Annotated in this window: 45 protein-coding genes; 26 read left to right on the top strand and 19 right to left on the bottom strand. The window is 73.0% G+C overall.

Annotation, left to right across the window (positions count from 1 at the left end):
* The first annotated feature begins 190 nt into the window (after positions 1-190).
* Together ACFWBN_RS07710 and ACFWBN_RS07705 are read left to right on the top strand one after the other, a co-directional pair.
* Positions 191-1,210 (top strand): glycosyltransferase family 2 protein, encoded by a 1,020-nt coding sequence (locus ACFWBN_RS07710; RefSeq protein ID WP_385172140.1) that lies wholly within the window; start codon positions 191-193, stop codon positions 1,208-1,210.
* Positions 1,211-1,276: 66 nt separating this feature from the next.
* A complete protein-coding gene (locus ACFWBN_RS07705) occupies positions 1,277-3,685 on the top strand; it encodes a hypothetical protein (protein ID WP_385172138.1) in 2,409 nt (802 codons plus the stop codon).
* A 66-nt stretch (positions 3,686-3,751) separates the two neighbouring features.
* Here ACFWBN_RS07705 and ACFWBN_RS07700 read toward each other — a convergent pair whose 3' ends face one another.
* The gene (locus ACFWBN_RS07700) at positions 3,752-5,491 is read right to left on the bottom strand and encodes a BCCT family transporter (RefSeq protein ID WP_385172135.1); all 1,740 of its coding nucleotides are present in this window, start codon (positions 5,489-5,491) and stop codon (positions 3,752-3,754) included.
* Positions 5,492-5,634: 143 nt separating this feature from the next.
* On the opposite strand from ACFWBN_RS07700, the gene ACFWBN_RS07695 reads away from it, so the two are divergent.
* Together ACFWBN_RS07695 and ACFWBN_RS07690 are read left to right on the top strand one after the other, a co-directional pair.
* Positions 5,635-6,783, top strand: coding sequence for a glycerate kinase (locus ACFWBN_RS07695; RefSeq protein ID WP_385172132.1), 1,149 nt, complete (start codon positions 5,635-5,637; stop codon positions 6,781-6,783).
* A gap of 142 nt (positions 6,784-6,925) precedes the next feature.
* Positions 6,926-9,721: a SpoIIE family protein phosphatase gene (locus ACFWBN_RS07690; protein WP_385172130.1), complete on the top strand. Its 2,796-nt coding sequence runs from the start codon at positions 6,926-6,928 to the stop codon at positions 9,719-9,721.
* Positions 9,722-9,971: 250 nt separating this feature from the next.
* On the opposite strand, the gene ACFWBN_RS07685 is transcribed toward ACFWBN_RS07690, so the two are convergent.
* Positions 9,972-11,180, bottom strand: a complete 1,209-nt coding sequence (locus ACFWBN_RS07685) for a PucR family transcriptional regulator (protein WP_385172128.1) — start codon at positions 11,178-11,180, stop codon at positions 9,972-9,974.
* A 180-nt stretch (positions 11,181-11,360) separates the two neighbouring features.
* On the opposite strand from ACFWBN_RS07685, the gene ACFWBN_RS07680 reads away from it, so the two are divergent.
* The 5 genes from ACFWBN_RS07680 to ACFWBN_RS07660 all read left to right on the top strand — a co-directional run bounded on the left by ACFWBN_RS07680 (position 11,361) and on the right by ACFWBN_RS07660 (position 16,326).
* On the top strand, positions 11,361-12,149 hold the full coding sequence (locus tag ACFWBN_RS07680) for an ABC transporter ATP-binding protein (RefSeq protein ID WP_385172413.1): 789 nt from the start codon (positions 11,361-11,363) through the stop codon (positions 12,147-12,149).
* 119 nt (positions 12,150-12,268) lie between these two features.
* Positions 12,269-13,042, top strand: a complete 774-nt coding sequence (locus ACFWBN_RS07675) for an ABC transporter ATP-binding protein (protein WP_385172410.1) — start codon at positions 12,269-12,271, stop codon at positions 13,040-13,042.
* Complete coding sequence (locus ACFWBN_RS07670) at positions 13,039-13,929, top strand: branched-chain amino acid ABC transporter permease (protein ID WP_385172125.1); 891 nt, start codon at positions 13,039-13,041, stop codon at positions 13,927-13,929. Before ACFWBN_RS07675 ends, ACFWBN_RS07670 begins: the two co-directional genes overlap by 4 nt.
* Positions 13,922-15,052 carry a branched-chain amino acid ABC transporter permease gene (locus ACFWBN_RS07665; protein ID WP_385172122.1) on the top strand — a complete coding sequence of 377 codons (1,131 nt, stop codon included), beginning with the start codon at positions 13,922-13,924 and terminating at the stop codon, positions 15,050-15,052. The genes ACFWBN_RS07670 and ACFWBN_RS07665 overlap by 8 nt, the downstream gene beginning before the upstream one ends.
* On the top strand, positions 15,049-16,326 hold the full coding sequence (locus ACFWBN_RS07660) for an ABC transporter substrate-binding protein (RefSeq protein WP_385172120.1): 1,278 nt from the start codon (positions 15,049-15,051) through the stop codon (positions 16,324-16,326). Before ACFWBN_RS07665 ends, ACFWBN_RS07660 begins: the two co-directional genes overlap by 4 nt.
* A 203-nt stretch (positions 16,327-16,529) precedes the next feature.
* Here the strand turns inward: ACFWBN_RS07660 and pssA are convergent, their stop codons facing one another.
* The 9 genes from pssA to ACFWBN_RS07615 all read right to left on the bottom strand — a co-directional run bounded on the left by pssA (position 16,530) and on the right by ACFWBN_RS07615 (position 27,553).
* Complete coding sequence (pssA, locus tag ACFWBN_RS07655) at positions 16,530-17,312, bottom strand: CDP-diacylglycerol--serine O-phosphatidyltransferase (protein WP_374224490.1); 783 nt, start codon at positions 17,310-17,312, stop codon at positions 16,530-16,532.
* 64 nt (positions 17,313-17,376) lie between these two features.
* Complete coding sequence (locus tag ACFWBN_RS07650) at positions 17,377-18,033, bottom strand: phosphatidylserine decarboxylase (protein ID WP_030010161.1); 657 nt, start codon at positions 18,031-18,033, stop codon at positions 17,377-17,379.
* Positions 18,034-18,219: 186 nt separating this feature from the next.
* Positions 18,220-19,425, bottom strand: coding sequence for an acyl-CoA dehydrogenase family protein (locus tag ACFWBN_RS07645; RefSeq protein ID WP_385172117.1), 1,206 nt, complete (start codon positions 19,423-19,425; stop codon positions 18,220-18,222).
* Between the two features lie 2 nt (positions 19,426-19,427).
* Positions 19,428-19,940 (bottom strand): MaoC family dehydratase, encoded by a 513-nt coding sequence (locus tag ACFWBN_RS07640; RefSeq protein ID WP_030010163.1) that lies wholly within the window; start codon positions 19,938-19,940, stop codon positions 19,428-19,430.
* A 5-nt stretch (positions 19,941-19,945) separates the two neighbouring features.
* Positions 19,946-20,920 (bottom strand): CoA ester lyase, encoded by a 975-nt coding sequence (locus ACFWBN_RS07635; RefSeq protein ID WP_215146713.1) that lies wholly within the window; start codon positions 20,918-20,920, stop codon positions 19,946-19,948.
* Positions 20,917-22,995, bottom strand: coding sequence for a protein meaA (locus tag ACFWBN_RS07630; RefSeq protein WP_385172113.1), 2,079 nt, complete (start codon positions 22,993-22,995; stop codon positions 20,917-20,919). The genes ACFWBN_RS07635 and ACFWBN_RS07630 overlap by 4 nt, the downstream gene beginning before the upstream one ends.
* 31 nt (positions 22,996-23,026) lie before the next feature.
* Positions 23,027-24,364 carry a crotonyl-CoA carboxylase/reductase gene (gene ccrA, locus ACFWBN_RS07625; RefSeq protein ID WP_385172110.1) on the bottom strand — a complete coding sequence of 446 codons (1,338 nt, stop codon included), beginning with the start codon at positions 24,362-24,364 and terminating at the stop codon, positions 23,027-23,029.
* A gap of 395 nt (positions 24,365-24,759) precedes the next feature.
* Positions 24,760-25,578: a TetR family transcriptional regulator gene (locus ACFWBN_RS07620; protein WP_385172107.1), complete on the bottom strand. Its 819-nt coding sequence runs from the start codon at positions 25,576-25,578 to the stop codon at positions 24,760-24,762.
* A gap of 175 nt (positions 25,579-25,753) precedes the next feature.
* The gene (locus ACFWBN_RS07615; RefSeq protein ID WP_385172104.1) at positions 25,754-27,553 is read right to left on the bottom strand and encodes a 3-hydroxyacyl-CoA dehydrogenase family protein; all 1,800 of its coding nucleotides are present in this window, start codon (positions 27,551-27,553) and stop codon (positions 25,754-25,756) included.
* Between the two features lie 374 nt (positions 27,554-27,927).
* Here ACFWBN_RS07615 and ACFWBN_RS07610 point away from each other — a divergent pair, with 374 nt between their 5' ends.
* A complete protein-coding gene (locus tag ACFWBN_RS07610; protein ID WP_385172101.1) occupies positions 27,928-28,488 on the top strand; it encodes an adenylosuccinate lyase in 561 nt (186 codons plus the stop codon).
* Between the two features lie 26 nt (positions 28,489-28,514).
* Positions 28,515-28,925: a RidA family protein gene (locus ACFWBN_RS07605; RefSeq protein WP_385172098.1), complete on the top strand. Its 411-nt coding sequence runs from the start codon at positions 28,515-28,517 to the stop codon at positions 28,923-28,925.
* A gap of 27 nt (positions 28,926-28,952) precedes the next feature.
* Here the strand turns inward: ACFWBN_RS07605 and ACFWBN_RS07600 are convergent, their stop codons facing one another.
* On the bottom strand, positions 28,953-30,533 hold the full coding sequence (locus tag ACFWBN_RS07600) for an alpha/beta hydrolase (protein WP_385172095.1): 1,581 nt from the start codon (positions 30,531-30,533) through the stop codon (positions 28,953-28,955).
* A 112-nt stretch (positions 30,534-30,645) separates the two neighbouring features.
* A complete protein-coding gene (locus ACFWBN_RS07595) occupies positions 30,646-31,677 on the bottom strand; it encodes an Rv2578c family radical SAM protein (RefSeq protein WP_385172092.1) in 1,032 nt (343 codons plus the stop codon).
* A gap of 188 nt (positions 31,678-31,865) precedes the next feature.
* On the opposite strand from ACFWBN_RS07595, the gene ACFWBN_RS07590 reads away from it, so the two are divergent.
* The 5 genes from ACFWBN_RS07590 to ACFWBN_RS07570 all read left to right on the top strand — a co-directional run bounded on the left by ACFWBN_RS07590 (position 31,866) and on the right by ACFWBN_RS07570 (position 37,738).
* Complete coding sequence (locus tag ACFWBN_RS07590) at positions 31,866-32,309, top strand: SRPBCC family protein (protein ID WP_385172089.1); 444 nt, start codon at positions 31,866-31,868, stop codon at positions 32,307-32,309.
* Positions 32,310-32,475: 166 nt separating this feature from the next.
* A complete protein-coding gene (locus tag ACFWBN_RS07585) occupies positions 32,476-33,309 on the top strand; it encodes a M55 family metallopeptidase (RefSeq protein ID WP_385172086.1) in 834 nt (277 codons plus the stop codon).
* 1 nt (position 33,310) lies between these two features.
* Positions 33,311-34,660, top strand: a complete 1,350-nt coding sequence (locus ACFWBN_RS07580; protein ID WP_385172083.1) for a M20/M25/M40 family metallo-hydrolase — start codon at positions 33,311-33,313, stop codon at positions 34,658-34,660.
* Positions 34,661-34,673: 13 nt separating this feature from the next.
* A complete protein-coding gene (locus tag ACFWBN_RS07575; protein ID WP_385172079.1) occupies positions 34,674-36,668 on the top strand; it encodes a prolyl oligopeptidase family serine peptidase in 1,995 nt (664 codons plus the stop codon).
* A 95-nt stretch (positions 36,669-36,763) separates the two neighbouring features.
* Positions 36,764-37,738, top strand: coding sequence for a hypothetical protein (locus ACFWBN_RS07570; protein ID WP_385172077.1), 975 nt, complete (start codon positions 36,764-36,766; stop codon positions 37,736-37,738).
* A gap of 3 nt (positions 37,739-37,741) precedes the next feature.
* Here ACFWBN_RS07570 and ACFWBN_RS07565 read toward each other — a convergent pair whose 3' ends face one another.
* On the bottom strand, positions 37,742-38,452 hold the full coding sequence (locus ACFWBN_RS07565; RefSeq protein WP_385172405.1) for a hypothetical protein: 711 nt from the start codon (positions 38,450-38,452) through the stop codon (positions 37,742-37,744).
* 38 nt (positions 38,453-38,490) lie between these two features.
* Between ACFWBN_RS07565 and ACFWBN_RS07560 the strand changes: the two genes are divergently transcribed.
* The 3 genes from ACFWBN_RS07560 (at position 38,491) to ACFWBN_RS07550 (ending at position 42,107) form a co-directional block, all read left to right on the top strand.
* Positions 38,491-39,048: a GNAT family N-acetyltransferase gene (locus ACFWBN_RS07560; RefSeq protein ID WP_385172074.1), complete on the top strand. Its 558-nt coding sequence runs from the start codon at positions 38,491-38,493 to the stop codon at positions 39,046-39,048.
* Positions 39,049-39,084: 36 nt separating this feature from the next.
* Positions 39,085-39,984 (top strand): arginase family protein, encoded by a 900-nt coding sequence (locus tag ACFWBN_RS07555; protein ID WP_385172072.1) that lies wholly within the window; start codon positions 39,085-39,087, stop codon positions 39,982-39,984.
* A 155-nt stretch (positions 39,985-40,139) separates the two neighbouring features.
* On the top strand, positions 40,140-42,107 hold the full coding sequence (locus ACFWBN_RS07550) for a DUF5107 domain-containing protein (protein ID WP_385172069.1): 1,968 nt from the start codon (positions 40,140-40,142) through the stop codon (positions 42,105-42,107).
* 21 nt (positions 42,108-42,128) lie between these two features.
* Here ACFWBN_RS07550 and ACFWBN_RS07545 read toward each other — a convergent pair whose 3' ends face one another.
* Both ACFWBN_RS07545 and ACFWBN_RS07540 read right to left on the bottom strand, forming a co-directional pair.
* A complete protein-coding gene (locus ACFWBN_RS07545; protein WP_385172066.1) occupies positions 42,129-42,677 on the bottom strand; it encodes a hypothetical protein in 549 nt (182 codons plus the stop codon).
* Between the two features lie 96 nt (positions 42,678-42,773).
* Positions 42,774-43,592: a methyltransferase domain-containing protein gene (locus ACFWBN_RS07540; RefSeq protein WP_385172063.1), complete on the bottom strand. Its 819-nt coding sequence runs from the start codon at positions 43,590-43,592 to the stop codon at positions 42,774-42,776.
* 190 nt (positions 43,593-43,782) lie between these two features.
* On the opposite strand from ACFWBN_RS07540, the gene ACFWBN_RS07535 reads away from it, so the two are divergent.
* The 3 genes from ACFWBN_RS07535 to ACFWBN_RS07525 all read left to right on the top strand — a co-directional run bounded on the left by ACFWBN_RS07535 (position 43,783) and on the right by ACFWBN_RS07525 (position 47,057).
* Complete coding sequence (locus ACFWBN_RS07535) at positions 43,783-44,355, top strand: TIGR03086 family metal-binding protein (RefSeq protein ID WP_385172060.1); 573 nt, start codon at positions 43,783-43,785, stop codon at positions 44,353-44,355.
* A gap of 105 nt (positions 44,356-44,460) precedes the next feature.
* The gene (locus ACFWBN_RS07530) at positions 44,461-45,678 is read left to right on the top strand and encodes an aminotransferase class I/II-fold pyridoxal phosphate-dependent enzyme (protein WP_385172057.1); all 1,218 of its coding nucleotides are present in this window, start codon (positions 44,461-44,463) and stop codon (positions 45,676-45,678) included.
* 317 nt (positions 45,679-45,995) lie between these two features.
* A complete protein-coding gene (locus ACFWBN_RS07525) occupies positions 45,996-47,057 on the top strand; it encodes an MBL fold metallo-hydrolase (RefSeq protein ID WP_385172403.1) in 1,062 nt (353 codons plus the stop codon).
* 61 nt (positions 47,058-47,118) lie between these two features.
* On the opposite strand, the gene ACFWBN_RS07520 is transcribed toward ACFWBN_RS07525, so the two are convergent.
* The 3 genes from ACFWBN_RS07520 to ACFWBN_RS07510 all read right to left on the bottom strand — a co-directional run bounded on the left by ACFWBN_RS07520 (position 47,119) and on the right by ACFWBN_RS07510 (position 51,830).
* Entirely contained in the window at positions 47,119-50,235 is a 3,117-nt protein-coding gene (locus tag ACFWBN_RS07520; protein ID WP_385172054.1) for a hypothetical protein, read from the bottom strand.
* A gap of 171 nt (positions 50,236-50,406) precedes the next feature.
* Positions 50,407-51,030 carry a DedA family protein gene (locus ACFWBN_RS07515; RefSeq protein ID WP_385172400.1) on the bottom strand — a complete coding sequence of 208 codons (624 nt, stop codon included), beginning with the start codon at positions 51,028-51,030 and terminating at the stop codon, positions 50,407-50,409.
* 11 nt (positions 51,031-51,041) lie between these two features.
* Complete coding sequence (locus ACFWBN_RS07510) at positions 51,042-51,830, bottom strand: MBL fold metallo-hydrolase (protein WP_385172051.1); 789 nt, start codon at positions 51,828-51,830, stop codon at positions 51,042-51,044.
* 119 nt (positions 51,831-51,949) lie between these two features.
* Between ACFWBN_RS07510 and ACFWBN_RS07505 the strand changes: the two genes are divergently transcribed.
* The 4 genes from ACFWBN_RS07505 to ACFWBN_RS07490 all read left to right on the top strand — a co-directional run bounded on the left by ACFWBN_RS07505 (position 51,950) and on the right by ACFWBN_RS07490 (position 56,661).
* Complete coding sequence (locus ACFWBN_RS07505) at positions 51,950-52,354, top strand: hypothetical protein (RefSeq protein ID WP_385172048.1); 405 nt, start codon at positions 51,950-51,952, stop codon at positions 52,352-52,354.
* A 149-nt stretch (positions 52,355-52,503) separates the two neighbouring features.
* A complete protein-coding gene (locus ACFWBN_RS07500) occupies positions 52,504-54,636 on the top strand; it encodes a phage holin family protein (RefSeq protein WP_385172045.1) in 2,133 nt (710 codons plus the stop codon).
* Between the two features lie 75 nt (positions 54,637-54,711).
* Entirely contained in the window at positions 54,712-56,172 is a 1,461-nt protein-coding gene (locus ACFWBN_RS07495; RefSeq protein ID WP_385172042.1) for an amino acid permease, read from the top strand.
* Positions 56,173-56,214: 42 nt separating this feature from the next.
* Positions 56,215-56,661 (top strand): SRPBCC family protein, encoded by a 447-nt coding sequence (locus ACFWBN_RS07490; protein WP_385172040.1) that lies wholly within the window; start codon positions 56,215-56,217, stop codon positions 56,659-56,661.
* Positions 56,662-56,819 lie beyond the last annotated feature (158 nt).

Genomic DNA, 56,819 nt, shown 5'->3' with positions numbered 1-56,819 from the left:
GTTTTTCGGATGATATTGTTACCGCTCGCCCGGGTCACGCACTTCCGCCCTGTGGCGCCGAGGGCTCCGGTAGCCGGTGCGCCGCGGACATTTCGGCCCGGCGTTCCGCTCACGGCCCGCGCTCGGCAGGTCAGATCGTCGGGCACCGCCGGCGGTCTTCCGCTCTCGGAGATTGAAGACAAGCCCCGCTATGCACAACGCAGCAGCCCCGGCACGCGAAGAGGCCGACAGGCCGGTCCCCGTGCTGTCGGTCGTCATTCCGATCTACAACGAGCAGGAGGCCCTGCCGCTGACCGTGGCACGCCTGCGCCCGATCCTGGACGGCATGGGGGTCAGCTACGAGGTCGTCGGCATCGACGACGGCTCCACGGACGCCACCCCGGTGATCATGCAGAAGATCCGCCAGGACTGGCCCGAGCTGCGCATCGTGCGCTTCGCCCGCAACTCCGGACACCAGGCCGCACTGACCGCGGGCATCCACCGCGCCCTCGGCCAGTACGTCGTCAGCATCGACGCCGACCTCCAGGACCCCCCGGAGAAGATCGTCGAGATGTACGAGCTGGCCCGCGACAAGGACCTCGACATCGTCTACGGCGTACGCGGCGACCGCGGCACCGACACCTTCTTCAAGCGGCGCACAGCCGGCGCCTACTACTGGCTGATGCGCAAGCTCGTCGGCAAGAACATGCCCAACCAGGCCGGCGACTTCCGCCTCCTCAGCCGGGCCGCCGTCGACGCGCTCAAGTCCCTGCCCGAGCACCAGCCGGTCTACCGGCTGCTCGTGCCGTGGCTCGGCTTCAGCAGCGGCGAGGTCGTCTACGTCCGCGAGGAGCGGGTCGCCGGCAGCACCCACTACCCGCTGTCCAAGATGATCCGCCTCGCCCTCGACAGCATCACCAACTTCTCCGCCAGCCCGCTGCGGCTCGCCACCTGGCTCGGCCTCACGAGCTTCGTGATCTGCTTCGGCCTGGCGATCTACACCACCATCCAGTACGCCCTCGGCGCGACCGTCCCCGGCTGGGCCTCGCTGTTCATCGGCATGGTCTTCCTCGGCGGCGTCCAGCTCGTCTGCGTCGGCCTCCTCGGCGAGTACATAGGACGGATCTACTCCGCCGTCCAGGCCCGCCCCGCCTACTTCGTCGGCTACGACTCCGCCGAGGACGGTGCGGCCGAGGACCGCGAGAAGCAGGTCTCCGAGTACGCGGCCTGATCCGGGCCGCCCCGGACGGGGCGGCCCTACGCACCACAGCGGAGAGACGAAACAAGACGTATGGGTATGACTGACAGCGCCGCGCCCGAGCGGACCGACTCCGGGGCGCGGCCGCTGGCCGGCTCGTCCCCGTCGCGCGCGTCCGACCGGCCGGGACCGCACGCGTTCTGGCGGTTCCTGCCGGCGGTCGCCGCCTACCTCCTCCTGGTCTCGGTGCTGCTGGCCTCGGACACCCCGGTCGGCGACGTCGCGCGGTACACCTTCTACGCGCTCTGGGGCGTCGCGCTCCCCGGCACCCTGGTGTTCCGGGCCCTTCGCCGGCGGCCGCACTCCCTGGTGGAGGACCTGGCGTTCGGAGCGGTCACCGGCCTCGTCCTGGAACTGGTCGCCTGGGCGGTCCTCGTCAAGGCCGGCGCCCAGTCGTTCGCCCCGGCGTGGCCGCTCGCCGTGGTGGTCCCCTTCGCGGCCGTGCCGCGCCTGCGGCGCCACTGGCGTCCGCGCGTCTCCTCCCGCCCCTCCCTCGCCTGGTCCTGGTCGCTCTCCGGGACGGTGATGCTCAGCGCCGTCTACCTCCACCAGGTCTGCCTGTCCCTGTATCCGGTGCTGCCGGACCAGGAGGGCAGCCGGGTCTCCAACGACCTGCCGTACCTGCTGTCGCTCGCCGCGAACGCGAAGCACAACGTCCCGCTGACCGTCCCGCAGGCCGCCGGCGAGCCCCTGTACTACCACTGGTTCACCTTCGCCCACATGGCGATGACCGACATGGTCGGGCACATCGACCTCGCGGTGGTCGAGTCCAGGCTCATGGTCCCGGCGCTGACCGCGCTCGGCCTGGTGATCACCGCCGTGGTGGCCCGGCGCATCACCGGGCGGGTCTGGGCCGGCCCGCTCGCCGCGCTGCTCGTCTTCGCGGTGGCCGAGTTCACCGCCGTCTACCCAAACCCCGTCAGCACCTGGACCTTCGGTGCGCACGCCGTCCGCCTGATGTCCTGGGCGAGCCTCTCCCTGACGTACAGCTATCCGCTGCTCATCGCGTTGATGGGGGTCATCGGTGACGCGCTGCGCAGGAGCCGCCGGGACGGCGGGGAAGCGCGGAGCGACGACGCCGCTCCCGGGTTCGGCCGCGGGGTGTACGTCCTCGTCGCGCTCTTCGCGCTGGCCTCCGGCGCGGCCAAGGCGAGCACGCTGCCCGTCACGCTCGCCGGACTCGCCCTGGCCGGCCTCGTCCTGCTGGTCTCCACCCGCCGCGTGCCGTGGAACGTGGTCGCGCTGGGCGCGGTCATCGGGGGCGCCCAGCTCTTCGCGACGGCCGTCATATTCCACTTCGAGAGCTACGGCCTCGAAATCATCCCGTTCGGCAACGTCAAGCAGTACTGGGCCGACCCGGGGCACCTGCGCTCGCCGGCGTTCCAGGCCCTGGTGGTCGTGGCCACCCTGGTCGCCTTCGTGCTGAACCACCAGCTGAAGCTCCTCGGCATGATCCCGCTGATCGCACGCCGGCGGTTCCGGCTGGAACCGGTCCAGTGGTTCCTGCTCGGTGCCGCCGTGGCCGGCCCCTGCGCCTACCTGGTCGTCAACGGCTTCAACTCCAGCTACTTCACCCTCGCCGCGATGCCCTTCGGGGCCGTGCTCTCGGCCTGGGGCTTCTGCGAGACGTTCGAACGCGCCGCGCTCCCCGCGCGGGGCAAGGCCGCGCTCGCCGTCGGCGCGCTCGCCTTCTCGGCCCTGCTCACCTTCGCGATCCACCGCTACTCCGACCGCTGGTCGGCGTACGTCACCCGGCTCGCCGGGGACCAGTCCACCGGCACCTCCTACTCCGTGCTGCTGCCCGCCCTCGCCGCGGCCGCCGCGCTGGCCCTGGCCGCGCTCACCGGCGCGGTCCTGTGGCGGCTCGGCGGACGGGTGTGGCCGGCGCTGCGCGGCCGCGGCGGGATCGTGCTGCTGACCGCCGCCCTCACGGCGGGCACCCCGGGCCTCTTCCACGACGTCCTGCAGTCCCGGGAATCCCTGTGGTCGTACTCCTGGGTGCTGCCCGGCTCGCAGGTGCAGGCGGCGCGCTGGATCCGCGAGCACAGCGAGCCGTCCGACGTGCTGGCCACCAACAGCCACTGCTGGCAGGAGCGTGAGGACCCCGACGCCACCGGCGCGCGGTGCGACAACAACCGCTCGTGGTGGCTCAGCGCCTACTCGGAGCGGTCGGTGCTGATCGAGGGCTGGGCGTACGCGCCGAAGGCCATCGCCCTGTCCGGCGGCGGCACGGCCTATTACGGCCCCTTCTGGGACCAGGACCTGTTCCGGCTCAACGAGGACGCCGTCTACCGTCCGACGGCCGCGATCCTGAGCCGGCTCCACGACGAGTACCACGTCCGCTACGTGGTGGCGCACCGCCCGTCGGGCGCCGAGTCGCCGCTCCTGGGCGGGCTCGCGAAGAAGGTCTACGACAGCGGCACGACGGCGGTGTACGAGCTGTCCTGACCCGGCGGGGCCGCGCGCCCCTCCCGACCTGCAGGACCCCGGGCCCGGGGTCCCCGAGGGGTGTGCTCACGCCTCCGGGGACCCCGGGCCCGCGCCGTCCTCGCGGTCGCGGGCCCTGGACTCGGCGACGCGCCTGAGCCTGGGGTGCCGGGCCGGCGCCTGCTCGGTGATGGCGTCGCCGACCATGGCCCGGACCGCGTCGCGCATCCCGTGCAGCGCGTGGTGGCGGGCGGGCCCGGCGCCGGGGTCCTCCCGGAGCTCCTTCACCAGGGCCCAGCAGAGCACCAGCATGACGATGACGAACGGCAGCGCGACCAGGATGGTGGCGGTCTGCAGGGACTTCAGGCCGCCCGCGACGAGCAGGACGGCGGCGACGGCGGCCATCAGCACGCCCCAGGTGACGACCAGCCAGGTCGGCGGGTGGAGCGAGCCGCGGCTGGTGAGCGAGCCCATCACCAGGGAGGCCGAGTCGGCGCTGGTGACGAAGTAGGTCATGACCAGGGCCATGGCGACCCACGAGGTGAGGGTGCCCAGCGGCAGCGCGTCCAGCATCGCGAAGAGCGAGGCCTCGGTGCCGTCCTTGATCTTGGCGGCGAAGTCCACGGCGCCGGTGGAGTCGAGGCGGATGGCCGTGCCGCCCATGACGCAGAACCAGACGACGGTGGCCCCGCTGGGGACGAGCAGGACGCCGACGAGGAACTCGCGGATGGTGCGGCCGCGCGAGATGCGGGCGATGAAGGTGCCGACGAAGGGGGCCCAGGAGAGCCACCACGCCCAGTAGAAGATCGTCCACGCGCCGAGCCAGGCGGAGTCGGTGAAGGCCCCGGTGCGGCTGGCCATGGGCAGCAGCTCGTGCAGGTAGCCGCCGACACTGGAGGGGATCACGTCCAGGACGTAGACGGTGGGGCCGAGCAGGAAGACGAACAGCATCAGGGTGGCGGCGAGCACGATGTTGATGGTGCTCAGCCACTTCACGCCCTTGTGCAGGCCGGAGAAGGCGGAGAGCACGAACGCCGCCGAGAGCGAGCCGATGATGATCAGCTCGACGGTGGTGGAGTCCTCCACGCCGGTGGTGAGGTTGAGCCCCTTGGACACCTGGAGCGCGCCGAGCCCGAGGCTGGTCGCGGTGCCGAAGACGGTGGCGAAGACGGCGAGCAGGTCGATGGCCTTGCCCGCCCACCCGTTGGCCCGCTCCTCGCCCATCAGGGGGACGAAGGCGGAGCTGAGGCGGTTGCCGCGGCCCTTGCGGAAGGTCGCGTAGGCGAGGGCGAGGCCGGCGATGCCGTAGATGGCCCAGGGGGTGAGGGTCCAGTGGAAGAAGGAGTACTCCATGGCCGCGAGGGCCGCGCCGCCCGTGGCGGGGGCGGCCCCGGAGGCGGGGGGCGGGTTCAGGTAGTGGGTGAGCGGCTCTCCCACCCCGTAGAACATCAGGCCGATGCCCATGCCGGCGCTGAACATCATCGCGATCCACGCGAGATTGGTGAACTCGGGCTCGGAGTCGTCGGCGCCGAGGCGGATCCGGCCGAACCGGCTGATGGCGAGGACGACGCACATCACGAGGAAGAGGTCGGCGGCGATCACGAACAGCCACGCGAAGTTGTCCAGCACCCAGGCGAGCGCGGTGCTCGACGCGGTGTCGAAGGAGCCCTTGGCCAGGGCGGCCCAGGCGACGACGGCCAGCACGGCGATCACGCCCACGGTGACGACGGTGCGGTCGGGCGTGCCGTCGTGCGCGCCGCCCGCGGGATCGTCGGTGGCCCCGCCTGGGGAATCCGGACGTGGCTGTTCCAGTGAATCCGTGATCATGTGGCCACACTATGAGGGCGTATATCCGTATTTAGGGGCATGGCGCGCCGGGTGTGTCCCAGGCCACGCATGGGCATAGGAGGATCCTCCGGATAGGCTCAGGGTGGCGCGACTGCACTGTTCGATAGCAAGGGATTAGCAAGGTGACGGACGGAGCAGTAACTGAGACCGCGCGCGTGCTCATCGCCGCGGACAAATTCAAGGGCTCGCTCACGGCCGTTCAGGTCGCGGAGCGGGTGACGGCCGGCCTTCGCAAGGCCGTACCGGGCGTGGAGATCGAGACCCTCCCCGTCGCGGACGGCGGCGACGGCACGGTCGCGGCCGCTGTGGCGGCCGGTTTCGAACGCCGGGAGGTACGGGTCACCGGACCCCTCGGCGACCAGGTCACGGCCGCTTTCGCCCTGCGCGACGGCACCGCCGTGGTCGAGATGGCGGAGGCCTCCGGGCTCCAGCTGCTGCCGGCGGGCACCTTCGCCGCGCTGACGGCCACCACGTACGGCTCGGGCGAGCTGCTGAAGGCCGCGCTGGACGCGGGCGCGCGCTCGATCGTCTTCGGCGTGGGCGGCAGCGCCACCACGGACGGCGGCGCGGGCATGCTGGCGGCGCTGGGCGCGGTGTTCCTGGATGCGAACGGCGAACCGGTCGGTCCGGGCGGCGGCGCGCTGGCGTCCCTGGCCTCGGCGGACCTGTCCGGGATCGACCCGCGCTTCGCGGACGTGGAGTTCGTCCTGGCGAGCGACGTGGACAACCCGCTGACGGGCCCGAAGGGCGCTCCGGCGGTCTACGGCCCGCAGAAGGGGGCGTCGCCGCAGGACGTGGCGACGCTGGACGCCGCACTGGCGCACTTCGCGGTGGTGCTGGAGAAGTCGATCGGCCCGAAGGCCGCCGAGTGCGCGGTGCTGCCGGGTGCGGGCGGCGCGGGCGGCATCGGCTACGGGGCGCTGCTCCTCGGCGCGACGTTCCGTCCCGGCATCGAGCTGATGCTGGAGGTGCTGGGCTTCGCGCCGGCGCTGGAGCGGGCCACGCTGGTCATCACCGGTGAGGGCTCGCTGGACGAGCAGACGCTGCACGGCAAGGCCCCGGCGGGTGTCGCGGCTGCCGCGCGCGCCGCGGGCAAGCCGGTGGTGGCGGTCTGCGGCCGCCTGCTGCTGACCCAGGAGGCCCTGGAGGCGGCCGGCATCCGCAAGGCGTACCCGCTCACGGACCTGGAGCCCGACCCGGCCAAGTCCATCCCGAACGCGGGTCCCCTGCTGGAGCGGGTCGCGGCCACCATCGCCGCCGACGTCCTCTGACCTGACCCAGGCACCCTGAGGCCCGGTACCCCCCGCTCGGGGGCACCGGGCCTCTCCCGTTCCCGCTCCCCGCACGCGGCGTGTGGCTGCCACCGCCCCGGCAGCCACTCCCAAACCACCTGGACAGTGTTAGAAATGGCTCATGACCGGACGATTTGGTCGTCAGCCGACCGGATGGGGCCCGCGCTTGCGCGCGCGCCTTTCCCGGGGGCTGCACAGTGTCGCCGGTCAGGTCTTCGCCCTCCAGGCGGTGATCGTGCTGCTGCTGATCACGGCCGCCGCGGTGGCCCTGGTGGTCCAGGCCCGCTACGACGGTGAGCGCGACGCGCGCCACCGCTCGCTGGCGGCCGCCGAGGCCTTCGCGCACGCCCCCGGCCTCCCGGCGGCGCTGAAGTCGCCGGACCCGACCGCCGAGCTCCAGCCGCTGGCCGATGCCGCCCGGGAGGCCTCGGGCGTCGACTTCATCGCCGTGATGAGCCGCGACGGGATCCGGTACACCGACTCGCGGCCCGAGCTGATCGGTCAGCGGGCCACCGGCGACCTGGCCCGCGCCCTCGCCGGGGAGTCGTTCACCGAGAGCTTCCGGGGCGAGCCGAGCGACGCGGTGCGGGCCGTCGTGCCCGTACGGGACGCCGGCGGCGCCATCGTCGGCCTGGTCGGCACCGGCATCGAAGTGGTCAACGTCGCCGACGCGGTCGGGGACCAGCTCCCGCTGCTCCTCGGCGCCGCCGGCGGCGCCCTGCTGCTCGGCACGGGCGGCGCGGCCCTGGTCAGCAAGCGGCTGCGGCGCCAGACCCACGGCTGGGGCGTCGCCGAGATGACCCGGATGAACGAACACCACGAGGCCGTCCTGCACGCCGTGCGCGAGGGCGTGCTCATCATCGGCGCCGACCGGCGGCTCGTGCTCGCCAACGACGAGGCCCGCCGGCTGCTCGACCTGCCGGCCGACGCCGAACAGCGGCACGTCGCCGATCTCGGCCTCGACCCGCGCACCGCCGAGCTGCTCGCCTCGGGCCGGGTCGCGACGGACGAGGTGCACCTGGCGGGCGACCGGCTGCTCGCGGTCAACGTCCGCCCCACCAAGCCGTACGCGGGCCAGCCCTCGGGCACCGTCATGACCCTGCGCGACACCACCGAGCTCGCCGCGCTCTCCGGCCGGGCCGATGTGGCCCGCGAACGGCTCCAGATGCTCTACGAGGCGGGCGTGCGGATCGGGACGACCCTGGACGTGGTCCGCACCGCCGAGGAGCTGTCGGAGGTCGCCGTACCGCGCTTCGCGGACTTCGTCACCGTGGAGCTGCTGGAGCCGGTGCTGCGCGGCGACGAGCCCTCGGCGGGGCTCGGCGTGTACAGCGAGATGCGGCGGGCGGCCATGACGGGGGTCCGCACCGACCAGCCGCTCCAGCCGGTCGGCGACACCATCCGGTTCGAGGTGCCCACGGCGCCGATGGCGGCGGCCCTGGACGCGGGGCACGGGGTGCTCGCGTCCGATCTGAACGCCGCGATGGGCTGGCGGGCCCAGGACGCCGACGGGACCCGGGTCGCCCTCGACTACGGGCTGCACTCGCTGATCTCCGTACCGCTCCAGGCCCGGGGCGTGGTCCTGGGCATGGCCAACTTCTGGCGGGCCGCCGACACCCCCGAGTCCTTCGACGAGGAGGACCTGTCCTTCGCGGAGGAGCTGGGGGCGCGCGCGGCGGTCTCCATCGACAACGCCCGCCGCTTCACCCGCGAGCACGCGACGGCCGTGACCCTCCAGCGCAGCCTGCTGCCGCGGGTGCTGCCCGACCAGACCGCCGTGGAGGTCGCCTTCCGCTACCTGCCGGCGAAGGCGGGGGTGGGCGGGGACTGGTTCGACGTGATCGCGCTGCCGGGCGCGCGGGTGGCGCTGGTCGTCGGCGACGTCGTCGGGCACGGGGTGCACGCCGCGGCCACGATGGGGCGGCTGCGGACCGCCGTGCACAACTTCTCGACCCTGGACCTGCCGCCGGACGAGCTGCTCGGGCACCTGGACGAGCTGATCAACCGGATCGACCAGGACGAGACCGGCAGCGGCGGCGGTGACACCGAGGAGGGCGCCGCGGACGGGGTGGGCGAATCCGCCGGGATCACCGGCGCCACCTGCCTGTACGCGGTCTACGACCCGGTCTCCGGGCGGTGCGTGATCGCCAGCGCCGGGCACCCCGGCCCCGCGCTGGTCAGCTCCGACGGGGTGGTGGAGTTCCCCGAGATGCCGGCCGGGCTGCCGCTGGGCGTGGGCGGCATGCCCTTCGAGGCCACCGAGCTCCAGCTGCCCGAGGGGAGCCGGCTCGTGCTGTTCACCGACGGCCTCGTGGAGGACCGCCACCGGGACTTCGACTCCGGCCTGACCCTGCTCGCCGAGACCCTGTCGCGGCCCGGCCGCAGCCCGGACCAGGCCTGCTCGGACGTGCTCTCCGCGATGCTGTACCCGGTGCAGAGCGACGACATCGCCCTGCTGATCGCCGACACCCGGCTGCTGGACCACGACCGGATCGCGGAGTGGGAGGTGCCCGGCGACCCGTCGGCCGTCTCGCGGGTCCGCAACGCCGGGGCCGCGCAGCTCACGGCCTGGGGTCTGGAGGACATCTCCTTCACCACCGAGCTCATCCTCAGCGAGCTGATCACCAACGCCATCCGGTACGGTAGCGCGCCCGTCCGCGTACGGCTGCTGCGCGACCGCAGCCTGATCTGCGAGGTCTCCGACGGCAGCAGCACCGCCCCGCACCTGCGGTACGCGGCCACCACCGACGAGGGCGGGCGCGGGCTGTTCCTCGTCGCGCAGTACGCCGAGCGCTGGGGCACCCGCTACACGGAGCGCGGCAAGGTCATCTGGGCCGAGCTGCCGCTGACCGGCGGCGCGGAACCGCCGGCGCCGGCGCCGCTGGACCTGGACGAGCTGGAGGACCTGGCCTGGTGACCTTCGCCTCCCGGCTGGGGGTGGCGGATCCGGGTGGGCTGGGCTGTCCTTCGCCTGCGGGCCGGCGTCCTGGGGCTCCGCCCCAGCCCCTCCCCCCGGACGGAGTCTGGGGGAGGGTCCGGGGCGGAGCCCCGAATCTTTGAGCCGCGCGTGGCGGCCGGGCGGGGCACATCCAGCCTCGCCGGCGTTTGAGGCGCGGGGGATGGGTCGGAGCCCCAGGGAGGCCGGCGTGGCCCGGCCCGGGGATCGGCTAGGCGCCGGACAGGCGATGGGCGTCGCGGGCCAGCGTAAGGGCGACCAGGTCGCGGGGGCGGGACAGCGAGCGCGAGGTCAGGTGCTCCAGGCGGCGCAAGCGGTTGAAGACGGTGTTGCGGTGGCAGTACAGCCGGGTCGCCGCCCGCCCGGCGGACCCCTCCGCCGCCAGCCACGCGTCCAGCGTCTCCAGCAGGACCGCCCGGTCCGCCGGCTCCAGGTCCAGGAGCGGGCCCAGGACCGCCTGGACCAGCTCCCCCGCGAGCTCGGGCTGGCGTACGACCAGGGCGGTCGGGAGCCGGGAGGAGAGCCGGACCAGCGCGCGCTCGTCCGGCGCGCACGTCGCCAGCGCCGTTTCCGCCAGCCGCCGCGCCCGGCCCAGTTCCGCCAGCCCGTCCACCACCGGGCTGATCCCGCCGGGCCCGGGACAGCGGTCGGCCAGCTCGGCCACCAGCTCGTCCACCGAGGACGACCCGAGCTCCACCACCGCCAGCTCCTGCTCCGCCCGCATCCGCCAGAACAGCCGCATCCCGCCCGCCGACACCACCCGGTGCACCGAGTCCCGCCGGTCCACGGGGAGCACGACCACCGCGTACCGGCCCTGCTCCGGCAGGTCCAGGCCGGCCGCCGCCCGCGCCGCCAGGCCCGGCGCCGCGTTCCCCTCCAGCAGCGCGTCGAGCAGCGCCTGCACCCGCTCGTCGCTGCGCCGCCGCATCTCCCGCTCGCCCGCCCGGTACGCCTCCGCCGTCGCCGCGGCCTGCTGCTCGATCCCGGCCCACATCGCGCCCGCCGTCCGCGCCAGCACCGGCAGGGCGTCCGGGTCCTCCTCCGTGATGATGTCGAGCAGCGCGTCCCACGTCAGGCGCCCTGCCCGCCGGTACGCGTACAGCAACAGGTCCAGCGGCAGCCCCTGTTCGGCCCGCCGCCGCCCCAGCTCCTCCGCGTACGCCAGATCCTTCCGCGGGTCCGAGCGGCGCGCGGCGAACGCCTCGATCCCGTACCGCATCGCCTCGCTGATCTGCTGCCAGTGCTCGTCGCGCGGCACCACCAGGTCGAACAGCGGCGAGTGCTTCGCCAGATCGCCGATCAGCCGCTCCGTCAGCGCCGGTATCCGCTCCACCAGCACCTCGGCCGCCGTCAGCAGCACCGACCACTCCGCTTCCGTGCGCGCCCTGCGTCCGCCGCCCATGGCCGCAGAGGATGTCATCCGCCGGCCACGGCCGTAAGGGGCCCCGCCGGCAGGTCTGTGCCGCTGCACAACCGCACCCCACCCCCGGCTGGTCATCGGCAGCGATTCCGCTTCCGGCCGTGGACGGCCGCCCCGCCCGGTGCTGGTCTGTGCGCCAGCACAAGCCGAACAGCGGGAGGGCAAACAGTGGCAGGGGATGTGGCCTCGCTCCAGGTGCGCGCGCTGTCCGTCGGCTACGGGCCGGTACGGGCACTGCGCGCCGTCTCGCTCGACGTACCCGCCGGCGCCGTGGTCGCCGTACTCGGCGGGAACGGCGCGGGGAAATCGACCCTGCTGCGGGCGGTGTCCCGCACGCTCGCCTTCCACCGCGGCGCCGCCACCGGCGGGTCCGTCCGCCTCGACGGCCTGCCGCTCGACGGGCTGCCCCCGGCCCGGGCCGTCGCGGCCGGGGTGGTGCAAGTCCCCGAGGGGCGGCAGGTGTTCGCCCGGATGACCGTCGCGGACAACCTGCGGGCCGGCGCCCTCGGCGCCCGGGCCGGCTCCCGCGCCGACACCGCCCGGTCCCTGGCCCGCGTCCACGCCCTCTTCCCGGTCCTCGCCCAACGGGCCCGGCAACGGGCCGGCCTGCTCTCCGGGGGCGAGCAGCAGATGCTGGCCCTCGGCCGCGCCCTCATGGCCCGCCCCCGGCTGCTGCTCCTGGACGAACCCTCGCTGGGCCTGGCACCGAAGATGGCCGCGACCATCGCCGAGACGATCACCGAGATCAACGCGTCGGGCACCTCCGTCCTGCTGGTGGAGCAGAACGCGGCCCTCGCCCTCCGGCTGGCCTCCCACGCCTACGTCCTGGAAGTCGGCGAGGTCACCCTGTCGGGCCCCGCCGCCGAACTGGCCGCATCGGACGAGGTACGCCGCCGCTACCTCGGCATCACCGACGAGGACACCCCGCCCCCGGCGGAGCCCCGCCCCCTGCGCAGGTGGTCGGCGTGACGGCGGACCGCGCCCCCGACGCCCACGGCGCGCCCGACCGGCACCCGGCCGATGCCACCCCCCACGCCGCGCCGGGCACCGGGAACACCGCCGATACCGCCCGGCAGGCAGCACCGCAGGTGGCGCCGCTCACCGTCACCGGCGTCACCGTCCGCTTCGCCGGCCTCACCGCCCTCGACGCGGTCTCCCTCACCGTCGAGCCGGGCAGCGTGCACGCGGTCATCGGCCCCAACGGCGCCGGCAAGTCCACCTGTTTCAACGTGCTCTCCGGGGTCTACCGGGCCACCTCCGGAAGCGTCCGCTTCGGCGCGGCCGAGCTCACCGGCCTCGCCCCGCACGCCATCGCCGCCCTCGGCATCGCCCGCACCTTCCAGAACCTGGCCCTGCCCCCGCACACCACGGTCGCCGACAGCCTGCTGCTCGGCCGCCACCGCCTGATGCGGTCCGGCTTCCTGGCCGCGGGCCTGCGCCTGCCCTCCGCCGTCCGCGAGGACCGCGCGCACCGCGAGCGGGTGCGCGAGATCGCCGCCTTCGTCGGCCTGGAGGCCGACCTGGCCGCCCCCACGGGCTCCCTCCCGTACGGGAAACAGAAACTCGTCGAGCTGGCCCGGGCCCTGTGCATGGAGCCCCGGCTGCTGCTCCTGGACGAACCCGTCGCCGGGATGACCGCGGACGAACGGCAGCGCACCGCCGCCGTCATCGCGGGAGTCCGGGACGGCCTCGGCATCTCGATCGTGCTGGTCGAACACGACATGGGGGTGGTGATGCGGCTCGCGGACGCGGTGACCGTACTCGACTTCGGAAAACGGATCGGCGGCGGAACCCCCGCCCAGGTGCAGAACGACCCGGCGGTCGTCCGCGCCTACCTCGGCGAGGAGGACCCGGCCGCGTGACCACCTTCCTGGAACTCCTCCTCGGCGGCCTCTCCATGGGCTCCGTGTACGCGCTCATCGCCCTCGGCTTCGTGGTCGTCTTCAAGGCCACCGAGGTCGTCAACTTCGCCCACGCCTCCCTCCTCCTCGCGGGCGGCTACGTCACCGCCGTCCTGCACGACGACATCGGCTTCTGGCCCGCCCTCGCCGCCGGAATCGGCGCGGCCGCCCTGGTCGGCGCGGCGGTGGAGTTCCTGGTGATGCGCCGCTACCGGGGCCAGGACCAGAGCGTCCTCGCCATCGTCACCATCGGCGTGGACATCCTGATCACCACCGACCTCACCCGCCGCATCGGTACGGACGTACTCGCCCTCGGCGACCCGTGGGGCGCCGCCGTGCTCCACCTCGGCCCGGTCACCGTCCCGCAGACCCGTATCGCGGCCCTCGCCGCCGCCACCCTGCTGATCACCGCCTTCCTCCTCGCCTTCCGGTACACGGCCTGGGGCGTGGCCATGCGCGCCGCCGCCGAGAAACCGGAAACCGCCGCCCTGATGGGCGTACGGCTCGGCCGGGTCTCCCTCGCCGCGTGGGCCGTGGCCGGAGCCCTCGCCGCCGTGGCGGCGCTCTTCCTCACCGTGTTCCCCACCCCCGGCCTGGAACGGGCCACCTCGCTCGCCGCCCTCAAGGCCTTCCCGGCGGCCATCCTCGGCGGCCTCGACTCCACCACCGGAGCCCTCGTCGGCGGGCTGCTCATCGGGGTCACCGAGGCCATGGCCACCGGCTACCAGAGCCAGCTCGCCTTCCTCGGCCGCGGCATCGGCGACCTCGCCCCGTACCTGGTCATGGTCGCGGTCCTGCTGCTGCGCCCGGCAGGCCTCTTCGGAACCAAGGAGCCGGCCCGTGTCTGACCTGACCACCGCCCCGGCCCCGGCCCGTCGTCCGGACGGCGCCCCCGCCGCCGGCGCGCTCCGCCTCCGGCGGCGGCACGCGCTGTGGGCCGCCGGGGCGCTCGTCCTGCTCGCGCTGCCCTTCTACCTCGACCGGTTCTGGCTCCAGGCCGGGCTGTTCGCCATCGCCGCCGGCATCGGGGCCATCGGGCTCAACCTGCTCACCGGCGCCACCGGGCAGCTGTCCATGGGCCACGCCTTCTTCCTCGCCGTCGGGGCCTACGGGTACTGCGCGCTGGCCGGGGACGACGCGCGGGGCCTCGTCGGGCTCGGCCTGCCCAGCTGGCTCGCGGCCGTCCTCGCCGTCGTCCTCGCGGGAGCCGCCGGCGGGCTCTTCAGCCCCATCGCAGGCCGCCTGCGCGGCGCCTACCTCGGCATCGCCACCCTCGCGCTGATCTTCATCGGCCAGCACGTCCTGTTCAACGCCACCCCCCTGACCGGCGGCTACAACGGCCGCGCCGTCGAACCCCTCTCCCTCTTCGGGATCACCTTCGACGACACCGAGACCGTGATCGCCGCCGTCCCCTTCCAGTCCGCCGAGAAGCTCTGGTACGTCGCCCTCGCCGCACTGCTGGGCTGCGCCCTGTTCGCCCGCGGCATCCTGCGCGGGCGCCCCGGACGCGCCATGAACGCCGTGCGCGACCACACGATCGCCGCCGGCGTCATGGGCGTTCCCGTGGCCCGCTACCGCGCCGCCGTCTTCGTCCTGTCCTCCATGTACGCCGGGCTGGCGGGCGTCCTCCTCGCCCTCGTCTTCCAGCGCACCGTGCCCGACTACTTCGGCATGGTCCTGTCCCTCGAATACCTCGCCATGATCGTGATCGGCGGCCTCGGCACGGTCGCCGGCGCCGTCATCGGCGCGGCCTTCGTCTCCCTGCTGCCCCAGCTGCTCACCCGCTACAGCGACACCCTGCCGCTCGTCGCCGCCCCCGGCACCGGCGGGGTCGCACCGGGCGAGGCGGCCCGCTACCTGTACGGCGCGGCCCTCGTCGCGGTGGTCCTGTTCCTCCCCGGCGGCCTCGCGCGCGTCCGCCCGCGGGTCCGCCCGTCCCAGCCCGTACGTCCCCCGAAGGAGCCAGCGTGAAGAGAACCGACCCCCGGACCGTGCGACTCGGCACGGCGGCCCTCGCGGCCGCGCTCCTCCTCACCGGCGCCGCCGGGTGCAGCGGCAAGGCGAACACCTCGGGCGGCGACAAGCCGGCCGAGGGCGGGGTCAAGACCGGCAAGGGGGTCACCGCCACCGCCATCCGGCTCGGCGCCCTGACCGACATGACCGGCGTCTACGCCTCGCTCGGCAAGAGCGTCACCCAGGCCCAGCAGCTCTGGATCAAGGAGGCCAACGCCGCGGGCGGCATCTGCGGCCGACAGCTGGAGCTGACGGTCCGCGACCACGGCTACGACCCGCAGAAGGCCCTCGCCGGCTACACCGAGCTGGAGCCCCAGGTGCTCGGCTTCGCCCAGTTCATCGGCTCCCCGTTCGTCGCGGCGGCCAAGGACCGCATCGACGGCCAGGACAAGGGACTGGTCATCCCGCAGGCCTGGTCCGCCTCGCTGCTGGGCAGCCCCGCCATCCGCACGGTGGGGGCCACGTACGACATCGAGACGGTCAACGCCATCGGCTATCTCCTCGACCAGAAGCGGATCGCCTCGGGCGACAAGATCGGGCACGTGTACTTCGAGGGGGACTACGGCGAGAACGCCCTCGCGGGGTCCAAGCACGCGGCCAAGGAGGCCGGGCTCACGGTCGTCGAGCAGAAGATCAAGCCCACCGACAACGACATGTCCGCCCAGGTCGCCGCCCTCAAGCAGGCCGGGGTCAAGGCCGTGGTGATCAGCGCCGGTCCCAAGCAGGCGGCCTCGCTGGTCGGGGTCGCCGCGGCCGGCGGCTGGAACGTCCCCGTGGTCGGCAACAACTCCGCCTTCGCCCCCCAGCTGCTCGCCACCCCGGCGGGCGCGGCCCTCCAGAAGGACTACTACGTCGCGGCCTCCACCCTGCCCATCGGCTCCACGGCCCCCGGCCCGGCGGCTCTGGCCGCGGCCTACAAGACGGCGTACCCGGGCGCGGGCCTCGACAACGGAGTGGTGGCGGGCTACACGGCCGCCGCGGTCTACGGAGAGGCCCTGAAGAAGGCCTGCGCCGACAAGGACCTGACCCGCGAAGGCGTGTCCAAGGCCCTGCTGAGCCTGAAGTCCTACGACAGCGGCTTCGGCATCACCCACGACTTCTCGAACCCGAAGGCCCCCTCCACCCGCCAAAGCGTGATCATGAAACCGGACGACCAGACCCCGGGCGGCCTGAAGGTGGTCAAGGAGGCCGCGGTAGCCCCGGCGGCCCAGAATTTCACCCCGGGAAACTGAGCCTCGCCGGCGTTTGAGGCGCGGGGCCCGGGGCGGAGCCCCGGATCTTTGAGGCGCGCTCGACCGCTGGGCCGGGCCAAATCCAGCCCCGCCGGCGTTTGAGGCGCGGGGCCTGGGGCGGAGCCCCAGCAGCGGCGCCGCACCCGACAACGAAAAGAGGGCCCCCGGATGCCGATGGCATCCGGGGGCCCTCTCACGTCAAACTAACGCAGCGTAGCGGCCCTGGCCTCACGACGGTTGTGCCGGAACGTATTGGCCCGGCGGGTCGTCGCGAACAGCGGAATCGTCGCCGCCAGAGCGATCTGCAGCGCACAGCCGGTCTGCAGCAGCAGCTGCCCGCCCGGCGCGTCGAACGCCCAGGCCGCGAGCAGCCCCATGGCCCCGACGATCCAGCTGAGCATCGCCACCGCGAGGACACCCCGCGGCTTGGGGTACTCGACCCGGCTCACCATCAGCCAGGCCACCCCGATGATCGCCAGCAGCGTCGGCACGAACGGCAGCTCCAGCAGCACGATCGAGACGACCGTCAGCGCACCGAAGGGGCTCGGCATGCCCTGGAACATGCCGTCCTTCATCGTCACGCAGCTGAATCTCGCGAGTCTGAGCACCACGGCCAGCAGCACCACGATCGCGGCCAGCGCCGACATCTTCTGGTGCGCGTCGACGGCGACCATGCCGTAGACGAGCACGAAGTACGCGGGAGCCAGGCCGAAGCTGATCAGGTCGGACAGGTTGTCCAGCTCCGCGCCCATCGGCGAGCTGCGCAGCTTGCGGGCCACGATGCCGTCGAAGAGGTCGAAGACCGCGGCGAGCAGCATCAGTATCACCGCCGTGGCGGCGCTGCTGCGGGCCATGCCCGACTCGCCGCTGCCGGTGAGGTGCGGGATGAGGATTCCGGTGGTGGTGAAGTACACCGCCATGAATCCGCACGTCGCGTTACCGAGGGTGAGGGTGTCCGCTATCGACAGCCGCAGTGACAGCGGCATGTCGTCCTCGGCGGACTCCTCCTCGGCGGACTCCGGAACCCAGCCTGCGGCGGGAGTCTCAGGGTCAGTCACGGTCAATTCGGGTCACCCCCGCGGTGGTGGCCTGACCGACCTCGACCGCGACCTCGACGCCCTCGGGGAGGTAGATGTCGACGCGCGAACCGAAGCGGATCAGACCGATGCGTTCGCCCTGCTCGACCTTGGTACCGGCAGGCAGGTACGGGACGATGCGGCGGGCGACGGCGCCGGCGATCTGCACCATCTCGATGTCACCGAGCTCGGTGTCGAAGTGCCAGACAACGCGCTCGTTGTTCTCGCTCTCCTTGTTGAACGCCGGGACGAACCCGCCGGGGATGTGCTCCACGGACGTCACCGTGCCCGCGAGGGGCGCGCGGTTGACGTGGACGTTCAGCGGGCTCATGAAGATCGCGACGCGGGTGCGTCCGTCCTTCCACGGCATGATGCTCTGCACCACACCGTCGGCGGGCGAGATGACACGGCCCTGGGCGATCTCACGCTCGGGGTCGCGGAAGAACCACAGCATGCCCGCGGCGAGCGCGGTGGCGGGCACGGCCGCCGCGGCCCAGCGCCCGGACTTGCGCGCCCGGGTGAGGCTGAGCGCCGCGGTGGCGACGGTCGGCAGAAGCCACGGCGATGCTCCGCGCGCGAGGCGTACGCCAAGGAGGCTGTCGCGAGGTGCAGAGGTTTGGCTGTGGGGCATGGATGACCTTCGTAGCGGGTGATTGCCGCGCCGCAAACAGGGGGACGGGACGGCGGCTTTACTGGAATGCTATCGGTTGCACGCAACAACTGGGCAAGCCAGAAGCCGAGTCGATGGCCGTCGGCCAGTGACTGCCAGTGACACTTCTGCGACGGATCCGGGGAGGATCCGCCGCAAAAGGTACTTTCAGCCCTGGAGGCGGTACTCCTCAAGCAGGCGTCGCCCGATGATCATTTTCTGAATCTCGGCGGTACCTTCACCGATGAGCAGCATCGGAGCCTCCCGGTAGAGACGCTCGATCTCGTACTCCTTGGAGAACCCGTAGCCGCCATGGATACGGAAGGCGTCTTCCACCACCTCCTTGCAGTACTCGGAGGCGAGGTACTTCGCCATCCCTGCTTCGAGGTCGTTTCGTTCCCCGGAGTCCTTTTTGCGTGCTGCATTGACCATCATCGCATGGGCGGCTTCGACCTTGGTAGCCATCTCGGCGAGCTTGAACTGGATGGCCTGGTGTTCGGCGATGGCCTTGCCGAAAGTGTGACGCTGCTGGGCATAAGAGACACCGAGCTCGAACGCACGCTGAGCGACACCGCAGCCACGGGCCGCCACGTTGACGCGGCCGACCTCGACGCCGTCCATCATTTGGTAAAACCCTCGGCCGGTCTCGCCGCCGAGGACGCGATTGGCCGGAATGCGCAGTCCGTCCATGATGAGCTCGGTCGTGTCGACGCCCTTGTAGCCCATCTTGTCGATCTTGCCCGGGATGGTCAGGCCGGGACGGACCTCGCCGAAGCCGGGCTCCTTCTCCACGAGGAAGGTCGTCATCGACTTGTGGGGCGCCGTGCCCTCGGGGTGTCCTTCGTCACTTCGCACGAGGACGGCCACCAGCGTGGACGTGCCGCCGTTCGTCAGCCACATCTTCTGGCCGTTCAGGACGTACTCGTCGCCGTCCTTCACCGCCTTCGACGTGATCGCCGACACATCGGAGCCCAGCGCCGGCTCGGACATCGAGAACGCGCCGCGCACCTCGCCCAGCGCCATGCGCGGGAGGAAGTAGTCCTTCTGCTCCTGCGTGCCGTGCTGCTTGAGCATGTACGCCACGATGAAGTGCGTGTTGATGATGCCCGAGACGGACATCCAGCCACGGGCTATCTCCTCGACGCACAGGGCGTAGGTGAGGAGCGACTCACCCAGGCCGCCGTACTCCTCCGGGATCATCAGCCCGAAGAGGCCGAGCTCCTTGAGGCCGTCGACGATCTGCTGCGGGTACTCGTCGCGGTGCTCCAGCTCGGTCGCGACCGGGATGATCTCCTTGTCGACGAACTCGCGGACGGTCTTGAGGATCTCCCGCTGGACGTCCGTGAGCCCGGCGGTCTGGGCGAGTCGGGCCATGGCTACTTCCCCTGTTCCTTCAGCGTGGGGCGGCCGGGCTGCTCGCCGCCGCGCTCCTTGATGTACGTCTCGGTCGGGACCATCACCTTGCGCCGGAAGACGCAGACGAGGGTGCCGTCCTGCTTGTAGCCCTTGGTCTCGACGTAGACGATGCCGCGGTCGTTCTTCGACTTCGACGGGGTCTTGTCGAGGACCGTGGTCTCGCCGTAGATGGTGTCGCCGTGGAAGGTCGGCGCCACGTGCCGCAGGGACTCGATCTCCAGGTTGGCGATGGCCTTCCCGGAGACGTCCGGCACGGACATGCCCAGCAGCAGCGAGTAGATGTAGTTGCCCACGACCACGTTCTTGCCGAAGTCGGTCGTGTTCTCGGCGTAATTGCTGTCCATGTGGAGCGGGTGGTGGTTCATGGTCAGCAGACAGAAGAGGTGGTCGTCGTACTCCGTGACCGTCTTCCCGGGCCAGTGCTTGTAGACCGCGCCGACCTCGAACTCTTCGTACGTGCGTCCGAACTGCATGGTGCTCAGGCCTCCGGGATCTCGAACTTGCTGGTGCGCTGCATGCCCGCGGCGCGGCCCTTGCCCGCGATGACCAGGGCCATCTTGCGGCTGGCCTCGTCGATCATCTCGTCGCCGAGCATCGCCGAGCCCTTCTTGCCGCCGGCCTCGGAGGTGCACCAGTCGTACGCGTCGAGGATCAGCTCGGAGTGGTCGTAGTCCTCCTGCGAGGGGGAGAAGACCTCGTTGGCCGCGTCGACCTGGCCGGGGTGCAGCACCCACTTGCCGTCGAAGCCCAGCGCCGCCGCCCGGCCGGCCACCTCGCGGTACGCGTCCACGTCGCGGATCTGGAGGAAGGGGCCGTCGATCGCCTGGAGGTTGTGCATGCGGGCCGCCATCAGGATCCGCATCAGGATGTAGTGGTAGGCGTCCGCGCCGTAGCCGGGCGGCTGCATGCCCACGACCAGGGACTTCATGTTGATCGAGGCCATGAAGTCGGCCGGGCCGAAGATGATGGTCTCCAGCCGGGGCGAGGCGGCGGCGATCTCGTCGACGTTCACCAGGCCCTTGGCGTTCTCGATCTGCGCCTCGATGCCGATCTTGCCGACCTCGAAGCCCATCGTCTTCTCGATCTGGGTCAGCAGCAGGTCCAGGGCCACGACCTGCTGGGCGTCCTGGACCTTCGGCAGCATGATGCAGTCGAGGTTCTGGCCGGCGCCCTCGACGACCGTGATGACGTCGCGGTACGTCCAGTGCGTGGTCCAGTCGTTGACCCGCACGACCCGGGTCTTGCCCGTCCAGTCACCGTTGTTCAGCGCGTCCACGATCGTGTGGCGGGCGCCTTCCTTGGCGAGCGGCGCGCAGGCGTCCTCCAGGTCGAGGAAGACCTGGTCGGCCGGCAGGCCCTGGGCCTTCTCCAGGAAGCGCGGGTTCGAACCCGGGACGGCGAGGCAGGAGCGACGCGGGCGAAGACGGTTCACCGGGTGGACGGGCGTGGTCATGCGGGGACCTCCGTGCTTGCAAGGTTTGCGGTGTTCTGAAGGGGGTCGAGCTTGTTGGCTTTGCGGATCTCGTCGACGATACGGCCGATGATCTCCGTGATGCCGAAGTCCTTCGGCGTGAAGACGGCGGCCACACCGGCCGCCTTGAGTGTCACGGCATCCGCGTTCGGAATGATGCCTCCGACGATGACGGGAATGTCACCCGCCCCCGCCGCGCGCAGGCGTTCGAGGACGTCCGGGACGAGTGCGCTGTGGGATCCGGACAGGATGGACAGTCCCACGCAGTGCACGTCCTCGGCCAGCGCCGCGGAGGAGATCTCCTCGGGCGTCAGCCGGATGCCCTGGTAGACCACCTCGAAGCCGGCGTCGCGGGCCCGGACCGCTATCTGCTCGGCGCCGTTGGAGTGCCCGTCCAGGCCGGGCTTGCCGACCAGCAGGCGCAGCCGGCCCGAGCCGAGCTCGTCGGCCGTACGGGCCACCTTCTCGCGGACCTCGTGCATCGGCGTACCGGGCTCGGCGGTGACCGCCACCGGGGCCGAGGAGACCCCGGTCGGGGCGCGGAACTCGCCGAACACCTCGCGGAGCGCGCTCGCCCACTCGCCGGTGGTGACACCGGCCCGGGCGCACTCCAGGGTGGCCTCCATCAGGTTCTCGGTCCCGGCCGCGGCCTCCTTGAGGCGCTCCAGGGCCTGCCGGGTGGTGGGGAAGACGAACGGGTCGCCGTTCCCCTGCCGTTCCGAGGACTCCTCGCGCTCGGCGCGCCAGCGGCCGATGCGCTCGACGGTCAGTGCCTCCACCGCCCCGTCCACCGTCATGATGGCGCCGTCCAGGTCCGCGGTGAGCGGGTTCTCCTCGGTCTGCTGGAAGCAGTTGACGCCGACGATCTTGTCCACGCCGGCCTCGATCCGGGCGCGCCGTTCGGCGTGCGAGGAGACCAGCTCGCCCTTCAGGTACCCGGACTCGACGGCGGCCATCGCGCCGCCCATCTCCTGGATCCGGTCGATCTCGGCCAGACAGTCGGCGACCAGGGAGTCGACCTTGGCCTCGATGACGTGGGAGCCCGCGAAGATGTCCTCGTACTCCAGCAGGTCGCTCTCGTGCGCCAGGACCTGCTGGATGCGCAGCGACCACTGCTGGTCCCAGGGCCGGGGCAGGCCCAGCGCCTCGTTCCAGGCCGGCAGCTGCACCGCGCGGGCGCGGGCGTCCTTGGAGAGGGTGACCGCCAGCATCTCCAGGACGATGCGCTGGACGTTGTTCTCCGGCTGCGCCTCGGTCAGGCCCAGGGAGTTGACCTGGACCCCGTAGCGGAAGCGGCGCTGCTTGTCGTTCTCGATGCCGTACCGCTCACGGGTGACCTTGTCCCAGATGCGGCCGAAGGCGCGCATCTTGCACATCTCCTCGATGAAGCGGACGCCCGCGTTCACGAAGAAGGAGATGCGGGCGACCACCTCGCCGAAGCGCTCCTCGGGCACCTGGCCCGAGTCGCGCACGGAGTCCAGGACGGCGATCGCGGTGGACATCGCGTACGAGATCTCCTGGACCGGGGTGGCCCCGGCCTCCTGCAGATGGTAGCTGCAGATGTTGATCGGGTTCCACTTCGGGATGTGGTTGACCGTGTACGCGATCATGTCCGTCGTCAGGCGGAGCGAGGGCCCGGGCGGGAAGACGTGCGTCCCGCGCGAGAGGTACTCCTTGACGATGTCGTTCTGGGTGGTGCCCTGGAGCTGGGAGACGTCCGCCCCCTGCTCCTCGGCGGCCACCTGGTAGAGCGCCAGCAGCCACATGGCGGTGGCGTTGATCGTCATCGAGGTGTTCATCTGCTCCAGGGGTATGTCCTGGAACAGCCGCCGCATGTCGCCCAGATGGGAGACCGGGACCCCGACCCGGCCCACCTCGCCGCGGGCGAGGATGTGGTCGGGGTCGTAGCCGGTCTGCGTCGGCAGGTCGAACGCGACCGACAGGCCGGTCTGGCCCTTGGCGAGGTTGCGGCGGTACAGCTCGTTCGACGCCTCGGCCGTGGAGTGGCCGGCGTACGTCCGCATGAGCCACGGACGGTCCTTCTGGCGCTCTGTCATCTCAGGCTGTCCCTTAGGCCTTTGAACGGTCTCAGACGTTGCGGAAGCGGTTGATGGCCTCGAGGTGCGTCGCGCGCATCTCGTGGTCGCGGACGCCCAGGCCCTCCTCGGGGGCCAGCGCGAGGACGCCGACCTTGCCCTGGTGGAGGTTGCGGTGGACGTCGTAGGCGGCCTGACCGGTCTCCTCCAGGGAGTAGACCTTCGACAGGGTGGGGTGGATCTTGCCCTTGGCGACCAGGCGGTTGGCCTCCCACGCCTCGCGGTAGTTCGCGAAGTGCGAGCCCACGATCTTCTTCAGCGACATCCACAGGTAGCGGTTGTCGTACTCGTGGTTGTAGCCCGAGGTCGAGGCGCAGGTGACGATCGTGCCGCCCTTGCGGGTGACGTAGACCGAGGCGCCGAAGGTCTCGCGGCCCGGGTGCTCGAAGACGATGTCCACGTCCTCGCCGCCGGTCAGCTCGCGGATGCGCTTGCCGAAGCGCTTCCACTCCTTCGGGTCCTGGGTGTGCTCGTCCTTCCAGAACTTGTAGCCCTCGGCGCTGCGGTCGATGATCGCGGTCGCGCCCATCGCCCGGCAGATGTCCGCCTTCTGCGCGCTGGAGACGACACAGATCGGGTTGGCGCCGCCGGCCAGCGCGAACTGGGTGGCGTAGGAGCCGAGTCCGCCGCTGGCGCCCCAGATCAGGACGTTGTCGCCCTGCTTCATGCCGGCGCCGTTGCGGGAGACCAGCTGGCGGTAGGCGGTGGAGTTGACCAGGCCGGGGGAGGCGGCCTCCTCCCAGCTCAGGTGGTCCGGCTTCGGCATCAGCTGGTTGGACTTGACGAGCGCGATCTCCGCCAGGCCGCCGAAGTTGGTCTCGAAGCCCCAGATGCGCTGCTCGGGGTCGAGCATCGTGTCGTTGTGGCCGTCCGAGGACTCCAGCTCGACCGAGAGGCAGTGCGCGACGACCTCGTCGCCCGGCTTCCAGGCGTTGACACCGGGGCCGGTGCGCAGCACGACGCCCGCGAGGTCGGAGCCGATGATGTGGTACGGCAGGTCGTGGCGCTTGGTGAGCTCGCTGAGCCTGCCGTAGCGCTCCAGGAAGCTGAAGGTGGACACCGGCTCGAAGATCGAGGTCCACACCGAGTTGTAGTTGACCGAGGAGGCCATGACGGCCACCAGGGCCTCGCCCGGGCCGAGTTCCGGCACCGGGACCTGGTCCAGGTGCAGGGACTTGCGCGGGTCCTTCTCGCGGGTGGTGAGCCCCGCGAACATCTCCGCCTCGTCCTTGTGCACGGTGATCGCGCGGTACGAGTCGGGGAGCGGCAGGGCCGCGAAGTCGGCGGCCGTAGCGGCCTGCGACTGGATCGCGTCCAGGATGTCCTTCACGGTAGAGCCTCCGGCTAGCGCTGAATGAGGGTGCGCTGAGGGGTACGCAGGTGCGTGCAGCGGGTGGTGTGTGCCGTCGGTTCGGCGGAGCGGTGGTGCTGCACGCCTGTGGTGGGGCGTGCGGGGGCCTGGTGACGCAGGCATCCGGGGCGCGGTCCGCACCGTGTGGGTGTGGGACCGCGGGGACGTCCGGACGAGATTCAACGTATGGCACCCCGTGTCACTCGACAAGGCACCGCGTGCCAAAACTTTTTCTCATTTGCCTATTGACCTGCGCAGATGAGCGATGATCGATCAGAGTTACCCGCGAGTAGGGGCAAGGCGGACAAACGGAAGCGGCCGCCCCCGGTACGGGAGCGGCCGCTGTGACGCTTGTCGCGCGTGGTGCTTTTCGACTACTTGTTGCGCAGTGCCTCTTCGATGGTCCGCATGACCTCGTCCAGCGGGGCGTCCGTGCGGGCCACCGCCACCAGCACCTCGCCCTCGGTGCGGACCGCCGCCGGGGCGGCCGGCGCCGCCGCCGTGTTCAGGGTGCGGCCCGCGCCGATGCCCGTGCCGAAGGTCTTGCGGACGATGGAGAAGGCGTGGTCCAGCTGCGCCTCCACGTCCCCCTGGCCGCCCGCCCGCAGCCAGCGCCGCAGCACGTGGTTGTGGGCGGTGACCACCGCCGAGGCGGCCACCTCGGCCAGCAGCGGATCGTCGTTGCCGTCGTGGTGGTCGGTCTCGTCGAAGTGGGCCAGCAGATAGCGGGTGAACAGCCGCTCGTACCGGGCCACCGAGGCGATCTCCCGCTCCCGCAGCGCCGGCACCTCGCGGGTCAGCCGGTAGCGCTCCACCGACACCGCCGGCGAGGCGGCGTACATCTTCATGACTTCCTTGATCCCCCGGCACACCGTGTCGAGCGGGTGCTCGTGCGCCGGGGCCACGTCGAGGACTGCCTCGGCGCGGGTCAGGGTGTCGTCGTGGTCGGGGAAGATCGCCTCTTCCTTGGACCGGAAGTGCCGGAAGAAGGTCCGGCGCGCCACCCCGGCGGTCGCGGCGATCTCGTCGACCGTCGTCGCCTCGTACCCCTTGGTCGCGAACAGCTCCATGGCCGCGGCGGCGAGCTCGCGGCGCATCTTGAGCCGCTGGGCGGCCGCCTTGGTGCCGGCCGGGCTCTCCGGGGTGTCGGAAGCCGTGGCGGCGCGGGGCGAGGTCTTGGCGGGCTGGGACATAGAGCGAAAGTACTTCATTCGGGCGGGTGAGCGCGCCTGAGGGGGGTGGGACGGGGATGGATGCGGGGGAGGGCAGGCACTGGGCACACAGTGCTCGTCGGGAGGGTTTGCCCGCCGTGAGGGTCCGGCGGGCCCGAGGAGCCCTCCCCACGCATCCGGCTCATGGCCCGGCCGATTACCGGCGGGCGGCGTACTCACGGAAACCGCGGCCGGTCTTCCGGCCCAGGCAGCCCGCCGCGACCAGGTGCTCCAGCAGCGGGGACGGGGCCAGGCCCGGGTCGCGGAACTCCTTGTGGAGGACCTTCTCGATGGCCAGCGACACATCGAGGCCGACCACGTCGAGGAGCTCGAAGGGCCCCATCGGGTAGCCGCCGCCCAGCTTCATCGCCGCGTCGATCTGGTCGAGGCTCGCGTAGTGCTGCTCGACCATCTTGATCGCGTTGTTGAGGTACGGGAACAGCAGCGCGTTCACGATGAAGCCGGCCCGGTCCCCGCAGTCCACCGGGTGCTTGCGCACCTTGACGCAGATCTCGCGGACCGTGGCGTGCACGTCGTCGGCCGTCAGGACCGTGCGGACCACCTCGACCAGCTTCATAGCCGGGGCCGGGTTGAAGAAGTGCATGCCGATCACGTCCTGCGGACGCGAGGTCACGCGGGCCACCGCGATCACCGGCAGCGAGGAGGTGGTCGTCGCCAGCACCGCGCCCGGCTTGCAGACCTTGTCCAGGGCCGCGAACAGCTCCTGCTTGACGGCCAGGTCCTCGGCCACCGCCTCCACGGCCAGGTCCACCTCGGCGAAGGCGTCCAGCGAACCGGCCGGGGTGATCAGGTCCAGGGTCCGCGTCGCGGACTCGTCCGTCAGCCGGCCCTTGGCCACCGCACGGCCCAGGGACTTGCCGATCGCGGCCTTCGCCGCCTCCGCCTTCTCCTGGCTGCGGGCGGCCAGGACGACGCTGTAGCCGGCCTGGGCGAAGACCTGCGCGATCCCGCTCGCCATGGTGCCCGAGCCGGCCACGCCGACCGAGGTCACGGCGCGGCCCGCGCCGAGCAGGGCCCCGTCCGGCGGGGTCTGGAGGTCGCGGACGATCACCGAGCTGCCCGGGGCCTCGTACGTGTAGAAGCCGCGCCCGGACTTCTGCCCGGTCAGCCCGGCCTCGGCGAGCTGCCCGAGGATCGGGGCCGGGGCGTGCAGCCGGTCGCCGGAGGAGGTGTACATGGCCTCCAGGACGGTGCGGGCGGTGTCCACGCCGATCAGGTCGAGCAGCGCGAGCGGGCCCATGGGCAGGCCGCAGCCGAGCCGCATCGCCGCGTCGATGTCCTCGCGGGAGGCGTACTTGGCCTCGTACATGGCGGCGGCCTGGTTGAGGTAGCCGAAGAGCAGGCCGTCGGCGACGAAGCCGGGGCGGTCGCCGACCGCGACGGGCTCCTTGCCGAGCTCGCGGGCCAGTGCGGTGACCGCCTCGACGGCCGGCGGGGCGGTCAGCACGCTGGAGACGACCTCGACCAGCTTCATCGCCGGGGCCGGGTTGAAGAAGTGCAGGCCCAGCACGCGCTCGGGGCGCTGGGACTCGGCGGCCATGCGCGTCACCGAGAGGGCGTTGGTGCCGGTGGCCAGGATCGTGTCCGGGCGGACGACCGCGTCGAGCTCGCGGAAGACCTGCTGCTTGATCTCGTACGACTCCGGCACGACCTCGATGACGAGGTCCGCCTCGGCGGCGGCGGCGAGGTCGCCGTAGGTGCGGAACCGGGCGAGCACGTCCGCCCGCTCCTGCTCGGTGAGGCGCTCCCGGGTGACGGAGCGGGCGGTGGACGCGGCGAGCGAGGCCACGGCCCGGCGGGCGGCGGCCTCACTGACGTCGATGCCGATGACCTCGCGGCCGGCCCGGGCGAGGACCTCGGCGATGCCGGTGCCCATCGTGCCGAGGCCGACGACGGCGATGGTCTGGAGGGTGGGGTGACTGGACGGACGGTCCATCGAGGGACTCCAGTGGAAGAGGGTGACGACTGGGGGACGCGCGGCGCACAGCGCGCGGATGCCGTACGGAAGAGCCGTGCGGAACGTACGGAAGGCGTACGGGAGCCGTACGAAGCCGTACGGAGGGAGTGAGCCCGGCAGCGAAGAGCCCGGCGGGCCGAAGCGGCGGAACCCTGTCCCGGGGTCACGCCGTGGGGTGGTGCGGTGCTGAACCGACTGGCACGAGGCGGCTGCGTCACCAGGCCGTCCTCGTACGTGTTACCAGGACAGTAACTCGTCGGTAACTCGCGCGCCAGAGTGCGGAGATGTGACCTGTACCGCCCAAATGTACCGATCATCGATCATCGATCAACGCTCTCCCCTAGGGTGGCCATGTGAACGACGTGCTGGAGCGACTGCGGGCGGAAGCCGCCGGTTCGCCGGAGCGTGCCGAGTACGAGGTCCTCCTCGCGGCGGACCCCGATGCCCTGGCGGCCTCCCTGACCTCGCCCGGGCTGCCCCTGTGGGCCCGCGAACTCGCCGCGTACCGGCTGGGGCTGGCCGGGGACCGCCGTGCCTTCGAGTCCCTGGTGCTGCTGCTCAACCACCGCGACCCGCCGCGCTGCGCGGCCGCCGCCGAGGCGCTGGCCGTCCTGGGCGACCCCCGTACCGCCCGCGCGGCCGCGGCCCTCGCCACCAACGGCCTGCGCACGGCCTACGCCCTGCAGCCCGTCCGGCTGCTCACCGCTCTGCGCGCCCCGGAATCGGCCCCCGCGCTGATGGCCACCCTGTCCCGGCTGCTCTCCCCGCACGACCCGTACTGGCGGGTCGCCCTGGCCTGCGTCGAGGGGCTCGGCGCCCTGGGCGACCCGCGGGCCCGCGAACTCCTCACCCGCGCCCAGTCCCACCCCCGCCTCGCGGTGGCGGCGACGGCCGCACTCCGCGCGCTGGGGTGAGGGGGCCGGCTGGCATGATCGTCCGCATGAGCGAACACGACAGCCACCTGACCCGCATATACGCACCGGAAGGCGTCAGCCCCGCCGTCGGCTTCAGCCACGTGGTGTGGGGCACCGGGCGCTTCGTCGCCGTCTCCGGGCAGTGCGCCTTCGACGAGAAGGGCGGGATCGTCGGCGAGGGCGACCCGTCCGCGCAGGCCCACCAGGTGTTCGAGAACCTGCGGCGCTGCCTGGCCGCCGCCGGGGCCACCTTCGACGACGTGGTGAAGCTGACCTACTTCGTCACCGACGTCGCGCACATGCCCGCGGTGCGGGAGGCGCGCGACGCCTTCATCCCCGCCGACCGGCTGCCGGCCTCCTCCGCCGTCCAGGTCGCGGCCCTGGTCCGGCCGGAACTGCTGGTGGAGGTGGAGGCCTTCGCCGTGCTGCCGGTCTGACCTGTCCGACCGGCCCGACCTGTCGGGTCAGCCCCGGAAGCCGAGCAGGCCGTGCAGGGCCGCGCCGCCCGCCGAGGGCGGCACCGCGCGGGTCGCCGCGGTCGGCTTCGGGGCCGCCTGGGCCGGGCAGGTGGCGTCCGCGGCCTTGCCCGTCTTCAGGTACGCCGACACCTTCTCGTCCAGGCACTTGTTGCCGCTGAGCGAGATCCCGTGGTTGCCGCCGCCCTCCTCGACCACCAGGGCCGAGCCCTTCAGCTTCTCCCGCATGCTGAGCGCGCCCCCGAACGGGGTCGCCGCGTCCTCCGTCGCCTGGAGGAGGAGGGCCGGCGGCAGGTCGGCGTTGGTCACGTCCGGGGCCTGGAGCGGCTCCGTCGGCCAGAACGCGCACGGGGCGTTGTACCAGGCGTTGTTCCAGGTCATGAAGGGCGCCTCGGCGTGCGTGCGCCACATGTCCGCGCGCCACTGGTTCCAGTCCTTCGGCCAGGCCGAGTCCCGGCACTGCACCGCCGTGTAGACGCTGTAGCCGTTGCCCGCGGAGGGCTCGACCGCGCCGAACCGCTCGTACGCCGCCACCAGCGGCTTCGGGTCCGCCTTGACCGCGTAGGCGGCGAAGGCCTCGGCGAGGTTCGGCCAGTAGCCGTTGAAGTAGCCGCCCGGCATGAAGGTGTCCTCCAGCTCGGCCGGGCCCACCTTGCCGCCGGCCGGGGTCTCGCGCAGCGCCTCGCGCATCGCGTACCAGCGCTCCTCGACCCGCTCCGGATCGGTGCCGAGCCGGTAGGTCCCGTCGTGCGTCGCCACCCAGGCCAGGAAGGCCTTGTGGCGGGCGTCGAAGGCCCGGTCCTGGGAGAGGTTGTCCTCGTACCAGACGCCGCCCGGGTCGACCACGGAGTCCAGGACCAGCCGGTGCACCCGGCCGGGGTGGAGCTTGGCGTACACCGCGCCCAGGTAGGTCCCGTACGAGTAGCCGAAGTAGCTGATCCGCTCGGCGGCGAGCGCGCCGCGCAGCACCTCGATGTCGCGGGCGGCCGAGACGGTGTCGATGTGGGGCAGCACGTCCGCGTACTTGGCCTGGCAGGACTCGGCGAAGGTGCGCACCCGATCCAGGTTGGCCTGCTCGGTGGCCTCGTCGCGCGGTACGGAGTCCGGGCGCACGGGCTTGAAGTGGCCGGCCCCGCAGTCGAGGGCCGGCTCGCTCTTGCCCACGCCCCGGGGGTCGAAGCCGATCACGTCGTACTGGGCGGCGACGTCCTTGGGGAGCGCGGAGGCGATGAAGCCGGCGAGGGTGCGGCCGCTGCCGCCGGGCCCGCCGGGGTTGACCAGCAGCGGGCCCTGGGAGGTGGCGGCGGTGTGGGGCACCCGGGTCAGGGCGAGGGCGATCTGCCGGCCGGTGGGCCGGGCGTGGTCGAGGGGGACCTTGAGGGAAGCGCACTGGAGCGTCGGGTAGCGGGGCGTCGCGCAGTCGGTCCAGCGCAGGGCCGCCTTCGCCGGAGCCGGGGCGGCCGGGGCGGCCGGCGCCGCCGTGACCGGGCTCGCCAGCGCGGTGGCGGCGGCGACGGCGGTGGAGATCGACAGCAGGACAGCGGCGCGCTTCTTCAAGGGGTGCAGCATGGGGCCTCCCAGCCGAGGGTTCTGGGCGGAATCGTCCCGGAAACCGCGCCTGGAAGACGGGATTGGGCTGCCTATTGGCCCGATGTGATGACCCTTCAGCGGGTCGCGCGCGTCAGAGGAGGGTCAGCTGCGTCGGTTCGGCGGGCGCGCCCGCCGCGGGCCGCTCGGGGGTGACGATCCGGCGGGCCGCCCCGCGGGAGTGCGGGCCGATGCCGAATTCGGCCGCCAGCCGGTGGACTTGGCGGGTGATCTGGCGCTGGTACCAGGTGGGCGCGTACGAGCCGCCCGCGTACATCCGCTCGTACCGCTCCACGAGCCGCGGGTGGTGCTCGCCCAGCCAGGCGGTGAACCACTCGCGCGCCCCGGGCCGCAGATGGAGTACCAGGGGTGTCACGGAGGTGGCGCCGGACTCGGCGACGGCGCGCACGGTGGCCCGCAGCTGCTCGGGGGAGTCGCCGAGGAAGGGGATCACCGGGGCCATCAGCACCCCGCACTCGATGCCGGCGTCGGTCAGCGCCCGTACGGCGGCCAGCCGGGCGGCGGGGGAGGGCGTGCCGGGCTCCACGGTCCGCCACAGGCCGGTGTCGGTGAAGCCGACGGAGACGGAGATCCCGACCTCGGCGACCTCGGCGGCCTCCTGGAGGAGGGGCAGGTCGCGCAGGATCAGCGTGCCCTTGGTCAGGATCGAGAAGGGATTGGCGTGGTCGCGCAGCGCCCCGATGATCCCGGGCATCAGCCGGTAGCGGCCTTCGGCGCGCTGGTAGCAGTCGACGTTGGTGCCCATGGCGATGTGCGCGCCGTTCCAGCGGGGCGAGCCGAGCTCGCGGCGCAGCAGCTCGGGGGCGTTGGTCTTGACGACGATCTGGGAGTCGAAGCCGAGTCCGGTGTCGAGGTCGAGGTAACTGTGGGTCTTGCGCGCGAAGCAGTAGACGCAGGCGTGACTGCAACCCCTGTACGGGTTGACGGTCCATTCGAACGGCATGCGCGAGGCCCCGGGCACCCGGTTGACGATCGAGCGGGCCCGCACCTCGTGGAAGGTGATCCCCCGGAACTCGGGGGTGTCGAAGGTACGGGTGACGACGGCGTCGGCCCCGAAGAGCGCGGCGGGCCCGGTGCTGCCCTCGGTCAGGTTGTCCCAGCGCATGAGCGCCTCCCTTGGTAGCTCTGCGCCGAGAATAGAACAAACGTTCCCATGATCGTGCGGGGCCGGACTCGTGCACGTGCACTGCCGCGGCTGACGGAGGGGCCGGTTCCCGGACCGGATTTGGGCCACCGCCCCCGAGGTGGTTGGCTTCGCCGTGACGAGCGAACACAACTGCTGGAGGACTAGCTATGGCGCAGGTCGAGGCCACCACGGAGCGGATCATCGCGGCCGACGCGGAGACCGTGTTCGACGCGCTGGCGGACTACACCGGGACCCGGGGGAAGCTGCTGCCCGAGCACTTCAGCGAGTACGAGGTGCGTGAGGGCGGCGACGGCGAGGGAACCCTGGTGCACTGGAAGCTCCAGGCCACCAGCAAGCGCGTACGGGACTGCCTGCTGGAGGTCACCGAGCCCACCGACGGCCAGCTGGTGGAGAAGGACCGCAACTCCTCCATGGTCACCACCTGGGTGGTCACCCCGGCCGGCGAGGGCAAGTCCAAGGCCGTCGTCACCACCGTGTGGAACGGCGCCGGCGGCATCGGCGGCTTCTTCGAGCGCACCTTCGCGCCCAAGGGCCTCGGCCGGATCTACGACACCGTGCTGGCCAACCTGGCCACCGAAGTCGAGGCCTGAGCCCGGTCGTTGACGGTGAGGCCGGGCACGCGGCCTCACCGGATAGGGTGAACCGGCAGACCGGACCACCGGGCGTGGCCCCGGCCCCCGGCGCCCTCCGACGGCTAGGGTGGGGATCGCGCGCGGCACCCACCGCGCCGCGCGCCACCGACCGCCCGGGGGCCCGATGAAGATCCTCATCTCCGCCGACATGGAAGGCGCCACCGGCGTCACCTGGCCCGCAGACGTGCTGCCGGGGACCCCGCAGTGGGAGCGCTGCCGGTCGATGTTCACCTCCGACGTCAACGCCGCCGTCCTCGGCTTCTACGACGGCGGCGCCGACCAGGTCCTCGTCAACGAGGCCCACTGGACCATGCGCAACCTGCTGCTGGAGCGGCTCGACGCCCGCGTAGAGATGCTCACCGGCCGCCACAAGTCCCTCTCCATGGTCGAGGGCGTCCAGCACGGGGACGTCGACGGCATCGCCTTCGTCGGCTACCACACGGGGGCCGGCTCCGAGGGGGTCCTCGCCCACACCTACCTCGCCAACTCCATCACCGGCGTCTGGGTCAACGGCGTCCGCGCCGGCGAGGGGCTGCTGAACGCCCACGTCGTCGCCGAGTTCGGGGTCCCCGTCATCCTGGTCACCGGCGACGACCTGACCTGTGTCGACGCCGCCGGATACGCTCCCGACGCCGTGACCGTCGCCGTGAAGGACCACGTCTCGCGCTACGCCGCCGTGTGCCGGACCCCGGCCCGCACCGCCGCCGACATCCGCGCCGCGGCCAAAGAGGCCACGGCCCTCGCGGTCCGCCGCGATCCGGTGCACCGCGGCCCCTTCACCGTGGAGCTGGAGTTCGACGCCGAGCACCTGGCCCTGGCCGCCACGGTGGTCCCGGGCGCCGAGCGGTGCGGGGAGCGCAGGGTCTCGTACACCAGCGACACGATGTACGAGGGGATCCGGACGTTCAAGGCGGTTACGACGGTCGTCTCGGCGGCCGTGGAGGAGCAGTATGGCTGACATGCACACCGTGACAACCGAGGCCCCGGCCGGCGCCGTGGACGCGATCGCCCTCGACGAGGTCGTCGAGTTCACCTCGGACCTCATCAGGATCGACACCACCAACCGGGGCGGCGGCGACTGCCGCGAGCGCCCCGCCGCCGAGTACGCCGCCGAGCGCCTCGCCGCCGCCGGCCTGGAGCCGGTGCTGCTGGAGCGCACCCCCGGCCGCACCAACGTCGTCGCCCGCATCGAGGGCACCGACCGCGACGCCGAGGCGCTGCTCGTCCACGGGCACCTCGACGTGGTCCCGGCCGAGGCCGCCGACTGGAGCGTCGACCCCTTCTCCGGGGAGGTCCGCGACGGCGTGGTCTGGGGCCGGGGCGCCGTCGACATGAAGGACATGGACGCGATGGTGCTGGCCGTCGTACGGGCCTGGGCGCGCGCGGGGGTGAAGCCGCGCCGGGACATCGTGATCGCCTTCACCGCCGACGAGGAGGACAGCGCGGTCGACGGCTCCGGCTTCCTCGCCGACCGGCACCCGCACCTCTTCGAGGGCTGTACGGAGGGCATCAGCGAATCCGGCGCCTTCACCGTGCACACCGGCCCCGGCCGGGTCCTCTACCCCATCGCCGCCGGTGAACGCGGCACCGCCTGGCTGAAGTTGACCGCGCGCGGCACCGCCGGCCACGGCTCCAAGCCCAACAAGGCCAATGCCGTCAGCCGCCTCGCCGCCGCCGTGGCCCGGATCGGCGAGTACGACTGGCCGGTCCGGCTCACCGACACCGTGACCGCCTGCATCACCGAACTCGCCGCCGGCCACGGCCTGTCGGTCGATCCGCGGGCCCCCGGCTTCGACCTCGACGCGGTCCTCGCCGAGCTCGGCCCGGCCGCCGTCCTGGTCGAGGCGACCGTGCGCAACAGCGCCAACCCCACCATGCTGGACGCCGGTTACAAGCTCAACGTGATCCCCGGCCAGGCCACCGCCTACGTGGACGGGCGGATGCTGCCGGGCGGCGAGGCCGAGTTCATCGCCACCCTCGACGCGCTCACCGGCCCCGACGTGACGTGGGAGTTCCACCACCGGGAGGTGGCGCTCGAAGCCCCCGTGGACGGGCGGACGTACGCGATCCTGCGCGAGTCCGTCGAGCGCTTCGACCCGGACGGACGTGTGGTGCCCTTCTGCATGGCGGGCGGCACCGACGCCAAGCAGTTCTCCCGTCTCGGTGTCACCGGCTACGGATTCTCCCCCCTCAAGCTGCCGCCCGGCTTCGACTACTGGGCCCTCTTCCACGGCGTGGACGAGCGGGTCCCGGTCGAGGCCCTCCACTTCGGCGTCCGCGTCCTCGACCACGCGCTGCGCACCCTGTGAGCGGGGCCCGGTGATGGCGGCGGTGACCCTGCCCTACGGAAGCTGGCCCTCGCCCATCGGCGCGGGGCTCGCCGCCTCCCTCGACGGGCGCCCCGAGTACGTCGGCACGGTCGGCCCCGAGGTGTGGTGGACCGAGCCCCGGCCGCAGGAGGGCGGCCGCCGGGCCCTGGTGCGCCGCCCGGCCGGCGCCGGTCCCGCCGGCGGGGACCTCACCGTCCTGCCCGCGCCCTGGAACGTCCGCAGCCGGCTCACCGAATACGGCGGCAGCCCGTGGGCCGGAGCCGAACGGGCCGAAGGCGGGCCCCTGTTGGTCTTCGTCCACTTCGCCGACCAGCGGCTGTACGCCTACGAGCCGGACGCGCCCGGCGCCCCCGCACCGCGACCCCTCACCCCCGTCCCCGGCATCGGCGGCGGGCTGCGCTGGGCCGACCCGGTGCTGCGCGGCACCGAAGTCTGGTGCGTGCTGGAGGAGTTCACCGGACCCGCGCCGACCGACGTACGCCGTGTCCTGGCCGCCGTGCCGCTGGACGGGTCGGCGGCCGAAGACCGGGCGGCGGTCCGGGAGTTGACGGACGACCGGCACCGGTTCAGTACCGGGCCCCGGATCTCCCCGGACGGGCGGCACGCGGCCTGGCTGGTGTGGGACCACCCCCGGATGCCCTGGGACGGGACCGAACTGCGGCTGGCCGGGATCGCCGCCGACGGGGCCCTGGCCGAGCCGCGGACCGTCCTCGGCGGCCCCGACGAGGCCATCGCCCAGGTGGACTGGACGGCCGGCGGAACCCTCCTCGCGGTGAGCGACCGCAGCGGCTGGTGGAACCCGTACCGGGTGGACTCCGACACGGGTGAGGCCGTCAACCTGTGCCCCCGGGAAGAGGAGTTCGGCGGCCCGCTGTGGAAGCCCGGGCTGCGCTGGCTCGCCCCGCTCCCCGACGGGCTCGTGGCCGTCCTGCACGGCCAGGGCTCCTCGGTGCTCGGCATCCTCGACCCGGACAGCGGGGACCTGGTCGACGCCGCCGGGCCGTGGACCGCCTGGCAGCCGACCCTCGCCGTCAGCGGGACCCGCGTCTACGGGGTCGCCGCCAGCCCGCGCAGCGCGTACGAGGTGGTCGAACTGGACACCGCGAGCGGGCACGCCCGGGTGGTCGGCGCGCAGGGCGTGGACCCCGTGGACCCGGCCTACTACCCGGAACCCCAGAGCCGGACCTTCCTCGGCCCCGACAGCCGGGAGATCCACGCCCACGTCTACCCGCCGCACCACCCGGCCGTACGGGCCGCCGCCGACGAGCTGCCCCCGTACGTGGTGTGGGCGCACGGCGGCCCCACCGACCACGTGCCGCCCGTACTCGACCTGCACATCGCCTACTTCACCTCCCGCGGCATCGGCGTGGTCGAGGTCAACTACGGCGGCTCCACGGGATACGGCCGCGCCTACCGGGAGCGGCTGCGCGAGCAGTGGGGCGTCGTGGACGTGGAGGACTGCGCGGCGGTGGCCCGGGCCCTGGCCGCCGAGGGCACCGCCGACCCGGACCGGCTCGCCATCCGCGGCGGCAGCGCGGGCGGCTGGACGGCGGCGGCCTCGCTGGCCGCCACTGACCTGTACGCCTGCGCGGCGATCATCTACCCCGTGCTGGACCTGCTCGGCTTCGCCGAGGAGACCCACGATCTGGAATCCCGCTACATCGACGGCCTGGCCGGACCGCCGCAGACCCTCGCCGTCCGCTGCCGCGAGCGCTCGCCGGTGGCCCGCGCCGACCGGATCACCGCGCCGTTCGTCCTGCTCCAGGGGCTGGACGACGCGGTGTGCCCGCCGGCCCAGGCGGAGCGCTTCCTGGCGGCCATGCGGGGCCGGTCCGTACCGCACGCGTACGTCGCCTTCGAGGGCGAGGGCCACGGCTTCCGGCGGGCGGACACGATGATCCGGGCGCTGGAGGCCGAACTCTCCCTGTACGCCCAGGTCTTCGGCATCGACCGACCGGACGTCCCCCGCCTGGAGCTGCACGGGTAGCCGCGCCGAATGAGTATCCGTACTCATGGCGTGAGCATGGCAGCGGCACCACGATGGGTCCCCGGAACGGATCTTCACCGAGGGGGACGGCAGGCATGGACGCGACGGCGGAGGAACAGGGCGGCGGGGGCGGCGCCGGGGGCGGAGGCACGGCGAAGCGGCGCGCCCCGGAGGTGCTCAGGCCGCTGATCCGGCCCGCCGGCGTGGGCGCGCTGCTGGGTGTCCTGTGGATCGTCGTGGCGACACTGCCCTGGGACCTCGACGACTTCTGCCAGAGCGAGGGCTGGGGCTGCCTGGGGGTCGCTCTCCTGCTGATGGCGGCCGTACCCGTCGTCGCCGCCCTGCTCGGGTGGGTGCTGCTGCGGGTGGTGGGTGTCCGCCCCGCCTGGAGGGTGGCCGGCGTGGGCGCGCTGCTGGGGGTGCTGGTCGACTTCCTGTCCTACCGGGCGGCCGGTTCGGGCCTGTGGGGTTCCTTCGCGGCCCCGCTCCTGCTGGCCGCGGTGTACGCGGTCGCGGCCGCCGTCGCGCTTCCCGGCGTCGGAACGCTCCGGCGCTGGGGGGCGCTCGCCGGCGTCCTCGTGCTGCTGTGGCCGGTGACGGGCGCCCTCGGCGATCACAGCCTGGCCGAGCAGGAGGAACGGCGACTGGCCGCGTCCAAAGTCCCGCTGCTGGCCCCCGAGCTGAAGGGCTACCGGGTGTACTTCCCGGAGGCCAACCCGTACGGCGGCACCTTCGGCTATCTGCTGCTGCCGCCAGGGGTCAAGACCAGTGATGCCGACCGGGAGCACCGCGGCATCCGGGTGACCGTCGGACCGCAGGTCCCCGGCTTCGCACCGCCGACCGCGTGCGAGGCCGAGAGCAGCGGCGTGCGGGTCAACGCGGGCCCCTGCGAGCAAGTGGCCCCCGATACCTGGCGCTCGACCACCTACGACTCCGTCCGGTACATCGCGCGACGCCAGGGCGTCATCGTGGTCCTCACCGGCGGTGGTCCGACCGTTTCCGACGGCGACATGCGGGCCATGGCCGATTCCCTCAAGGTGCGGAAGATCGGCTTCTTCCTCGACGACTGAGGCTCAGGCCGTGTGCAGCCAGACCCGCAGCGGGCCGATGGCGGTGAAGCCGTTGCGGAGCGCGGCGTCCAGGTCGTCCCCGTGCTCGTAGCCCACGATGGGCAGGCCCGGCCAGCGGGCGGCGATCCCGGAGAGGACGCCCGCCCAGGCGGCGTCGACATCGGCGTCGTCGTGGGCGAAGAGGTTGGAGACGCCCACGACCGGGCCGGTGCGGTTCGCGGCCGCTCCGGCGACGATCCGGCCCCCGGCACGGCCCGCGAGGAAGACGATGTCCGAGCCGGGCAGGGCCGGGTGGAACAGGCCGGTGCTCTCCTCGCCGTCCCACGCGGCTTCCCACTCCGCCAGCTCCCCGGCGGTGGAAACCTCGGACCATTCCAGGCCGGACGGGGCCGCCTTCGGGGCCGGGTGGTGGATCCACTGCGCCTCGAACAGCACCTCGAAGCCGTCCCCGGCCAGGTCGAGCACGGCGAAGCTGTCCTTCACCGAGCGGCCGCCGGGGGAGCCGGCGTCGATCCCCGCCAGCAGTGCGGCCGCCGAGGCGTCCGGGGTGAGGGTCACCGCGTCGGGGTACAGCGGCGGGGTCGGGTGCGCGCTGGTCCAGGCGTCGGGGGTGAACTCGCCGCGCGGTCCGTGGCCGCGGCAGACCGCGTCGCACCATTCGGCGTTGTTGCGCGCCGCCGCGAGCAGGAGTTCCCGGGTGTCGTTGTCGATCATCACACCGGGGATGGTCGCACACGTTCTAGCCTGGGCGGATGACATTTTCCCCGTACCTCCGGGAGGGCGCCCGGGTGGGCCTGCGGCCCTTCCGGCTCGCCGACGGCCCCGAGTTCACCGCACGCGCGCACGAGAGCCGCGAGCTCCACCACCCGTGGCTCTTCCCACCCGTCACCGTCGAGGACTACGAGCCGTACGCGACCCGGCTGATCGGGGACGAGGCCCGGGCCGGGTTCCTCGTCTGCGAACGGGAGACCGGGGCCATCGCCGGCTTCGTCAACATCAACAACATCGTGCAGGGCGCCTTCAGGTGCGGGGCCCTCGGCTACGGGGCCTTCGCGCACGCCGCCGGGCGCGGGCTGCTGCGGGAGGCCCTCGGCCTGGTCCTCGCGCACGCCTTCGCCGAGCCCGGCGAAGGCGGCCTCGGGCTGCACCGTCTGGAGGCCAACGTCCAGCCGGGGAACACCGCCTCGATCGCCCTGGTGCGCGGCGCCGGCTTCCGGCTGGAGGGGTTCTCCCCCGACTTCCTGTACGTCGACGGCGCCTGGCGCGACCACGAGCGCTGGGCCGTCACCGCCGAAATGCCGCGCCCGTAGGGGGTGTCAGGCCCGGCCGTCGCCCAGGATGGGGACATGCGATCCCTCGTGCTCCTCGATGCCCCGTCCAACCTCGGTCTGCGCCCGCCCGCGCCCGGCACCGTACCCGGCGTCTACAAACTGGCCGGGGCCCTGCGCGAACAGGGCCTGATGGCCCGGCTCGGCGCACGCGAGGGCGGGGTGGTCGTCCCGCCGCGCTACGACCGCGGGGAGTGGAAGGAGGGGGACGGGGTGTTCCACGCCGACGCGCTCGCCGCGTACACCGTCACCCTCGCCGACCGGATCGAACGGCACCTGCGCGCCGGGGAGTTCCCCGTCGTCCTCGGCGGGGACTGCTCGATCCAGCTCGGCGCCTCCCTCGCCATGCGCCGGCTGGGCCGGTACGGACTGGCCGCGATCGACGGCTCCGCCGACTTCCGCCACCCCGGGAACCAGGCGGTCAACGGGCCGGTCGGCGCCGCCGGTGGCGAGGAGCTCGCCCTCGCCACCGGGCGCGGCCAGGCCGGACTCTCCGACCTGGAGGGGCTCTCGCCCTACCTGCGGGACGAGGACGTACGGCTCTTCGGACTCCGGGACGGCGACGCCGACCTCCCCGAACTGAGCGCGGCCGGGATCCGCGCCGCCACCGTCGGGGAGATCCGCGAGCGCGGCGCCGGCCCCGTGGCCCGGGCGGCCCTGGAGGGGCTGCACCCGCCGGTCACCGCCGGATTCTGGGTGCACCTCGACGCCGACGTGCTGGACCCCAGCGTGATGCCGGCCGTGGACAGCCCCGACCCCGGCGGCCTGGTCCCCGACGAACTCGCCGAACTGCTCGCGGTGTTGGTGCGCTCGCCGCGCTGCGTCGGGATGAACGTGACGATCTACGACCCGGACCTGGATCCGGACGGCCGTGCGGGGGCGCTCCTCGCCGACCTGGTCGCCGGGGCGTTCGCGTAAGGCCCCGGCGGGGTCCCGTGCGGTCCCGGCGCGGTCCCGCGCGGCCCTGGCCGTCCCCGCGCGGGGCCTCCGCGTCGGGCCTTTGCGTAATCCTGACCGGTGGTGATCTGCGGAACCCCTGTGCACCGGCCGCCGCGGCGTGTTCCATTTCCCTCATGGCCACCACCGTCCGACGCGCCGTACTGACCCTTCCCGCAGCCTCGTTGGGGCCCCAGAACCCGCTGCCCGCCCTGCGCGCGCCCGACGGGGTCCACGAACTCGACGAGCGGGCGCGCGAGGGGCTGCCGCGCGAGATGGCGCGGCAGATCGGGTACGAGCCGCTGCGCTCGCTGCTGCCCGTCCGGATCCTCGACGGGTACGGACGGCAGCGCGCGGAGCGGGAGTTCGAGTCGATCGTCATCGAGAACGCCCACCTGCGGGTCACCGTCCTGCCGGAGCTGGGCGGCCGGGTGCACTCCCTCGTGCACCTGCCGACCGGACGCGAACTGCTCTACCGCAACCCGGTGTTCCAGCCCGCCAACTTCGCCCTCAACGGCGCCTGGTTCTCCGGCGGCATCGAGTGGAACACCGGCGCGACCGGGCACACCACCCTCTCCTGCGCCCCGCTGCACGCCGCCCTCGTCCCCGCCCCGGACGGAGGGGAGATGGTGCGGCTGTGGGAGTGGGAGCGGCTGCGCGACCTGCCCTTCCAGGTGGACCTGTGGCTGCCCGAGGATTCGGAGTTCCTCTACGTCGGCGTCCGCGTGCGCAATCCGCACGAGCGGCCCGCGCCCGTGTACTGGTGGTCCAACATCGCCGTCCCCGAGGACGCGGGCACCCGCGTCCTGGCCCCCGCCGACGAGGCCTGGCACTTCGGCTACGAGCGTTCGCTGCGCCGCGTCCCCGTACCGGAGTGGGAGGGCGCGGACCGCACGTACCCGCCGCGCAGCGAGTACCCGGCCGACTTCTTCTACGAGGTCCGGGACGGGGCCCGGCCCTGGATCGCCTCGCTGGACGCGGCCGGGCAGGGGCTCGTCCAGACCTCCACGCGGCGGCTGCGCGGGCGCAAGCTGTTCGTGTGGGGCGCGGGCGGCGGCGGCCGGCGCTGGCAGGACTGGCTCACCGAGCCCGGTACCGGCGGCTACGCGGAGATCCAGGCCGGGCTGGCCCGGACCCAGCTGGAGCACGTACGGCTGGACGGCGGCGCGGAGTTCAGCTGGCTGGAGGCGTACGGGCCGTTGGCCGCGGACCCGGCGGCGGTGCACGGCGCCGACTGGGCGGCGGCCCGGGGCGCGGCGGAGGACGCCCTGGCACGAGCCCTGCCCGCCGACCGGGTGGAGACGGCGTACGAGGCGTGGCGCGGCTGCGCCGACACCGAGCCGGGGGAGCGGCTGGCGGCCGGCTCGGGCTGGGGCGCGCTGGAGGTGCTGTGCGGGGGCCACGCCCTGCCGGGCACCCCCTTCGAGGAGTCCATGCTCGGCGAGGAGCAGGAGCCGTGGCTGCAGCTGTGGCGCACGGGCGTCTTCCCGGCGCCCCGCCGGGTGGCGCCGCCGGGGCCGAGCCTGGTCGCCGCGCACTGGCGGGACATGCTGGAGACGGCCCCGGCGGAACCGCTGACGGAGTATCACCTCGGGGTGGCCCAGTGGCACGCGGGCGACGTGGCCCAGGCGGTGCGGAGTTGGGAGCGCGGACTGGCGCTGGCCCCGTCGCGGTGGCCGCTGCTGCGGTGCCTGGCGGCGGCGGACGAGCTGGCCGGCGATCCGGTGCGGGCGGCCGACGGGTACGCGGAGGCCTTCGAGGACCTGGCGGGGGAGAGCAGGGGCGGCGAGCCGTGGACCCCGGCGGAGGCCGCGCTGGGCCGTGAGGCGATGGCGGCCCTGCTGGCCGCCGGCCGCCTCCCGGAGGCCCGCCGCGTCTGGGACCGGCTCCGGCCCGTCCTGCGGGAACAGGGGCGCTTCCGCCTCCTCGCGGCGCGGCTGCTGGCCGCGGAGGGCCATGTGGCCGCGGCCCGCCGGGTCTTCGAGGACGGCTTCGAGATCCCGGACCTCCGCGAGGGCGAGGAGACCCTCTCGGACGCGTGGTCGACCCTCACCGACCGTCCCCTGCCGCCCCACTACGACTTCCGCATGCGCCCCCCGGTGTAGGGGGGCGCGGCGCGGGACCGGCTACTTCTTGATCTCGTTGAGGCAGAGCACGAACTGCTTGCCCGAGCTGCGCCGGCCGCCTCGGGTCTGCTCGTAGTAGCCCATGTCCGCCTTGCCCTCGCACTTGGAGCTTTCCAGCGTGTCGGGGATCACCTCGACCACCTTGTACTTGGCCGTGGCGTCACCGCACTTCACCACCTGCAGGTCGGGGCTGATCGTGGACCCGTTGTTCTTCAGGCAGTCCCCGACCTCGGCGTGGTCGGCGTCGTTCCGGCTCAGGAAGTAGCCGACCGCGACGACGACGAGGGCGATCACGACGCCGATGATCTTCAGGATCTTCATGACGCCCAGGCCGCCCCTCCGGGACGGCGGCGCCGGCGGCGGAGCGGACCACTGCTGCTGTTGCTGCGGGTACATCTGCTGCTGGGGGGCGCCGCCGTACGGAGGCTGGGCCTGCTGCTGCGGGTACCCGGGTCCCGGCTGGGGCGGGTATCCCTGCGGCGGCTGCTGTGCGTACGGGCCGGGCTGGCCGGGGTAGGGGCCGGGCCCCTGCTGCGGCGGGTGGGTCATGCGGGAGTCCCCCAGTGGGCGTGCTTGTGCCTTCTTGACGTGGGCACGCTATATCAATCGATCACCACCTTCGAACCGCGTCCGCGAGGGCCGATGTCAGGCCCGGCACAGGATCTCGCCGTTCAGGACCGAGAACCAGGCGTCCGGGTGCGCACCCCAGGCGCGCCAGGCCTCCGCGATCGAGGCCAGATCGGCCGCCGTCGCGTGGCCGTCGGCAGTGGCGGTGGACGCGTACGCGGAGGCCGTCGTGCGGTCCGCCCACAGGGCCGACCACCAGGCCGTCTCCTCCGGGGTGGCATAGCACCAGGCCGTCGCGGACGAGGCCACGTCCGTGAAGCCCGCCGCGCGGGCCCATGCCCGCAGGCGGCGGCCCGCGTCCGGCTCGCCGCCGTTGGCGCGGGCGACCCGGCGGTACAGGCTCTGCCACGTGTCCAGGCCCGGCGCCGCCGGATACCAGGTCATCGCCGCGTAATCGGCGTCCCGCGCGGCCACGATCCCGCCCGGCCGGCACACCCGCCGCATCTCGCGCAGCGCCTGCACCGGGTCGCCCACGTGCTGGAGCACCTGGTGGGCGTGGACCACGTCGAAGGAGTCGTTCGGGAAGTCCAGCGCGTGGACGTCCGCCGTGCCGAACTCGACACCGGTCACCCCGCGCTCCGCCGCGTAGGCCTCGGCCTGCGCGACCACGTCCGCGGCCGCGTCGACCGCGGTGACCCGGCCGCCCGGGGCGACCAGCTCCGCCAGGTCGGCGGTGATCGTGCCCGGGCCGCAGCCCACGTCCAGGACCGACATCCCCGGGCGCAGTTCGCCGATCAGGTAGGCGGCGGAGTTCGCGGCGGTGCGCCAGCGGTGCGAGCGCAGCACCGACTCGTGGTGGCCGTGGGTGTAGACGGCGGTCTCCTTGGCGGCGTTCATGTCCTGGCCCCTCCTCGTCGAAGTGTTGTCCCGAGCCTAGATGATCAGTTCGGTCTCTGAGATACGCGTTTTGACATGTGGACACACTCCTTGCGGGCCAAGGGGATTGGGCGGGGCGGTGGCAGGGAAATGCAGGGGCGAGGACAGTGGGCTCCAGGGGGATCCCTCATGGCACAGGACGGTGAGAGCCATGCCGGACACGCTGCTCGAACAGCACGCCGCGGCGCTGCGGCTCTTCGGCGAGCGGCTGCGCGCCGTCGCGGACGACCAGTGGGGAGCGCCCACCCCGTGCACGGAGTGGTCCGTGCGGGACCTGGTCAACCACGTCGTCGCCGAGCAGCTCTGGATCCCGCCGCTGGTCGCCGAGGGCCGCACCGTCGAGGAGGTGGGCGACGCCTTCTCCGGTGACGTGCTCGGCGAGGACCCGGTCGCCGCGTGGGACAAGGCCTCGGCCGCCGCGCACGCCGCCTTCGCCGCGCCAGGGGCGCTGGAGCGGACCGTCCGGCTCTCGTACGGGCCCGCGCTCGGGATGGCGTACTGCTCCGAGCTGACCGCCGACTGCGTCGTGCACACCTGGGACCTGTCCCGAGGCATCGGAGCCGACGACGAGCTGCCGGACGGCCTCGTCGAGTTCTCCATCAAGGAGGTCATGCCGTACGCCGACGGGCTGGCGGCGAGCGGCATGTACGCCGAGCCGCTGGAGGTGCCGGCGGGGGCGAACGCGCAGACCAGGCTGCTCGCGCTGCTGGGGCGGCGGGGCTGAGCGGCGGCCCGGCCGCCGGGCGCCGATAACGGGCATGTCGCCCCGAACAATCGTATAAAGGGTCAGCGGGACGGTGAGCGCGGAAGGCGGGAAACGGTGGCGGGGATGCAGCGCACGACGGCCGAAGGCCGTGGTCCGGTCCGGTACGGCCCGCCCGCGCCCCAGCCGGGCCTCCCCGTACTGCCCGAGCTGCTCGCCGTCCTCGCCGCGGCCGCCGGACGCTCCGCCCCAGAACCCCCGGGCGGCGGCGAACCCGTACGCGAGGCCGCCTGCCGGCACTGGGCGCGCCGCGGGCTCACCACCGCCCCCGAGGACGTGGCCGCCGGCCCCGGCGCCCCCGCGCTGCTGCTCGCCCTGCTCGGCGCGTACGGGGGCGACGTCATGCTGCCCCGGCCCTGTCCCGCCTGGTGGACCCCGCAGGTCCGGCTGCTGGGACGGCGGGCCTACCACGTGCCGACCCCGGCCGAGTGCGGCGGCGTCCCCGACCCCTACGCGCTGCTGGAGACCGTACGGCGGGTGCGCGCCGAGGGCGGCGACCCGCGCGTGCTCCTCCTGTCGGTCGCCGACGACCCGACCGCGACGGTGCCGCCGCCCGAGATGCTGCGCGAGGCCTGCGAGGCCGCCGAATCCGCCGGGCTCTTCGTCGTCAGCGACGAGAGCTGGCGCGACACCGTCCACCGGCCGCACGACACGCTGGTGCTGAGCCCCGCCGAGATGCTCCCCGACCGGGCCGCCGTCCTCGTCGACCTGTCCGGCGCGCTGCTGCCCGCCGGCTGGCCCGCGGCCGTGGTCCGCTTCCCCGACACCCCGCGCGGGACCTGGCTGCGCGCCCGCACCCTCGACGTGCTGACGGCCACCGGCGCGCTGGTCGCCGGCCCCGTCGCCGGAGCCGCCGCGCACGCCCTCGACGAACCCGACGCCGTCGCCGGGCGGGCCCACGCGGCCGCCGCCCTGCACGGCGCGGTCGCCGCCGCCGCGCACCGCGAGCTCCTCGCCGCCGGGGCACTGGCCCGGCCCCCGCAGGCCGGCCGCCACCTGTACGCCGACCTGACCCCGCTGCGCGCCGGACTGGCCCGGCACGGGGTCGGCGACGCCATGGAGCTGGAGGACTGGCTCGGCGCCCGGCTCGGCGCGCCCACCCCCGGCGGCCAGCGGTTCGCGGACGAACTGGGCGCACTGCGCGTGCGGTTGTCCACCGGACCGCTGCTGGGCGCCACCCCGGAGGAACGGCTGGCCGCGCTCACCGCCCGGGATCCGCTCGCGCTGCCGCACGTACGGAGCTCCCTGGACCTCCTCGGATCAGTCCTGGCCGGGCTGGCCTGATGCCCGAGCCGGTGAACGGAGACTTCCTGATGAGGGACGGGACCGAGGCCCCGGCCTCCGCCGGAGCCCGGGCGGGCTTCGCGGCCGCCCGCCGCGGCGCACTGCACCCGGCACCTGAAGCGGGCCCGGCGGAGGGCCCGGAAGCAGGCGGGACCACGACCGGGGGACCGGCCGACCGGCAGCCCGGCGCCGCCGCGCCGGCCCCGCCCCCCGGCGCTCCGCCGGCCCCGTCCGCCCCGCATTCCCCGTCCGCTCCGCCGACCCTGTCCGCCCCGTCCGCCCCGCCGACCCCGTCCGCCCCGCACTCCCCGCCGCCCCTGTCCGCCCCGCACTCCCCGCCGACCCCGTCCGCCCCACACTCCCCGCCGGCCCCGCACCCCCCGACCGCCCCGTCCGCCCCGCCGCCCCCGTCCGCCCCCCGCCCGCTCGGCGAGCACCGCCGCTGGCCGCGCTCCTTCGCGGATCGGCTCACCACCCCGCTCCCCGGTGTCCGCGCCTTCGCCCGGCTCGCCCGGGAGGGCGCCTTCCGGCCCGGACCCGAAGGGCTGCGCGGCATCCCCGACCTGCCCTACGCGCCCGCCCCCCTGCCCGCGGCAGCGCCCGGCACCGTCTCCGTCACCTGGGCCGGGCACGCCAGCTGGGTGCTGCGGACCGGCGGGCTGACCGTACTGACCGACCCCGTCTGGTCCCGGCGGATCCTGGGGACCCCCAGCCGGATGACACCCGTCGGGGTGCGCTGGGCGGATCTGCCGCCCGTGGACGCGGTGGTCATCAGCCACAACCACTACGACCACCTCGACGCCCCCACCCTCAAGCGGCTGCCCCGGCACACCGCCCTCTTCGTCCCGGCCGGCCTGGCCCGCTGGTTCCGCCGCCGCGGCTTCACCCGGGTGACCGAGCTCGACTGGTGGGAGGCGGCCGAACTGGACGGCGTACGCTTCGAGTTCGTACCGGCCCACCACTGGTCGAAGCGGTCCCTGATCGACACCTGCCGGTCCCTGTGGGGCGGCTGGATCCTCACCGACACCCGGAGCCCCGAGCCGAAGCGGCTCTACTTCGCCGGCGACACCGGCTACGGCCACTGGTTCGCCGAGATCGGCCGCCGCCACCCCGGCATCGACCTCGCCCTCCTGCCGATCGGGGCCTACGCCCCGCGCTGGTGGCTCAGCGACGTCCACGCCGACCCGGAGGAGGCCGTCCGGGCCTGCCTCGACCTCGGCGCCCGCCGGATGGCCCCCATGCACTGGGCCACCTTCGTCCTCTCCGCCGAGCCCGTCATGGAGCCCCTGAGCCGCGTCCGTGCCGCCTGGACCCGCGCCGGCCTGCCCCGCGACGCCCTCTGGGACCTCCCCATCGGCGCCTCCCGCACCCTGGACTGACCACAAGGACGAGGCCGGCCGCCACCGCGACCGGCCTCAACCCATGGCAACGGCATGGTGCCTAGGGCTGCACGATCCTCACCGCGTCGCAGCCGAAGAACCGGTAGGTCCGTCCGGTGGCGCCGTCGGTGAACGAACCCTTCGCGCAGGCCTCGGTATCCGCCCGCCGGAGACCGGAGGTCGCCGAGGCGAAGTGGAGCATCATGTCGCGGTCGCCGTCCCTGACGCGCTCGACCGGAGTCGTGGTCCGTTCGACCACGTCCTCGATGTGGCCCCTGTCGTGCACCTCCGCGCTCCCGCCCGTACCTCCGTAGACGACGTTGCGCGGTCCGAAGCGGACGGTCAGCGGCTGGATGGAGGTGGCGTTGAAGGCGAGCGGCAGCGCGTACTCGCCGGCCCCGGTCGTCAGGACACCGAGGGGGACGGTGTCGGCGGGGATGTTGATCGAGTTGGGGTTGCCGCCCGGCTTGATGTTGATCGCGACGGGCACGACGCAGTCGAGGGTGAACTCGGCCGGCCGGTGGTTGTTCGCCAGGGCGGGGTCGGTGTCGTCCGACCGCGCCGGTGTGATGGAAGCGGTGAACCGGTAGGTGTGCGATCCCGGCTGCGCACAGCCGACGGTGAAGGTGCTGTCGAGCGACTGCGGAGTCCCGACCGCGAGTGCGGTGATGTTCCGCGTCGCCGAGGAAGGCGTCACCGTGGCACCCGGGTCGGCCGTGGCGGCGGTGACGACCACGGCGTCCATCGGGCTGGACGGCCCGTTGTTCGCCACCGTGCCGTGCAGCGTGACATCCAGGGTCTGCCCGATGAGCACCTGCGTGGGCGGTGCCGTGGGTGCGAAGGACGTGACGGCGAGGTCGGCGACGGCGACCACCCTGGTGTCGGTGGTGGCGCTGTCGTTGTCCGCCACCGGGTCGGGACCCATGAGATTGTCCACCACCGCCCGGTTGGTGAGGGTGACCGGGCCGCCGGCGTTGTACACGAGGTCCGCCGGCACGTGGGCGGTGATCGTGACGGTGCGGGAGGCTCCGGGGAGGAGGTCGCCGACGCCGCAGGTCACCGTCCCACCGGACGCGTGGCATGCCGCGTTGTCGCTGACGTAGGAGACCTGGGAGGGCAGGGTGTCGACCAGGGTCACCGCGGCGGCCGGCCTGAAGCCGTGGTTGGTGACGACGGCGGTGTAGACGACGTCCGTTCCGGCCGCCACCGGTTCGGGGTTGTCGGTGACGGAAACGCCGACGTCGGTCGTGTTCCTCTCCTCGTGCATCGCCAGCAGCTCGCTGGTGGTGGGGAGGTCGTCGTCGTCCTCCGGATTGATGGCGGCGTCCGCGGACTCACCGAACTGCCGGAACGGCAGGGACACGGAGTTCCAGTCGTCGGAGCCGTGCAGGAGCTCGTTGGTCGAGGCGTTGATGCACGCGGCGGGCTCGCGCAGGGGGGCGGGGCCGGCATCGTCGATGTTCGTGGCCGGCACCGTCGACTCGAAGGGCGGATCGGTGTCGTGGTTCCAGTTCGGGCTGGTGTTGAGGTTGTTCGGGAGCTTCTGGCCCGTACTGTCGACGAACATGAACCGGTTGTTCGGGTCGGCTCCGTCGAGGATGGTCGGTTCGGTGAGGGCGTTCTCTCGGAGGTCGGGCAGAGGGCCGGTCCCGCGCGAGGTGCCGTCGACCGTCCTCCTGGGCGGAGAGAAGTCGAGGATGGTCCCGCCGCCGACGCGGGGGATGCCCTCCTGCAGGTCGTAGTTCATCACGCTCACGTAGTTCGGCTTGCAGTTGGGCTTTGGCTCGTGGCCACCGTGGCGCAGGTTCAGGTTGTGACCGAGCTCGTGCATGATCGTGCCGGCGTCGACGTTGAAGACGACGAAGTCGTTGCCGCCGACCTCGCCCTCACCACCGCTCTGCTCCGGGCACGTGGCCACACCCGGCTGGGGGACGATCTGCCCGTAGTGGAAGACCAGCCGCCGGGGCCTGTCGAAGTTCATGCTCTTCGAGGCGTAGAAGGTCGCCTTGTCCAGACCGCACGCACCGGGGTCGGCGATGACGCCGCCGCGTCCGAGGTTGTCGCCGACGAGGCAGTCGGGGTCCTGGGAGTCGGTGAAGGCATCGCCGTCGTTGTTGACGCCGTCCGTGCAGTTCGTCGGCTGCGGGTTCTCGACGCTCGCATCGAGGTAGTCCACCAGTGCCCTGTTGCACGTCGGGTCGAGACCGTCGACCAGCCCGTCCGTTCCGTTGTCGACGCCGTCGGAACACGTACCGACCGGCCCGCCTTCGCGGCCCCCCGGGTCGACCAGCCCGCCGGTGTCCACATGCAGATTGATTCCGTCCCTGCCGTCGGGGTTCGGCGGGGCGTTCACGCCGAAACCGCCGTTGGGCGCCCGCCTGCTCGACGCAGTGGCACCGACGTCCTTCGGCGCCGCCGCGAACGCCCGCTTCATGGCCTGGATGCCCGCGCGGGTGGGCTCGCGCCCCGCCGTCCAGTCCAGTTCGAGGAAGACGTCCTTGTGGTCGGCCTTGGCTCCCATCGCCGGCAGGTTCACGTCGATGGTGCCGTCACCGTCTTCGTTGTACCCGTTGCGCTCCCAGCCGTCGAGCAGGCCGTCGCCGTCGGCGTCGCCGACCGTCGATGTCGTGCTGACGTCCCAGCACACCTTGACGGCGGGCTCGTCCTCATCGGACCCGGTGTCGCCGTCGCCCGACGAACAGGACTGCGGCCAGTTCACGTTGTCGGTCTTGTTGACGGCGGTGTCGCGCCACTTGCCGTCGGTGTAGGAGACGGTGAAGTCGAGGTTGTTGTCGTCGTCGTGCGGGGTGTCGTCGCCCAGGTCGTCGCCCGAGGTGTCGTCCGCGTCCCAGACCTGGATGGTGACGGGCACGTTCTGGTAGGTGTCGGCCAGCTCGGTGGACACGACCCAGTACGGGTCGACGCCGGAGACGTTGTCGATGGTCGGCGTCCGATGTTCGACGCCGTCGATGAACACCTTCACGTAGAAGTCGGGGTGGCCTTCCAGCGCGGCCTCGAGCCCCTCGGCGGAACACGGATCGACGCACCCGACATGGGTGATGGTGACGGAGAACGGGCGGGTGCCCGCAGCCTGTGCCTGGGCCGGAATGAAGGCCGGCAGGAGCGCAAATCCCGCCAGGGCGGCCAGGGCTCGCAGCCGTTTCGCGGTTCGTCGCATGGAAGTCCCTCTCGTCGCGGGCACCGGCGCCGGCGCCCCAGGAACGCAAAGACAGCGATCCGCCGCACTGGAAGAAGACCCGCACGCTGACCGCGCGCGACAGTTTGCCGCTTAACCTTCTGCAAACTCCGAACCTTCACCGGCGAGTCCGGGTATTCGCGGGACCAGGTTCTAGCTCTCCGCCCTCGGGGCCCGGATCCGGCGCCACAGCGAGGGGCCCGCGCTGATCAGCAGGGTCAGGCCGACCGCCAGGGCCACGCCCTTCCACGGCTCCGCGAAGAGGGAGCCGCCCAGGATGCCGATCAGGCCGTACGTCGCCGCCCAGGCGAGGCAGGCCGGGGCGTCGCCGCGGGCGAAGCGGCGCAGCGGCACCTGCGCCAGCAGGCAGGCCAGCATCACCGGGATCCGGCCCGCCGGGAGCAGCCGGGACACCACCAGGACCAGCACCCCGTGCTCGTCCAGCTTCGTCTGCGCCTGCTCCAGCCGCTCGGGCGTGGCCCGGCCGCGCAACGCCTCCAGCCACCGCGAGCCGTTGCGCGACCGCACCCCGCGGCTGCCGAGCCAGTACAGCGCGATGTCCCCGGTGAAGGCCGCAAGCGCGGACACCGCGAACACCAGCAACACCCCGAACGGCAGTGACTGGTGATGGAACGCCACCACCGCCGCCGAACTCACCAGCGCCCCGGTCGGGATCACCGGCACCAGCGCGCCCAGCGCCACCAGCACGAACAACGCCGGGTAGCCCACCGCCTGCTGGGTGGTTTCCGGCGGGACCTGACCGGCCGCCGCCGCCATCTCGCGCCAGGTCACGGCAACCGCACCCGCTCGCCGTGGTCGGGCACCCGTACCGTCACCTTCGGCGCGAGCCGCCGCGCGCAGCGCGCGAACTCCTCGCCCGGCGCGTGGAATTCGTGCGGCCGCACCGCGTCCAGCCCGATCGGCCAGTACGTCCCGTAGTGCACCGGGACCGCGGCCGCCGGAGCCAGGTCGGCCAGCGCCCGCGCCGCCCGTCCCGCGTCCAGATGCCCCGGCCCCAGGTACGGGCCCCAGCCGCCCACCGGCAGCAGCGCCACGTCCACCGGCCCGACCTCCTCGGCCATGGCGTCGAACAGCCCGGTGTCCCCGGCGAAGTAGGTCCGCGCCGAGCCCTGGACCACGTACCCGAGGGCCGGCGCGAGCTGCGGCCCGAACGGCAGCCGCCGCCCGTCGTGCCGGGCGCTGACCGCGCGTACCCGTACGCCGCCGCGCGCTCCGCCCCGTACGGCGACCTCCTCGCCCGGCGCCACCTCCGTCACCGTCAGCCCCCGCACCCCCGCGAGCCGGGCCAGCCCCGGCACCGCCCGGCGCGCGCCGCGCGGCACCAGCAGCCGGGTCCCGGGCGCGAGCGCGGCCAGCGACGGCAGGTGCATGTGGTCGGCGTGCAGATGCGACACCAGCACCACGTCCGCCTCCGCCGCCTCCGGCGGGGGCACCGCCCCGCGCCGCCGCCGCAGGTGCGCGAGCCGCCGGGCGAACAGCGGGTCCGTCAGCACCCGCACCCCGGAGTCCTCGACCGTGCACGTGGCATGCCCCCACCAGGTGATCTCCACCGGCACCGGTCCTCCCTCCCTCGCGCCTCGCTCACGAGCCTAAAGGCTGCCCCGTCGAACCGCCCGGAACCGGATGCCCACCGCCCCCTCCTCCCCGGCGCCGGATCGGAGTAGGGTCGGGCGGCATGGAAGAGCTGCGCGTGGCCGCGATCGCCAGCCTGGCCCCGCTCGAAGACCTCGACGCCGACCCCTTCGCCGTGGACACCCGCAGCCAGCACGCCATGTGCGCGCGCTGGGCCGCCGACCGCGGCTACGTCGTGACGAGGCACCTGCTCGTCTACGGGCTGCGCCCCGACCACTGCGGGCTGTGGTCCGACATCGACGACGGGCAGGTGGACCTGTTCGTCGCGGCCAACCACCGGGTACTGGCCCGCGCGCTGCGCTCCGTCGAGGAGTTCACCGCCGAGTGCGAGCGGCGCGGCGTACGGCTGGAGACCGCCGGGCACGAGGAGCCGCAGTACACCTCCGCGATGAAGGCCGAGGTGCACCGCCGGCTGTCCATGCCGACCGCCGGCTACGACGGCACCTGAACCGGCCTGCCCGCCCCCGTCCCCGCCCCCGCCGCGCGTCCGTGCGCCACCCGTGTCGCCCGGCCCGCCGGGCCCCGCTGTGCGAGCCTGGAGAGCGGGACGGGGGCTCGCGGGCGTGTCGTGGGCCGGAGCGGTGAGGCGGGTGCGGCGTGGTGCGAGGACGGTGGCGGACCGCGGGCGGCGCCCTGATACGGGTGGTCCTCGTCTGGGCGGCGTCGACGCTGACCATGCTCGCGCTGGCCGGGATCCTGCCGGACTTCCGGCTCCAGTCCGGCGACGGCGACAGCATCACGCAGATCGGCCTCACCGCCGCCTGGGGCGCCGGAGCCTTCGGCCTGCTGAGCGCGCTGGTCTGGCCCGTGCTCGTACGGGCCCTGCTGCTGGTGCCCGCCCTCGTACTCGGCCTGCTCGTCTTCTTCCTCAACGGCTCGCTGCTGCTCATAGCCCTCAGCCTGATCCCGGCCGGGCGCGGCGAAGTGGCCCCCGAGACCGCGGTGGTGGTGGCCGCGGCGATGTCCGCCGTGGCCTCGGCGACCTCCACCGCCCTCGCGGTGCGCGACGACGAGGCGTACCGGCGGCGCCTCTACCGGCTCGCCGACCGGCGGCGCCGGCGCCAGATGAGGGCAGGGGCCGCCGGCGCGAACGAGTCCGTGCCCGGGCTGGTCTTCCTCCAGCTCGACGGGGTCGGGTACGAGGTGCTGCGCCACGCCTGCCGCAGCGGCCTGATGCCGACCGCCGCCGGCTGGCTGGACCGCAGCCACCGCATCACCTCCTGGCGCACCGACTGGTCGAGCCAGACCGGCGCCAGCCAGCTCGGCATCCTGCACGGCTCCAACTTCGACGTGCCCGCCTTCCGCTGGTACGAGAAGGACACCGGCGAGGTGGTGGTCTGCAACCGGCCCACCAGCGCCGCCGAGCTCCAGCGGCGCGCCATCGAGCGCACCGGCGACGGCGGGCTGCTCACCCTCGACGGAGCCAGCCGCGGCAACCTGTTCAGCGGGGGCGCGGACCAGCTGGCGCTCGTCCTCTCCGTCTCCGCCCGCCGGGGCCGGGCCAACCGCTCCCGCGCGGGCTACTTCGCGTACTTCTCCGATCCGGCCAACGCCGTCCGCACCGCCCTGTCCTTCGTCGCCGACGCCGGCCGGGAGGTGGGCCAGTCGCTGCGGGCGCGGATCCGCGGGGACCGGCCGCGCGTGGCCCGCGGCGGGCTGTACCCGCTGATCCGGGCCTTCGCCACGGTCGTGGAACGGGACGTGGTCGTCGCGGCGGTGATCGGGGACATGCTCGCCGGCCGCGCCGCGGTCTACGCCGACCTGGTCGCCTACGACGAGGTCGCCCACCACTCCGGCCCGCGCGGCCGGGACACCGACCAGGTACTGGAGCGCCTGGACCGCAGCCTCGCCCTGATCGCCCGGGTCGCCGAGCACGCGCCGCGCGACTACCGGATCGTGCTGCTCTCCGACCACGGCCAGAGCCCGGGGGAGACCTTCCTCTCCCGGTACGGGCTGACCCTGAAGGACCTGGTCCGGGCGGGCTGCGGGCTGCCGGTCTCCCGCCGGGCCGGCCGTACGCACAGCGGCGCCGAGGCCCGGACCGCCGTCCTCGCGGCCCTGCACCGGCCGGTGGAGGAGGACGAGGAGGCCCACCCGGGGCCGGGTTCCGACCCGGTGGTGCTCGCCTCGGGCAACCTCGGGCTGGTCTCCTTCCCCGACGTGCCCGGCCGGGCCTCGCGCGAGCGGATCGAACGCGCGCACCCCGCCCTGCTGGCGACCCTGGCGAACCACCCGGGCGTGGGCTTCCTGCTGGTGGACGGGGTGGTGCTGGGCCCGGACGGGGCGCAGGCCCGGCTCGACGTCCCGGGGGAGGCGGAGGAGCTGCTGGCTCCCTTCGGTCCCGGCGCGGCCGAGGCGGTCCGCCGGACCGACGCCTTCCCGCACGTGGCCGACATCATGGTGAACTCGGCGTACGACCCGGCCACCGGCGCCGTGCACGCCTTCGAGGAGCAGATCGGCTCGCACGGCGGGCTGGGCGGCGAGCAGGGTCACCCGTTCCTGATGTGGCCGACGGAGCTGTCGGACCCGGGCGCCGAACTGGTGGGCGCCGAGGCGGTGCACGGCGTACTGCGGCGCTGGCTGCGGGAGGCGGACGGCCCGCAGGTACCGGTCGGCCTCCGGCCGGGCGGGCGGGCCGGGCACGGGCCGGAGGAGAATCCCCGGCCGGAGCGGGCTCCAGGCGGAAGCTTTCCTTCTGTGGAGCGATCACTGCGGGACGAAACCCGCTGATTTGGTGCGGCTTTCGCGGTGGTCGACCATGGGGCGATCTGACCACCATGTGAGACAAGCCGAGGCGCACCACCGATGACCAGCACCGCAGCCCTGCCCACCGAGACCGGCAAGGCGACTGAGACCGGCACGCCCGCCGGTACGGGCAGGGCCGCCGGGACCGGCCAGGCTGCCGGGACCGGCACACCCCCTGCGACCGGCGATGCCACCCGGCAGGGAACCGGCTTCGGCCTGCCGATCGCCACCTGCCTCGTCATGGGCAACATCATCGGCGGCGGAATCTTCCTGCTCCCCGCCTCGGTGGCCCCCTTCGGCACGATCAGCCTCCTCGCCTTCGCCGTGCTCACCCTCGGCGCGGTCGCCCTCGCGCTCGTCTTCGGCCGCCTCGCCCGGCGCCACCCGCAGACCGGCGGCCCGTACGTCTACGCCCGGGCCGCCTTCGGCGACTTCGCCGGCTTCCTCGCCGCCTGGAGCTACTGGATCACCACCTGGGTCTCCAACGCCGCCCTCGCCGTGGCGGCCGTCGGCTACCTCTCCGTGCTCTTCCCGGCCGTCGGCGCCCACAAGTGGTCGATGTGCCTGGCCGCCCTCGCCGTGCAGTGGCTGCCCGCGCTCGCCAACCTGGCCGGCACCCGGTACGTCGGCGCCGTCCAACTGGTCGCCACCGTCCTGAAGTTCGCCCCACTGCTGCTCGTGGCCGTCGGCGGGCTGTTCTTCTTCGACCCGGCCAACCTCGGGCCCTTCCGGGCCACCGACCAGAGCGCGGTCGGCGCCGTCTCCGCCTCCGCCGCGATCCTGCTCTTCAGCTACCTGGGCGTCGAATCCGCCGCCGTCAGCGCCGGCGAGGTCCGCGACCCGGCCCGCAACGTCGGCCGGGCCACCATCCTGGGCACCGTCGGCGCCGCCACCGTCTACCTGCTCGGCACCCTCTCCGTCTTCGGCCTGGTCGCGCACGAGAAGCTGGTCTCCTCCGAGGCACCCTTCACCGACGCCGTGAACGGCATGTTCGGCGGTACCTGGGGCGGCACGGTGGTGGCCTGCGCCGCCGTGATCTCGATGGTCGGCGCCCTCAACGGCTGGACCCTGCTCAGCGCGCAGACCCCGTACGCGGCCGCCAAGGACGGGCTCTTCCCGAAGGTCTTCGAGACGAAGAAGCGCGGCGTCCCGGTGGCCGGCGTGATCGTCACGGTCCTCCTGGCCTCGGCCCTGACCGTCTACAACTACACGGCCGGCTCGCAGCGCGTCTTCGAGATCCTGGTCCTGGTCACCACCTTCACCGCGACCGTCCCCTACCTGCTCTCCACCGCCGCGCAGATCCACTTCCTGCTCTCCGGCCAGGGCGAGCGGGTCCACCGCGGCCGGCTGGCCCGCGACGCCGCCCTCGCCTGCCTGGCCTTCGCCTTCTCGATGTGGCTCGTGGCCGGCTCCGGCTACGCCGCCGTCTACCAGGGCGTGCTCTTCCTCTTCGCGGGCGTCCTCGTGTACGCCGTGATGTCCGCCCGCAGGCGGCGAGCGACCGTTTCGCCCGCGGGGTAATTTGGAGGGAGAGGACGGCAAGGGGGGCTCTAAGGGGTCGCCATGTCCGCGATCAGCAAGACCATCGACATCGACCGCAGGCCCGAGGACGTCTACGCGTACGTGACGGACCCCACGCACCTGCCGGAGTGGCAGGACAGCGCCGTGTCCGCCGTTCCCATGGGCGACCTCCCCGTCCACGTCGGCTCGAAGGTCGTCGTCACCCGGCAGATCGGCAAGCGCAGGATCCCGACGACCATGGAGTTCACGGAGCTCGACCCGCCGAGGAGCTGGCACATCCACGGCGTCGACGGGCCGGTCCGGCCGGACGTACGGGGCCGCATCGAACCCCTCGACGGCGGGACCCGTTCCCGCGTCACCCTGTCCGTGGACTTCGAGGGCCACGGCATGGGCAGGGCGCTGGTCCCGCTCGTGGTCAAGCCCATGGTCCGCAAGGAGATGCCGAGGGGCGAGGAGAAGCTCAAGCACCTGCTGGAGCACACCGCCTGACCCGGGCCCGGCACCCGGACGGCGCGAAAACCTGATGCCACGGGCCGTGTGGTGGGGCCCCCCCCGGGGGCCCCCACCCCCCCCGCAAGTGGGACCCCCAACCGGGCGGCGGGCCCCCCCCCCGCGCCCCCCCCCCGGCCCACCTCGGAACCGGGCCC

Source organism: Streptomyces sp. NPDC059989 (genome assembly GCF_042736975.1).
GTDB lineage: Bacteria > Actinomycetota > Actinomycetes > Streptomycetales > Streptomycetaceae > Streptomyces.
The sequence above is the reverse complement of the archived record's forward strand: the minus strand, read 5'-3'. Positions and strand labels throughout refer to the sequence as shown.

Bases quoted from the DNA above. Each gene is read 5' to 3' on its own strand.
- ACFWBN_RS07710 (WP_385172140.1), top strand. From the start codon at position 191: ATGCACAACGCAGCAGCCCCGGCACGCGAAGAGGCCGACAGGCCGGTC.
- ACFWBN_RS07705 (WP_385172138.1), top strand. From the start codon at position 1,277: ATGACTGACAGCGCCGCGCCCGAGCGGACCGACTCCGGGGCGCGGCCG.
- ACFWBN_RS07700 (WP_385172135.1), bottom strand. From the start codon at position 5,491: ATGATCACGGATTCACTGGAACAGCCACGTCCGGATTCCCCAGGCGGG.
- ACFWBN_RS07690 (WP_385172130.1), top strand. From the start codon at position 6,926: ATGACCGGACGATTTGGTCGTCAGCCGACCGGATGGGGCCCGCGCTTG.
- ACFWBN_RS07685 (WP_385172128.1), bottom strand. From the start codon at position 11,180: ATGACATCCTCTGCGGCCATGGGCGGCGGACGCAGGGCGCGCACGGAA.
- pssA (WP_374224490.1), bottom strand. From the start codon at position 17,312: ATGCCGCTGTCACTGCGGCTGTCGATAGCGGACACCCTCACCCTCGGT.
- ACFWBN_RS07650 (WP_030010161.1), bottom strand. From the start codon at position 18,033: ATGCCCCACAGCCAAACCTCTGCACCTCGCGACAGCCTCCTTGGCGTA.
- ACFWBN_RS07645 (WP_385172117.1), bottom strand. From the start codon at position 19,425: ATGGCCCGACTCGCCCAGACCGCCGGGCTCACGGACGTCCAGCGGGAG.
- ACFWBN_RS07640 (WP_030010163.1), bottom strand. From the start codon at position 19,940: ATGCAGTTCGGACGCACGTACGAAGAGTTCGAGGTCGGCGCGGTCTAC.
- ACFWBN_RS07635 (WP_215146713.1), bottom strand. From the start codon at position 20,920: ATGACCACGCCCGTCCACCCGGTGAACCGTCTTCGCCCGCGTCGCTCC.
- ACFWBN_RS07630 (WP_385172113.1), bottom strand. From the start codon at position 22,995: ATGACAGAGCGCCAGAAGGACCGTCCGTGGCTCATGCGGACGTACGCC.
- ACFWBN_RS07620 (WP_385172107.1), bottom strand. From the start codon at position 25,578: ATGTCCCAGCCCGCCAAGACCTCGCCCCGCGCCGCCACGGCTTCCGAC.
- ACFWBN_RS07615 (WP_385172104.1), bottom strand. From the start codon at position 27,553: ATGGACCGTCCGTCCAGTCACCCCACCCTCCAGACCATCGCCGTCGTC.
- ACFWBN_RS07605 (WP_385172098.1), top strand. From the start codon at position 28,515: ATGAGCGAACACGACAGCCACCTGACCCGCATATACGCACCGGAAGGC.
- ACFWBN_RS07600 (WP_385172095.1), bottom strand. From the start codon at position 30,533: ATGCTGCACCCCTTGAAGAAGCGCGCCGCTGTCCTGCTGTCGATCTCC.
- ACFWBN_RS07595 (WP_385172092.1), bottom strand. From the start codon at position 31,677: ATGCGCTGGGACAACCTGACCGAGGGCAGCACCGGGCCCGCCGCGCTC.
- ACFWBN_RS07590 (WP_385172089.1), top strand. From the start codon at position 31,866: ATGGCGCAGGTCGAGGCCACCACGGAGCGGATCATCGCGGCCGACGCG.
- ACFWBN_RS07585 (WP_385172086.1), top strand. From the start codon at position 32,476: ATGAAGATCCTCATCTCCGCCGACATGGAAGGCGCCACCGGCGTCACC.
- ACFWBN_RS07580 (WP_385172083.1), top strand. From the start codon at position 33,311: ATGCACACCGTGACAACCGAGGCCCCGGCCGGCGCCGTGGACGCGATC.
- ACFWBN_RS07575 (WP_385172079.1), top strand. From the start codon at position 34,674: ATGGCGGCGGTGACCCTGCCCTACGGAAGCTGGCCCTCGCCCATCGGC.
- ACFWBN_RS07570 (WP_385172077.1), top strand. From the start codon at position 36,764: ATGGACGCGACGGCGGAGGAACAGGGCGGCGGGGGCGGCGCCGGGGGC.
- ACFWBN_RS07565 (WP_385172405.1), bottom strand. From the start codon at position 38,452: ATGATCGACAACGACACCCGGGAACTCCTGCTCGCGGCGGCGCGCAAC.
- ACFWBN_RS07560 (WP_385172074.1), top strand. From the start codon at position 38,491: ATGACATTTTCCCCGTACCTCCGGGAGGGCGCCCGGGTGGGCCTGCGG.
- ACFWBN_RS07555 (WP_385172072.1), top strand. From the start codon at position 39,085: ATGCGATCCCTCGTGCTCCTCGATGCCCCGTCCAACCTCGGTCTGCGC.
- ACFWBN_RS07550 (WP_385172069.1), top strand. From the start codon at position 40,140: ATGGCCACCACCGTCCGACGCGCCGTACTGACCCTTCCCGCAGCCTCG.
- ACFWBN_RS07545 (WP_385172066.1), bottom strand. From the start codon at position 42,677: ATGACCCACCCGCCGCAGCAGGGGCCCGGCCCCTACCCCGGCCAGCCC.
- ACFWBN_RS07540 (WP_385172063.1), bottom strand. From the start codon at position 43,592: ATGAACGCCGCCAAGGAGACCGCCGTCTACACCCACGGCCACCACGAG.
- ACFWBN_RS07535 (WP_385172060.1), top strand. From the start codon at position 43,783: ATGCCGGACACGCTGCTCGAACAGCACGCCGCGGCGCTGCGGCTCTTC.
- ACFWBN_RS07530 (WP_385172057.1), top strand. From the start codon at position 44,461: ATGCAGCGCACGACGGCCGAAGGCCGTGGTCCGGTCCGGTACGGCCCG.
- ACFWBN_RS07520 (WP_385172054.1), bottom strand. From the start codon at position 50,235: ATGCGACGAACCGCGAAACGGCTGCGAGCCCTGGCCGCCCTGGCGGGA.
- ACFWBN_RS07515 (WP_385172400.1), bottom strand. From the start codon at position 51,030: ATGGCGGCGGCGGCCGGTCAGGTCCCGCCGGAAACCACCCAGCAGGCG.
- ACFWBN_RS07505 (WP_385172048.1), top strand. From the start codon at position 51,950: ATGGAAGAGCTGCGCGTGGCCGCGATCGCCAGCCTGGCCCCGCTCGAA.
- ACFWBN_RS07495 (WP_385172042.1), top strand. From the start codon at position 54,712: ATGACCAGCACCGCAGCCCTGCCCACCGAGACCGGCAAGGCGACTGAG.
- ACFWBN_RS07490 (WP_385172040.1), top strand. From the start codon at position 56,215: ATGTCCGCGATCAGCAAGACCATCGACATCGACCGCAGGCCCGAGGAC.